Raw genomic sequence first — 53,681 nt, forward strand, 5'->3', positions numbered from 1 at the left:
GCCGCCAGCGTGGCGCGGGCGGCCTCCAGCGTCAGCCCATGGCGGCCGATGCCTTCCGCCAGCAGGGCGCGCTCCGCCTCCGGCGTCAGCGGGCCGTCGCGCAGCCGCAGCCGCACCAGCTCCGTGAAGCCCGGCGGCGGCGCCACGGCCTCGGCGCGCAGCGGCGGGCGGGCGGCGCAGGCGGCGCAGGGCATCAGGGTGGAGCGGCCATCCAGCTCCATCAGCCGCAATTCCACCTGCATGTCCGGGTGGCGCGCCAGCACCGCGGCGGCGGCCTGGTCCAGCACCGCCTGGTGCTGGCGCTGTTCATCCGCCCGGTCTGCCGCCAGGCGGCGCCCGGCGAAGAGGTCCATGGCGCCGCAGTCTCGGTGGTTCACGAAGACCACCTTGCGCACGCCATGCAGCTGGCGCGACGCCGCGAGATTCTCCCACAGCGCCTGGGACCAGGCCGGCCGGGCGGGGTCCACCGCGGCCAGGGCGGCGCCGGCGATGCGCATCTCAGAATAGCGCTCCGCGCGGCCCACCGAATCCATCAGATGGGTGACGTCGTCCACCAGCCGCGGGTCGATGCAGCTGACGACGAAGGCGTCGGCCTTGGAGGGCGCGGCGGCCGTGGCAGGCGTCGGCGATGGGGTCATTTCGTGATCTCATCCGTATGGCTGATGCCACCCAGCCGGTGATCCAGGTGGGAATAGGACAGGCCGGCGGTGAAGATCGCGGCGAGCGTCAGCAGTGCCCAGATCAGCATCGCCTCGGGGTCGGTGAGCGACATGCCGGAGAGGTGCGCCAGCGTCACGCCGGCGCCCAGGCTGAACAGCGCCACCAGCAGCATGCCCTGCAGCTTCAGCACGCCGCGGGTGGTGCGCCACAGCATCATCAGCACCGCGGCCAGGGCGGCGCCGACGGCCAGCTTCGCCCAGAACCACTCGAAGCTGTCCACCAACCAGTGCAGGTAGGAATAGCCAGAGGGGTTGTACAGCGCGAAGACGATGAACAGGCTGAACAGCCCCCGCGCCACCACCCCCTTCCAGTCGAAGCGTTGTGCGGCCATCGGCTCAGCCGCAGCCCGAGGCGCCAAGCAGCGCCGCGCGCCGCGCCGCCAGCGCCGCCGCCACCGCCGCCTGGCCCTGCGCCGCCAGGCGCGCCTCCGCCCGGTCGATCGCCTCCAGCGCCTGGGCTTCGAAGGCCGGGCGGTTCAGCGCGGAATCGACGCGGTTCAGCACCCAGTCCAGGCCCCAGGAAACGCCCACGCCGCCCGCCATGCCCAGCGCCACCCCGGGCGTGCCGCCCAGCGCGTAGCCGAAGGCGCCGCCGGTGGCGACGATCGACCCGGCCTCGCTCACCCGCAGCACCAGCGCGCCGAGGCGGGCGGCCATCGGGCGCATGGAGCGGAGGAAGACGGTGTTGGTATCCGCGCCCTCCTCCACCACCAGCGCCAGCGGGTCGGCGTCCTCGGTCGCTTCCAGCTCCAGCCGCGCGGCGCCGTTCAGGTCCAGCCGCGGCAACGCCACGGCGGCGGGCGCGATCGGCGTCAGCCGCGGCAGCGCGGCGGCTTCCAGCGCCAGCCCACGCAGGGCGCCCTGCCAGCCATGCGCCACCAGCGAAGCGGCATGGGCCCGGTCCGCCAGAAGGGCGGCGGGCGGAATGGCCGGCTCCAGCACCCGGCTGCGGAAGGCGTCCCGCACCGGGCCGGCCATGTTGCGCGCCAGCCGGTCGGCCAGCGCCTCCGTATCCGCAGCGGCCACGCCTTCCGCCAGCCCCTTGGCGGCGAGGCCGAGCACGCGCCAGGCGGTCAGGTAGCTCTCCACCCAGTCATAGGCCCAGTCGCCGAAGGCCGGCACGGCTTCGCGCGCCGCGGCCAGGCGCATCGCCGCGGCTTCCGCCAGCAGCCGGCCGGCCATGGCCTCCAGCCGCGCCTGTTCGGCATCGAGCCGCTTCTGCCAGGCTTCCAGCGTCGCCGCCGGGATGTCGAGAAAGCTGCACGCGCCGTTCGGCATCCGCACCGCCATCGGGCCGGCCTGCGCCGGCAGCGCGCCGCATGCCAGCAGCAGGACCAGCAGCCAAAGCGACATCGCCAGTCGACGGGGCGCGTCGGGCGTCCTAAGCCGGCCCGCATGGAGCTGACCGATCTCGGGCTGGCCGCATGGGGCCTGCTGCAGGTGGTGGTGGCCTGGCTGCTCGCCGCCGGGCTGCCGCGGCTGCTCGCGCTGCTGCATGGCGGGCTGCCGCCGCGCAGCGGCCTGCTGGCGCTGGCGGCCGGGATGGCCGGCGGGCTGGCACTGCTGCTCGCCCTGCCGCAGCCGGAAAGCTTCCTGCCCGACGCGCTGTTCGCCGCGGAGGGCCCCTGGCGCCAGCCCCTGCCCCTTCTGCTGCGCGACCATGCCCTGCCCGACGGTGCCTTGCTGCACCGCGCCTGGGGCGACCTGACCGGCGGCGGTGCGGCGGCGCTGCCCGGCGGGCTGGCGCTGGTGCTCCTCGCCCTGGCCCTGCTGCGCCCGCCGCTGCCACCGCTGCGCGTGATGGCCCGCCTGCTGCTGCTGACCATCGCCACCGCGCTGGTGCTGCACCTGCTGGCGCATCTGCTGGCCTGGGCGCTGGCGCTGCTGAATTTCTGGATCTTCGCCCTGCTGCTGCTGGCCTTCCAGCGCTGGCGCTACGCGCCGCGCCGCGCGCGCTATTGAGGCGATGCGCATCAGGTGACCTCCATCAGCGCCAGGAAGGGCCGTGGCGTCAGCAGGGCCGGGTCGCCGACGAAGGGGAAGGCCAGCTTCAGCGCCACCAGCAGCACCGCGCCGACGATCAGGGCGATGACCAGCCCCATGGCGTAGTGCATCGTGGCGTGGCCGCCGCCGAAGAACCATTGAAAGGCGATGGTGGCGACGGAGACGGTGAGCACCAGCGCCCAGATCAGCCCCGACAGGGTGCGGGACATCACGGAAAGCCGCGCGATCCGCGCCTCCCCCACCTCGCTCACCCAGTCATTGATCTTCTGCTGCAGCGAAAGCTGCCCGCCGGTGCTGCCATCGAGGTCGAGGAACACCCGCGCCAGCCGCTGGAAGGCGACCTCCGACCCGGTGGTCGGCTGGCCCGCCTGCATCGCCGGCCAATCCTCCCCCACCACCGCGCCCGCATAGCCGCGGATGGCGCTGCGCATCGCCTGGCGCGCGGGTTCGAAGGCCGGGCCGTCGAAGGCATCGACGGACAGCGCCAGCATGTAGAGGCTGGAGGTCTCCTTCTGCATCGTGTCGCGCGCGGTCTGGTAGATGTCCCAGGCGCCGACCAGGGCGAGCGCGGCGACCACCGCGTAGATCTCCACCACGAAGCCGTATTTCACCGCGCCCACCTGGACGTTGGCGGCGAATTCCTGCGGCGTGAACAGCTGGTGCATCAGGTAGCCGAGGCCGAGCGCCAGCAGCACCGGCACGCCGGCGGTCAACAGGATGGCGAGCCAGCCGGGCAGGGCGGCGATGTGGTGCGGCAGCGAAAGCTCGAACACGGCCCCTCCTGGGCATTTGGGCGCGCGGTCCAGCGCACCGGGGGCAGATCGGCGTGCCGCGCGGCGCGCCGGCCCGGCCCGCCGGACGCGGCGTTCACTCGGCGATGGCGCGATACCAGCGGCGGGTGCGGATCAGGCGGCCATGCGGCTTGGGCTGCAGTTCCAGCTCCTCCATCCGCCGCTTCACCGCGCGCGCCGCCTCCGCCTCGGTCAGCTCCGCCCCGGCGCGGGCGCGGTAGAAGGCCACCGCCTTGGCGAAATCCTGCCGCGCCACCCGGCCACGGGCGTCTGCCATGGTCTTCAGCAGCAGGCCCGAGGAGCGGCCGAGCTCCCCTTCCAGCGCCACCTGGTCCTGTTCCGCCGCGGCGCGCAGCAGCCCCGCGGCCTCGTCGAGGCGCAGCCCGTAGCGGGTGAGCCCCTCTTCCAGCAGGCGCCGTTCTTCGGCGCGGTCTAGGAAGCGTCGCCCCTGCATCTGCAGCTTGATCAGCTCGCCGAAGCGGGCCCGGCCGTCCTGGTCGGTCGCGTGCATCCGTGTCTCTCTCCGGCGAAGGCTCAGTTTTCCAGCGTGACGGGGCGGAGCGGCGTCGACATCGGCGTCTGCGGCAGGTCCATGCCCTGCGGCCGCTGCGTCGCCATGCCCTGCACCCGTGCGTTCAGGCGGTCGATCGCGCGCAGGATGCGGCTCGCCTCCAGCCCCACCGGCGCATCGGTCGGTGTCAGCACGAACTTCACCTTGGGCAGCGGGAACAGGTCCACCTCCACCTTGTCCACGGTGAAGCCGCCGATTTCCGTCGCATCCAGGATGCCGCGCACGATGGTCCGCTGCACCAGGGCCAGCGGCCCGTTGTTGCGCTGGGCGTGGCGTTCCAGCATGCGCTCGACATAGTCGCGGTCGGCTTCCGTCAGCTCCCGCGCCTGGCCGAAGGTCAGGCTGAAGCCGGGGATCAGGCCGACGCTGCTCTCGATCTCCTTCAGCTTGTAGCCGGAGATGTCCATCAGCCAGGTGAAGTCGTCCTGCGCCGCACGGCCGCGCTGCAGGGCGCCGTGGCGGCGCATGAAGTAGCTTGTGCCGGAGCTGAAGCCGAACAGGCCCAGCGCGCTGGTCCAGAGATCCTCCGCCCTCTCGCTCAGGCTGCCGGAGGTCGGCAGGTCCTGCAACGGGGCGGTCACCACCGTGCGCGGCGCGGCGGGCGCGGCCACGGGCTGGGCCGGCGCCGGGCCGGACGGCGCCAGGGCGGCCAGCGTCAGGGCCAGAACGGGCAGGGCCAGCAGGCGGGTGCCGCGGTGGCTGGCACGGCCGGGGGGACGTTGCGTCATGGCTTGCGCCTCCTTCAGGGACACGGACAGGCTCAGCGGGAGATCAGGGTCAGGCGTTCGGCGATGCGGCGCTGTTCGGCGCGTTCCGCCGGGCCCAGCGGCACCAGGCCGGTCACGCCCAGATAGCCGCCCGGGCCGGCCGCGCCCTCACTGGTGGCTTCGTTCAGGAATTCGCGCACGCCGCGCACCACGCCGATGCCTTCCCGCAGCCGGGTGTGCTGGCGCTTCGCATAGAGGTAGACGGTGCGCGTCGCGATGTAGTCCTGGGCGAAGATGCTGGCCTGCGTGGGCAGCACGCCGTCCACCGACAGGGCGATCAGGTTGCCGCCGCTGGCCAGCAGCTGGTCGTAGGACAGCAGACCGATGGTGCCGGGCGGGCTGGCGAGCAGGGCTGCGGGGATTTCCACGCCGTCCAGCACGCGCACCCGGCCATCCTCGCGCAGCGTGATGCATTTGCCGCGGCGATAGGCGGCATCGAACAGCAGCCGCACCGCCTTCACGTCCCGGCAGCCGCCTTCGAGGATCATGTCCTCGAACAGGCCGGTGGTGCCGTTGCCGCGGGCCGGCATGATCAGGCGGATCTCGTTGCGCGGCAGGTTGGGGGCGATGTCGGACCAAAGGGAGCGCCGGTTCACCACGAATTCCTCGTCGTTCACCCGTTCCGCCGCCAGCGCCTCCCACACCTGGCGCGCGGTCAGGTTCGGCGTCGCCTCGCCCCGCCGCACCGCCAGCACCACGGCGCCGAGGCCGAGCCGAAGCTCCACCACGTCGCGCACGCCGTTGCTCTGGCAGGTCTCCAGCATGGTGCGCGGCATGCGGCGCACGACGATGGTGAGGTCGGGCGTCTGCGGCCCGATGCCGGCGCAGAACAGCTCCATCGCGGCGGAGGAGGGCAGATGGCGCACCAGCGGCTCCGTCACCCCCGCGAAGCGCTCGGTGAAGCTGAGCGTGAGCATCCGCGTGATCGCGGTGCTGGATTCCGAGGTGATGACCACCAGCCGGTCGCGCATCGCCGCGCCCAGCTGCGCCTGGGCTGGCGCGGCCCCGGCCGCGGATAGGCCGGCGGCCAGCGTCAGGCCGATCAGGAGATTGCGTAGACGGCCCATGTTGGACTCCCTGCCGAGGATAGGGTTGTGTTGCGGATCACGAGGGCCGGCGCGCCGCCGGGGCGGCCAGGAGCTGCGGCGGCGCCAGGGCGCGCAGCAGGACTTCCTGGATCGCCTGTTCCACCGCCAGCCGGGCGCGCGCTTGCGCCACCCAGCCGGCCAGCAGCGGCTGCAGCTGGCCATCCAGCGCCCCGGCATCGGCGACCGCGCCCGCCAGGTTGCCGCGGCGCAGATGTTCCGTGATGCCGGCGATGGCGGTTTCCGCCAGGCCGGGGGCCGGCGGGGCGGCCAGGCCGAGCGAGGCGAAGGTGCCGCGCAGCGCATCGGCGCCGCGGCTGAACAGGCCCTCCGCGCGCGGCATGCGCGCCAGCAATTGCGGGGCGAGCAGGGCGAAGCGGGCCTGCAGCTCGGCCTCGGAAGGCAGGCCGCGCGCGGCGTGGCTGGCCAGCACCTCGGCCAGGGAGGGCGGCAGCGCGCCGGCCGGGGCCAGGGCGAGCATCGCCTGGTATTCGCGCAGCCAGGGCCGCGGGGTGGCCAGGCTGGCGCGCAGCAGCAGCGCGGCGATCAGGAAGCGGTCGGATTGCGGTGCGTTGCGCGCCAGCATCGCCGCCGCCTCGCGCGCCACCGCTTCGGCCTGCCGCGCCGCGGCTTCCGCCCGGGCTGCCTGAATCTCCAGCTGGCCGAGGAGCGCGGCGGGGGGCGAATCGTCCGGCGCCGGCAGGGCCTGCGCCCGGTTGTCCGTGGTCGGCCAGAACACGACCAAACCGCAGGTTGCAACGGCCAGGCCCAGAAGGAAGCCGGCCACGGGCCCGGCATGACGCCGCGGGAGGAACACCGCGTCCCTCGCCGCGTGTCCGCCCGGCAGGATTGCCGCGGAGAGCCCCCGCGCCTTCAGCTGGATCGCCACGGTTAGCATTGCCCCTGCCACGACAGCCGACAGCCAGCCGTCTGGGGAGTCTTAGCGAGGTCTGGTGTTGGAAGTGTTAAGCGGCCCGCTTTTGAAACAGCGGCAACGACGGAATCTTGGGGCAACGGAAAGAAAGATTTATTTCAACCACTTGGGCGGGCTCCCCCGCGGCCGCTGCCACCGGGCGGGCGGCGGGGCCGTGGGGGCGCCTCAGCCGACCGAGGCGGCGTCGAAACCGTCCGGGACCCGCCCGCCGGGTCGCGCCAGGGCATAGGCGTCACGGGCCAGGAAACGCCCCCGGCCCGGCTCCGCCAGCACCTGCCCCTGCTGCACCGCGACGCGTCCGCCGGCGATGGTCACGCTGGGAAACCCCTTGATCGCAAAGCCTTCCCAGGGGGTGTAGTCGATCGCGTGGTGCAACTCCGTGTTGCGGATGCGGCGTTCCGCATCCGGGTCCCAGACCACCAGATCGGCATCCGCGCCCGGCATCAGGCTGCCCTTCCGCCCTTCCAGCCCGAACAGCCGGGCCGCATTGGCGGCGCTGAGGCGGACGAAATGCGGCAGGTCAATCCGGCCTTTGTTAACGCCTTCCGAGAACAGCACCGGCAGCCGTGTCTCGATCCCCGGCACCCCGTTGGGGATGGCATTGAAGGCCGGCGTGCCATCCGCGCGCAGATTGGCGCTGCCCATCCCATAGCCGCCGGACCCCGGCGCGCGCTTCGCGGTGGTGAAGGAAAAGCCGCAATGGTCGGAGGAGACGACATCCAGCGTGCCGTCCTGGATGCGGCGCCAGACCTTCTCATTCTCCCCCTTCGCGCGCAGCGCCGGGGAACACACCGCCTTGGCGCCGGCGAAATCCGGGCCCTGAAGATCCTCATGCGACAGGGTCAGGTATTGCGGGCAGGTCTCCCCCCACACCTTCACGCCGCGCGCGCGGGCGGCGGCGATCTCCGCGGCGGCTTCCTCGCAGCTCACATGGAAGATCTGCACCGGCTGGTCCACCAGCTCGGCCAGCGCGATGGCGCGGTGCGTCGCCTCCCGCTCCACCACCGGGGGGCGGGACCAGGCGTGCTGCAGCGGGTCGGTCAGCCCGGCCTTCAGCAGCGCGTCGATGCGCCAGCCGATGGCGTCGTAATTCTCCGCATGGATGGTGACGAAGGCACGGTGGCGGCGCGCCACGGCCAGCACCTCGATCAGCTCCCGGTCGTTCAGCCGCAGCGGGTCGTAGGTGAGGAACACCTTCAGGCTGCGCACGCCGCGCGCGATCAGCGCCGGGATCTCCCGCTCCAGCACCTCGGGCCGCGGGTCGGTGATGATCTGGTGGAAGGAATAGTCGCAGCGCGACTGCGCCGCGCGGGCCTCATAGCCCGGCGCGCTGTCTGCCAGGGAATGCCCCTTCCACTGCGGCAGGAAGCAGATGAAGGAGGTGGTGCCCCCGGCCAGGGCGGCGGCGGAGCCGCTGGCGAAGCTTTCCTCATGCACGGAGCCGTCCTGACCGATCTCCTCCAGGTGGCAATGCGGGTCGAGGCCGCCCGGCGTCACCACCATGCCCTTGGCGGAGACTTCCTCCCGCCCCGCGGCGAGGTTGCGGCCCAGCGCGGCGATGCGGCCCTCCAGGATGCCGATATCGGCCTCGAACACCTCCGCCGCCGTGGCGACCGTGCCGCCGCGCACCACCAGATCATACGCCCGATCGGTCATCCGAACCCCCTGCATCCACGCCACGCCAGGGTGCGCAGCGGCGGGGCGCTTGTCTACGGAGGAAGGGGGGGGAGGGGGGGGGGGAAGCGGGGTCGAAGCCCTCAGTCCTGGCTCATCTTCACCGCGACGAGGTCTCGGACGAACCCATCCGCATGGTCCACGCACTGCAGAACGGTGGCGGCGCCGACGTAGCGAAAGACCAACCGCCAGGTCGGGCCGGCCAGGGACATGCGGACCACGCCAGCGGCGACCAGCGTCCGTTCGAGCGTGACGACCGTCATCGGGCATTCGTAGCGATAACAGGCGGGCGGGACGCCCGCGCAGGGCAAAGCCCGTTCTTCCACGCCGTGCCACTGCACCAGCAAGGCCATCTGCTGCATGTCCACATTGTTGAAGCTAAGCGCCATACCCGACAGGGATGACTTTCGCTGGCCCGGGTCAATGCGCAGCCCGGCTGTCGCCTTGCCGACCCCTCAGATCTGCCGCATCCCCAACTGCGCCAGCAGCGGCAGGATCTGCGCCACGGCCCGCTGCCGGTGCGCCTTGGCGCGCGCCAGCGCCTCCGCCTCCGCCCCTGCGCGGATTGCGGCGAGGATGCCGGCATGCTCCTGCACCGAGAGGATGGGCCGCGGCCGCAGCCGCAGGGTCAGCATCCGGGCGCGGTGCGACTGGTCCATGATGCCGGCATAGATCCGCACGAGCCTGGCATTGCCGGCACCCTCCACCAGCATCTGGTGGAAGCGGCCATCGGCCTCCGCCCAGGCGGGCAGGTCCTCCGCCGCCAGGGCCGCCGCCATCGCCGCGTTCACCGCCTCCAGCGCCGTCGCCACGGGCTTGCGCTGCTTCTTCGGCTGCGCCGCGATCAGCGCCGCCGCGGCACTCTCCAGCGCCACGATCACCTCGTAGATCTCCCGCATGTCCTCGGGCGAGAGGGCACAGACCAGCACGCCGCGGCGCGGCAGCACGCGCACCAGCCCTTCTTCCTGCAGCCGGATGACGGCCTCATGCACCGGGGTGCGGCTCATGCCCAGCTGCAGCGCGATCTCCTGCTCCGAGCCCTGGTAGCCAGGGGCCAGCGCGGTGTCGCGGATGGCGCGCTTCAGCGCCGCATAGGCGGCATCGACGAGCGAAGGCCGGGGCGCCGCCGCCGCATTGTCGCGCATCTGCACCATGCCCTGCCTCCGCCGCATCCCGCCTGGTTGACGCTGCCGCCGGCCGGGGATTATCGAACGCCATCTTGCATGGAAGATGGCGCGCCAGGAAGCGCGCCGCGCCCCTGCGGGCAGACACGAAGGGGATGAGAATGCGCAGCTACCGCATCGCTTCCATGGGCGGCGACGGCATCGGGCCGGAAGTCATCTCGGCGGGGGTGGAGGCGCTGAAGGCCTGCGCCGCGCGCGACGGCGGCTTCACCCTGAACTTCACCGATTTCGACTGGGGCTCGGACTACTACCGCAAGCATGGCGTGATGATGCCGGCGGATGGTGCCGACCAGCTGCGCGGCTACGACGCCATCCTGTTCGGCGCCGTCGGCGCGCCCGACATCCCCGACCATGTCACGCTGTGGGGCCTGCGGCTCGCCATCTGCCAGCCGCTGGACCAATACGCCAATGTCCGCCCCACCCGCGTGCTGCCCGGCATCGTGAGCCCGCTGCGCCACGTCTCCGGCCCGGAGCTGGACTGGGTGATCGTGCGGGAGAACTCGGAAGGCGAATACTCCGGCATCGGCGGCCGCGCCCATCGCGGCCTGCCCATCGAGGTGGCGCAGGACGTCTCCATCATGACCCGCGCCGGCGTGCAGCGCATCATGCGCTACGCCTTCCGCCTGGCGCAGTCCCGCCCGCGCAAGCTGCTGACGGTGGTGACGAAATCCAACGCCCAGCGCCACGCCATGGTGATGTGGGACGAGATCGCCGCCGAGATCGCCGCCGAATTCCCCGACGTCACCTGGGACAAGATGCTGGTGGACGCGATGACCATGCGCATGGTCATCAAGCCGGCCAGCATCGACACCATCGTCGCCACCAACCTGCACGCCGACATCCTCTCCGACCTGGCCGCCGCCCTGGCGGGGTCGCTCGGCATCGCCCCTACCGCCAACATCAACCCGGAACGCGACAGCCCATCCATGTTCGAGCCGATCCACGGCTCCGCCTTCGACATCACCGGCAAAGGCATCGCCAACCCCATCGCCACCTTCTGGACCGCGGTGATGATGCTGGACCACCTGGGCGAGCCCGCCGCCGCCCAACGCCTGATGCGCGCCATCGAACAGGTCACCGCCAACCCGGCCCTGCACACCCCCGACCTCGGCGGCCCCGCCACCACCCGGCAGGTCACCGACGCCGTCTGCGAAGCCCTGCGGAAGGCGAACGACTGAAGGATGGCAGCGCGGGTGGTTCACGGGGAGGGCTCCGCCCTCCCCGCACCCCTCCCGCCAAAGGGCGGCGGCCCTTTGGAAACCCATGAGACTTGAGCCGGCGAGGAGAGGGGGCCGGAGCGACCGCCAATTCAGCGGAACCGCTGGCCCCCTCTCCTCGCCGGCTCAAAGGTCCTCGCGGTCCAGGGGGCCGCGCCCCCTGGTGGGGGTGCAGGGGGGCGAAGCCCGCCCTGCAAGCCACCCGCGCCGCCCCTTCAGACATCCCCGCCTGCCGCGCCTTCGGCAAATGGCGCCAGGCGGCTGCGGATGAGGGCGGCGATGGCGTCGATGGCGGCGCGGCGGGGGAAGGTGGTGCGGGAGACGAGTTGGATGTGGCGGCCGGCCTTGTGTTGCAGGGGGCGCAGCGCGATGCCGGAGTCGCGGGCGGTGCCGGCGGCCAGGCCGGGGATCAGGGTGGTGCCGTAGCCCGCGGCGACCATGTTCATCAGGGTGGAGAGGCTGGAGGCGCGGAGCGCCCCGGCGCGGGGTCCGGCCTGGCCGCAGGCGGCGAGCGCCTGGTCGCGCAGGCAGTGGCCGTCGGCCAGCACCAGGATGTCCGCGGCCAGTTCGTCCTCCGCCACGCGGGTGCGGGCGGTCAGCGGATGGTCGGGGGGCAGGGCGGCCAGGAAGGGTTCGGTAAACAGCGGCCGGGCTTCCAGGTCGGCCCCTTCGGTCTCGGTCGCCAGCAGGGTGGCGTCCAGGTCGTGGCTGCGCAGGCGATCCAGCAGCGCGGTGGTCACGTCTTCCCAGGGTTCGATCACCAGCTCCGGCAGGGCGTCGCGCAGCGGGCCGAAGACCAGGGGCAGCAGGTAGGGGGCAAGGGTCGGGATGATGCCCAGCCGCAGCCGGCCGCGGAGCGGGTCGCGCGAGGCATGGGCCAATGCCAGCATCGCGTCGGCCGCGGCGACCGCGGCGCGGGCGTGGGCCAGCAGCGCCTCGCCCGCGGTGGTGGGCGCCACGGATTTGTTGGTGCGCTCGAACAGCACCACGCCCAGCTCTTCCTCCAGTTTACGAAGCTGGGTGGACAGGGTGGGCTGGCTGATGTGGCAGAGTTCCGCGGCGCGGCCGAAATGCCGGTGTTCGGCCACGGCAAGCGCGTAGCGCAGGTCGCGCAGGTTCATCCGGCGGGTCCCCCTGTCTTTTCTTCTCCATCGATCATACCAGGGGTCGCTGCGGGGCAGTGATAAATGCGCTCAATCGTTCCGGTAGAGGGGTTCGATGCAGCGGCGTCAGGTCGGTGCCTCTTCCTCCGGCACATGCGCCAGCAGGTCGCCCGGTTGGCAGTCCAGCTCCCGGCAGAGTTTTTCCAGCGTTTCGAAGCGGATGCCTTTGACGCGGCCGGTCTTGAGCAGGGACAGGTTGACCTCGGAGATGCCGATCCGCGTGGCGAGCTCGCGGGACCGCATCTTGCGGCGGGCGAGCATGACGTCGAGCTGGACGGTGATCGGCATCAGATGATCGCGGCGTTCTCTTCGGTGGCGCGGGTGGCTTCGCGCAGCACCGCGGCGAAGCTGAGGAAGACCAGGCCGATGGCCAGCCCCACCGCACAGCCCAGCAGCGGCGCCGGGGCGATCAGCCCGGCGGGGCCGAGGGCTGCGAGGCGGGAGGCGGGCAGCAGCAGCGCCGCCAGCAGCAGCCAGCCGCCGAAGCGTCGCAGGGCCTCCGCCGCCGCCAGGCTGAACACCGCCATGCCGTGCAGGCGGGTGGCGAAGCGGTGCAGCTGTGCGAAGGCCAGCGCCGCCGCCAGGTAGGGCAGCGCCAGCGCCAGTGCCGCCGGCAGTCGCGCCGGCGTCGCGGCCAGTTGCCGGAAGGCCAGGCCGGCGGGCAGGGACCCCGGCGCCGCCACGCCCAGCAGCGGGATCAGCAGCAGCAGGGCGATCACCGCAAGCGTTGCGGCGCGCAGGCTCAGGCCAAGCCGGTGGGTTGTCATGGGCAGCCACGGCGGCGTTGACCGCGCACCGTTCCTTATCGTAAAACATAAAAACATTGATGTGAATCGTAGCGGATTTGCCCCGCCACGACAAGGAGCCCCCATGACCCGCCTGCTGCGCAACGCCCTGCTGATCGCCCCCCTCTGTCTCCTGCCGGCCGCCGGCCGAGCGGAGCCCTGGACCGGCCCCTATCTCGGGCTGCATCTGGGCTATGGCGGCGGCGGCGACGATATCCGCGAAATCAACGGGCCACGCGCCTGGCAGGCGGAGACGCGCGGCGTGCTCGGCGGCGCCCAGGCCGGCTGGAACTGGCAGCGCGAGCGGCTGGTGCTGGGGCTGGAGCTGGAGATCGGCCATCTCGGCCAGTCCGGCGACGTCGCCACCGCCGATGCAACGGGTGCGGTGCGCAGCGAGGCCACGCTCGGCCTGCATGGTGCGGCGACCGGCCGGCTTGGCTGGCTGGCCACGCCCGACACGCTGCTGTTCTTGCGCGCCGGCGGTGGGCTGGCGCAGTTCGAGGCGAGCACGACCGAAAGCTGCGCCGGGGCCTGCGCCACCTCCCGCGCCAGCGCCAGCGGCACCACGGTGGGGCTGGTGCTGGGCCTCGGCGTGGAACACGTGGTGGCGGCGGATTGGCGGCTGCGGCTGGACTACGCCTGGCACGCCTATCGAAAGGAACTCGTGCTGCCGCCGGGCAGCGGGCCGGGCTGGGATCACCATCTCGACCTGCACGCGCTGCGTATCGGCTTCAACCGTCGCTTCTGAACCGGCCTCTTGCGCCGGCCGGCTTGGCAGCCCTACTCCGGGGCTGCCACCGAGGACGGGACGCGATGAACTGGATTTCCGACTGGGCGCTGCCGAAGGTGAAGGCGCTGTTCGGACAGCCGCGGGAGGTGCCGGACAATCTCTGGCACAAATGCCCTGCCTGCGAGCAGATGATCTTCCATCGCGACCTTGAGCGGAACCTCTACGTCTGCACGCATTGCAACCATCATCTGCGCCTCACCGCCGCCGGCCGGGTGAAGGCGACGCTGGATGAGGGCTGGTCGCGCATCGAATTGCCGAAGGTGCCGCTGGACCCGCTGCGCTTCCGCGACCAGCGCCGCTACGCCGACCGGCTGAAGGAGGCGCAGGCCAAGGCGGGCATGGATGATGCCGTGCTGGTGGCCCAGGGCAGCATCCTCGGCCGCAAGGCGGTGGTGGCCGTGTTCGAATTCGCGTTCATGGCCGGCTCCATGGGCGCCGCGGTGGGCGAGGCGCTGGTCACCGCCGCCAAGCTGGCCGTGCTGCAGGATGCGCCGCTGATCGTCTTCACCGCCTCCGGCGGGGCGCGGATGCAGGAAGGCGCCGTCAGCCTGATGCAGATGCCGCGCACGGTGATCGCGACGCGCATGGTGAAGGAGGCCGGGCTGCCCTTCATCGTGGTGCTGTGCGACCCGACGACGGGCGGCGTGACCGCCAGCTTCGCCATGCTGGGCGACATCCAGATCGCCGAGCCGGGCGCGCTGATCGGCTTCGCCGGGGCGCGCGTGATCGAGCAGACGGTGCGTGAGAAGCTGCCGGAGGGCTTCCAGCGCGCCGAATACCTGCTGGAACACGGCATCCTGGACATGGTGGTGAAGCGCCACGACCTGCGCGCCACCCTGGCCCGCCTGATTTCCCTGCTGCGGGAGCCGATGCTGCTGGCGGAGCCGGAGCCGGAGGCCGAGGCGCTGCCCGCCTTGCCGGCGCCCGAACCCGCCGAGGCCGCCGAGGACGCGAAGCCGGCGTGAGCGCCCCCCCAGCCTCGCGGAGCGAGGACATCCCGCCCTCGCGGAGCGAGGAGATCATCGACCGCCTGCACGGGCTGCACCCGAAGCTGATCGACCTCAGCCTCGGCCGGCTGCAGCGCTGCCTCGCGGCACTGGACCATCCGGAACGGCGGCTGCCGCCGGTGGTGCATGTGGCCGGCACCAACGGCAAGGGCAGCACCTGCGCCTTCCTGCGCGCCATCGCGGAAGCCGCGGGGCTGCGGGTGCATGTCTACACCAGCCCGCACCTGGTCCGCTTCCATGAGCGCATCCGCCTGGCCGGCGAATTGGTGACGGAGCCGGCGCTGATCGCGGCGCTGGAGCATGTGGAGCGCGCCAATGGCGGCGAACCGATCACGGTGTTCGAGGTGACGACGGCCGTCGCCCTGCACCTGTTCGCCAGCGTGGAGGCGGACCTGCTGGTGCTGGAGGTGGGCCTGGGCGGGCGGTTCGACGCGACCAATGTGGTGGACCGCCCGGTGGCCACCGCGATCACCAGCATCTCCATGGACCACATGGATTTCTTCGGTGACGATCTGGGTCGCATCGCCTGGGAGAAGGCCGGAATCATCAAGCCCGGCGTGCCGTGTGCCACCGGCGCCCAGGCAGCGGCGGCGCTGCGGGTGATCGTGCAGGAGGCCGCGGCGCAGGGCGCGCCGCTGCGGGCGCGCGATGCCGCCTGGCGGGTGGAGCGCCTGGCGGATGGCGGGCTGGCCTGGGAGGACGAGGCCGGGCGGATCGAGCTGCCGCGCCCCGGCCTGGCCGGGCCGCACCAGGCGGACAATGCCGGCATCGCCATCGCCGCGCTGCGCGCCTGGAACCCGCCCTGGCTGACCGAGGCGGCGATCCGCCAGGGTGTCGCCACGGCGAGCTGGCCGGCGCGGATGCAGCGCCTGTCGGGCCGGCTGGCCGCGATGCTGCCGCCGGATTGGGAGCTGTGGCTGGATGGCGGCCACAATGCCGGGGCCGGCGTGGTGGTCGGGCAGCACATGCGGGACGCCTTCGCCGACCGGCCGCTGCATGTGCTGGTCGGCATGAAGGCCGGCAAGCAGGTGCCGGAATTCCTGGGGCCCATCATCCCGGCGGCCACCACCCTCTGGGCGGTGGCCGAGCCGGGGCAGCATCTGGCCATGCCGGTGGAGGGCATTGTTGCGGCCAGCGGCGGCGCCGCGATCCCCGGCGGCACGGTGGCGCAGGCCCTGGCCGCGCTGCCGCGCCCCGGCGGCCCGGCGCGGGTGCTGGTCTGCGGCAGCCTGTACCTGGCGGGCGAAGTGTTGAAGCGGGACGGCTGACGCGCGGGTTGCGCGGCCGGCGCCCAGGCCCGAGCATCCGGCATGCCCGAAACGAGCCCGAACTGGACCCTGGCGAGCCGCCCCCCGGCCGCGGTGTTGTGGCCGGCGGCGCTGCAGCATGTGGGGCTGGGCTCCGTCACCCTGGTGTTCCCGCTGCTGGTCGCCGACAGCGCGGGGGCGGATCCGGCGCTGCTGCCGGGCTATCTTTCCCTCGCCATGCTGGCGCTGGGCATCGCCACGCTGCTGCAATGCTGGGGGCGGCATGGCATCGGCTCAGGCTTCCTGCTGCCGGCCGTCTTCACCGCCATCTACCTGCCGCCCACCGTGCTGGCGGCGCGCCATGGCGGGCTGGGGGCGGTGGCGGCGATGACCATGGCGGCGGGGGTCACGCAGATCCTGCTCTCGCTCGCCATCCGCCGGCTGCGCCCCTTCCTGCCGACGGAGCTGGTGGGGCTGGTGGTGCTGATGATCGGCATCGGGCTCGGCCTGCTGGCGCTGCGCCTGATCCTCGGCTTCGGCCCCGGGCTGGATCGCGGCACGGACGACCTGCCAGCCAGCCTGCTGGCGCTGCTGGTCATCGGCGGGGTCAGTGTCTGGGGCGGGGCGCGGCTGCGGCCGCTGGCGGTGCTGGCCGGGCTGGTGGTCGGCTTTGCCGCGCATGCGCTGCGCGTGGCGGTGGAAGGCGGGCTGCTGCTGCCGGTGCCGCTGGGGTGGGAGGTCCCGGCCTGGCCGCCCGCCACACCCACCCTGGAATGGACCCTGCTGCCCGGCTTCGCCATGGGCGCCCTGGCCTGCCTGGTGCGCGCCTGCGGCGATGTGGTGGCCAGCGACCGGGCGACGGACCCGCATTGGCGGCGCCCGGATTTCGCCCGGATGCGCGCCGGCGCCCTGGCGGATGGGCTCGGCACGCTGGTGGCCGGCATGCTGGGGGTGCCGGGCACCAACACCTACACCGCCAGCGTCGGGCTTTCGATCGCCAGCGGCATCACCGCCCGGCGGGTGGGGCTGGCGGTGGGCGTGCTGTGGATCGGGCTCGCCTTCCTGCCGGGCTCCGCCGCGCTGGTGCTGGCGGTGCCGCGCGGCGTGCTGGGGGCGGCGCTGTTCTTCGCCGCGGCGTTCATCGTCACCACCGGCATGGGCATCGTCACCCAGCGGCTGATGGATGCGCGGCGCACGCTGGTGGTGGGCGCGGCGCTGGTCATCGGCCTGTCCTACGACGCGGTGCCGCAGATCTTCTCCGGCCTGCCGGACGCGGCGCGGCTGCTGGTTTCCTCCTCCCTCGTCCTGGCCATGGTGGCGGCGCTGCTGCTGGTGGCGGCCTTCCGCCTGGGGGCCGGGCAGCAGCGCCACCTGGCCTGGCGCCCGGCCGATGGCGCCGCCGCGCTGCAGGATTTCGCCCACCGCGCCGGCGCCGCCTGGGGCGCGCGGGCCGAGGTGGTGGCGCGGCTGGAGGCAGCGCTGGAGGAAGTGGCCAGTGCGCTGCCGCCGCTGCTGTCAGCCGGCGCGGTGGTGGAGGTGGCCGGCCGCTTCGACGAGTTCAACCTGGATGTGGCGTTGCGCTGGCCCGGCGAGGCACTGGACGCCGCGCCGCCCGACCTCGATGCCGCGGCGGACGACGCCGCCCTGGCCAGCCGCCTGGCCACCCTGCTGCTGCGCCGCGCCGCGGACCGTGTGACGGAGCATCGCCTGCCGGATGGCCGGCAGGAGTTGCGGCTGCACTACGAGCATTGACCGGCGCAGGCTGATACCCGACGCACGAAGTCCCGACCTGCGGCCCGAGGGGCACGAAGGCGAAACCTTCGTGCGGCTGGTATGACAGGATTGAGCCGCGCGGGCTGGCCCGCTTCAGCCGCCAGGCGCCAGCCGCAGGATCCGGCCCCGCGCCTCATCCGTCAGCAGCAGCAGCGCGCCATCCTGCGCCACCAGCACGTCCCGCAGACGGATGCGGCGGTCGAACAGCAGGCGTTCCTCGCCCACCACGCGGTCGCCATCGGTCGTCAGCCGCACCAGGCCGGGCGGGTTCAGCGCGGCGACGAACAGGCTGCCGCGCCAGGCGGGAAAAGCGTCGGAGTCGTAAAAGGCGATGCCGGAGGGGCTGACGGCCGGAACCCAGACATGGATCGGGTCCTCCATGCCCGGGGCGGTCTTGCGGTCGCTGATCGGGGTGCCGCTGTAGTTCACGCCCCAGGTCACGCGCGGCCAGCCATAGTTGCGGCCGGGGCGGAGGATGTTGATCTCGTCGCCGCCGCGCGGGCCGAACTCGGCTTCCCACAGGCTGCCCGTCCAGGGGTTGAAGGCCAGGCCCTGCGGGTGGCGGTGGCCGTAGCTGAACACCTCGGCCCGCGCATCGGCCCGGCCGGCGAAGGGGTTGTCCGGCTGGGCGCGGCCTTCCCGATCCAGGCGCAGCACCTTGCCGGCCAGGTCGTCCAGGCGCTGCGCCCTTTCCCGGTCCTGGTTGCGGTCGCCGGTGGACAGGTACAGCCGGCCATCCGGGCCGAAGGCGATGCGGCAGCCATAATGCTGGCGGCCGCTGGCCTGCGGCGGCGTGGCGTCCAGCAGCGGCGTCACCTGCTCCAGCCCGCGCGCCTCCGCGCCCAGCCGGGCGCGCACCAGCCGCGTCAGCGCGCCGCCCTGCACCAGCATCGCCTGGCACAGGAAGACCTCGCGGCTCGTCGTGAAATCCGGGGCGAGGGCAACATCCAGCAGCCCGCCCTGGCTGGCGGCTTCCACCGCCGGCACATTCGCCAGCGGGGCGGAAACGGCGCCATCCCGCCCGACCAGCCGCAGCCGGCCGGGCCGTTCCGTCACCAGCAGCCGCCCATCCGGCAGCAACGCCGCGCCCCAGGGATGTTCCAGGCCGCGGGCGAAGGTGGTCAGCCGGAAGTCGTGGCGTTCCGACCGAACCCGCTCCCCCTCCTGCGCCAGGGCGGCGGGGAAGGGCAGCAGGGCGGCCAGCAGGGCGATGAGGATGCGCGTCATGCGCCCGATGTAGGGCGCCGACGCGCCGGCGCCATGGCCGGGATCAGCCGACCTTGGTCGCGACCCAGTCCTTCAGCGCGCTCTTCGGCAGGGCGCCGACCTTGGTGTCCACCGGCTTGCCGTCCTTGAACAGGATCATGGTGGGGATGCCGCGCACCGCGTAGTCGTTCGGCGTCATCGGGTTGTCGTCGATGTTCACCTTCGCGATGGTCAGCTTGCCGGCGTATTCCTTCGCGATCTCGTCCAGGATCGGCGCGACCATGCGGCAGGGGCCGCACCATTCGGCCCAGAAATCGACCAGGACGGGGCCGGAGGCTTCCAGCACATCCTGCTTGAAGCTGTCGTCGGTGACAGCCTTGGTGAGTTCGCTCATCGGGGGTCTCCGTGCGCGTCGCGGGGGGCTGGCGCGTTGTGTGGCAAGATCGTGTCGCCGTTGCCCCCGGTCAAGCAAGCGCCTTCCTGCGCCGGCTGCGCAGCCTCATGCCGACGGCGCATGGCTATCCAGCAAACCTTCCACCAGAGGCATGAGTCGAGCGCCGAAGGTCCAGACCAGGGCGCAATCCACGCGGCGGCCGGGGAAGGCCTGGCGCAGCACGGCGCGGTAGGCGGCCATCTGGCGGAGATACAGCGCCGGTACCTGGGCAGCGTCCGCCGGCGGCGGGCGGTTGGTCTTGTAGTCCAGCACCAGCACGCGGTCCGGCGCCACCAGCAGCCGGTCCACCTGGCCGCTGACCAGCCGGTTGCCGAGCCGCCCGGCGATCGGCGCCTCCGCCAGGCTGTCCGGGCCGAAGGCGGCGGCGAAGGTCGGGGCGTCCAGCAAGGCCAGCACCTCCGCGAGGATCTCCGCCTGGGCTTCGGGCGGCAGCGCATGGCCGCGGCGGGCGAGGAAGGCGGCGCCGGCCTTGGTGCGCTCCGCCGGTGGCCGGTCTGGCAGGTGCTGCAGCAGCGCATGCACCAGCCGGCCGCGGCGGAAGCGCTGGCCGGTGGGGTCGGCGGCGCCATGCGGGGCGGCGGCGGGCGGTTCATTCTCTCCCGGCACGGCGGAGGGGGCCAGCGCGTCCAGCACCGCTTCGGCCGGCGCCGGGCGATGCGCCCAGCCGGGCAGGCCGGCAGCTTCCGGTGGCGGCGCGTCGCGGCCATCCGGGCGGGGCGGGGCTTCCTGCGGGCTGACCAGCTGGCGCAGCGTGGCGCCGGCGAAGCGGCATTCGACCGGCGCGCCGAAGTCCCCCAGCGGCGCCTCCGCCGCCTCCAGCCGGGCAAAGCCCTGGGCGATCAGGTCGTACCAGCAGGCTTCCGGCCAGTCCCGCGTCTTCGGCCTGCGCTTCTGCCAGCCGCAGACCAGCAGCCGGTCCTCCGCCCGGGTCAGTGCGACATAGAGCAGCCGGTGTTCCTCCTCCGCCCGCGCCGCCTTTTCCGTGGCCAGCAGCGTGGCGAAGGCGGGGGCGTGGTGGTCCTTGTTCGGCGCCCAGAGCGGCAAAGGCGGCGCATCCGGCTCCATCACCCAGCGCACATCGCCGGTGTCCCGCCCCGGCGCCACCGTATCCGGCAGGATCACCACCGGCGCCTGCAACCCCTTGGCGCCGTGCACCGTCATGATCCGCACCGCATCGCCCGCGGCTTCCTGGTCCCGCTTCACCTCCGCCCCGCCGCGGCGCAGCCAGTGGACGAAGCCCTGCAGGCTGGGGGGATGCCGCGCGCCATAGGCCAGGGCGGCGTTGAGCAATTCCTCCACCGGGTCGGCCGCATCCGGCCCGAGCCGCGCCAGCAGCCTCTGCCGCCCGCGATGTTCCCCGAGTATTTCGGCGAACAGGGCGTGCGGGGTGACGAGGTCGGCGCGGGCCATCAGCCCGGCGAGGAAATCCGCCGCATGGCCTGCCGCGCTGTCCTGCCCGCGCAGCGCGGCCAGGCGCGACCACAGGCTGCCGGTGCGGCCCTGCGCCAGGGCGAAGAGCTGCGCCTCGTCGAGCCCGACCAGCGGCGATTTCAGGGCGGCCGCCAGCTGCAAATCATCCTCCGGCAGCAGCAGCGCATCGGCCAGCGCCAGCAGGTCCTGCACCGCGATCTGCTCCGCCAGGCGGATGCGGTCCGCGCCGCCCACCGGCACGCCATGCTGCTTCAGCGCCCGCACCAGCCGCGGCAGCAGCCCGCCGCTGCGTTTGCGCACCAGCACCAGGATGTCCCCGGCCCGCATCGGCCGGTCGCGGCTGGGCAGGCGCTCCCCCTCCCGCAGCCAGGTGGCGATGCGCGCGGCCAGCGCCTCCGCCAGCAGGGCATCGGCACCGGTCGCGGCGGCGGGGGTGTCCGGCACCTCCCATTCCGGCGGCGGCTCCGGCTCCGCCGCTTCCAGCATCGGCCACAGCTCGACGCAGCCGGCCTGGCCGGCGCGGTCCGGGCGGTGGCGCAGCCCCTCGCCCGCCGCCACCACACCCTCCCGCGCCGGGCCTTCCGCGAAGACGGCATCGACCAGCGCCAGCACCGGCGCGGTGGAGCGGAAGGAGACCTGCAACTGCAAGTCGCGCAGCCTTTCGCCCAGCGCCGCCAGGCGTTCGGCGAAATGCGCCTTCCAGCGGATGAAGCCGGCGGCGTCGGCGCCCTGGAAGCCGTAGATGGACTGCTTGACGTCGCCCACCGCGAAGATGGTGCGCGGCGGCGCCTCGGCCCGCCGTTCCCGCCCGTGTCCGGCGAAGAATTCCTCGGTCAGCGCGGCGGCGATGCCCCATTGCGCCGGGTTGCTGTCCTGCGCCTCGTCCAGCAGCACATGGTCCAGCCCGCCATCCAGCTTGAACAGCACCCAGGCGCTGCCCGGGTCGCGCAGCACCTGGCGTGCCGCCAGGATCAGGTCGTCATAATCCAGCAGGCCGCGGGCGCGCTTGCGGGCGCGATAGCCTTCCAGCACCGGCGCGCCGAGCGACAGCAGCGCGCGGGTGGCCGCCAGCAGGCGGCTGGCGCGGCGGCTGCCTTCCATCGCCGCCACCCGCTCCGCCTCCCGCCGCAGGATCTCCGCGCATTCCGCCTGGCGCGGGCCGACCTCCTTGGTGGCGAGGCGGGCGCGCGGCGTGCCGTCCTTCGTCAGCAGCAGCGCCACCCAATCCGCCCAGCGGGCGGCGCGCTGCGCCGGGGGGGCCTGCAGCCAGTCCAGCAGCGCCAGGCCCCGATCGCGGTCGTTCTTGTTGCGGCTGGCCTCCAGCAGCCTTGCGGCCATCACCGCCTGGGGGTCCGCATCCTGCGCCGCCGCCTCCACCAGCGCCGCCTCTTGCGCCGCTTCCGGCAGGCCCAGATGCTGGCCGATGCAGGCGCAGAGCCGTTCGAGGGAGCCGGCGCCGCGCAGCGCCTCCGCCAGCCTTTCGCGGTCCCGGTCCAGGGCGGCGACCAGCCGGGCGAAGGCATCCGGCGGCACCAGGCTGGCCAGCGCCTCCAGCGCCGGGGCCTGGGCGGGGGCGGCCAGCACGGCTTCCCGCGCCGCGGCCAGCAGATCCGCCGCATCCGCTTCCTCCGCCACGCCGAAATGCGGGGCGAGGCCGGCCTCCAGCGGGAAGGCGCGCAGCAGGGATTGGCAGAAGGCGTGGATGGTGCTGATGCGCATGCCGCCCGGCAGGTCCAGCACCCGCGCGAACAGCCCGCGCGCCGCATCCAGGTCGCGGCGATCCGGCGCCCGCCCCAGCAGGGCGCCCAGCCGTGCCGCCAGCTGCGATTCCGGCTCCACCGCCCAGCGGCCGAGGTCGCGCGCCAGGCGCGTCGCCATCTCCGCCGCCGCCGCCTTGGTGAAGGTGAGGCAGAGGATGGCCCCCGGCCGTGTGCCCGGCGCCAGCAGCAGGCGCAGCACCCGGTCGGTCAGCACCTTGGTCTTGCCCGACCCGGCGGAGGCGCCGACCCAGGCGGAGGAAGCGGGCGCGGAGGCCTCGGCCTGCGCCGCCTCCGCCTCCTGCCGCGCCGTCAGGCTGCGGCCGCTCATTCCTCGCCCTCCGCATCCGCCCATTCGGCGAAGCGGGCCAGGTGGTCGTAGTCGCCGCCGCGGGCGGCGCGGGCGGGGTGCGGGCGGGCGGCGAAGGGCGCATCGCCCAGCAGGAAGCGGTCCAGCAGCCGGCCCAGCCGGTCGAGCGACAGGGCGGCCAGCTCCGCCACCTCCTCCGCCCCCGTCAGCATCGGGTGCGATTCGCCCGGCACCTCGCCACCCGAGAGCTTCCAGTACACCAGCGCGGCGACCGGCGCGGCGGGCAGCCCGGCGAAGGCGCCGGCCTCGGCGAGCGCGGCCTCCAGCGGCAATTGCGGGGCGCGGCCATCCTGCAATTCGGGCAGGCCGGGCACGCGGCCGGTCTTGTAGTCCAGCACCTGCAGGCTGCCATCGCCCAGCCGGTCGATCCGGTCGGCGCGCGCCTTCAGCGCCACCACGCCGCGCGGCCGCGGCAGGTCGAAGCGGGCCTCCACCTCCGTGACGCTGGCGGCGATGCCGCCGCCCTGGCGCATCTCCGCCTCCAGCCGCACCACGAAGGCGCCGATGCGGGCCAGGCGCGGGCGCCAGAAGGCCGCCAGCGAGGGCCTTGGCCCCTGCGCCGCCAGGGCCTCCGCCGCCGCCTCCCCCCAATCCGCCAGGGCCTGGTCCTCGCCCGGCCAGCCGCCGGGGGCGCGGGCGATGCGGCGGATGAAGCCGGACAGCGCGGCATGGACGATGATGCCGTAGTCCAGCGCGCCGACATCGGCATCCAGCGGATCCAGCGCCCGCAGCCGCAGCACGCGCCGGGCATAGAAGGCGTAGGGGTCGGCCAGCAGGTCGGCGACCTCGGTCACCGCAATCTCCCGCGGCCGCAGGGCCGCCGGCGGGCAGGGGGCGGGGCGGCCGACGGGGGTGACGGTCGCCGGCTGGTCCAGCGCTGCCGCCCAGCGCGCCGCCTCGCTGCCCGCCAGCGCCAGCCCCTGGCCGGCCAGGAAGGTTTCCAGCCTGGTGAGCCAGCGCGCGGCGACCGTCGGCGACCCGCCGCGCCGCGCCGCGCGCGACAGCACGGCCTCCTTCGCCGCGCAGGCGAACAGGAAAAAGTCCATGCAGACGCGGCCGATGCGGGCTTCCGGCTCCGGCAGGCCGAACTGCGCGCGCATCGGCCGGCTCATCCAGGGGCCCGGGTCGGTGGCCAGCGGCCAGACGCCCTCATCCAGCGCGCCGAGCACGACGCGGTCGAAGGCCAGCAGCCGCGCCTCCAGCAGGCCGAGGATCTCGACGCGCGGATGCGCGGCCTCGTGCAGCCGCACCTGGCGGGTGGCGATGCCCTCCAGGCTGGCCTCGAACAGCGCCGGCCAGGCGGCAGGGTCGATCGGCGCCAGGTGGGACAGCGCCGGGGCAAGGTCCGCCATATGCCCGGCCAGCACCTCCCCCTCCTGCGCCGCATAGAGCCGCAGGCCGCCGGGCTGCTCGGGCGTCGTGGCCAGCGCCTCGGCGGCGGCCAGATGCGCGGCCAGCAGATCCGCCGGTGGCCGGGCCACGCGGCCGGGATGGGCGAAATCGCCGAGGGAAGCGGCCAGGGCGGCGTGCAGGGCCAGCAGATCCGCCTTGCCGGGGCCGTCGGGCAGCGCCGCGATCAACGCCGCCAGCCCCTCCAGCCCGCCCTGCGGCCGTGGCCCGCGGAGCACCCGGCGTTCCAGCAGCCGCACGGCGGACAGGAATTCGGCGCGCGGCATCCCGGCGGCGGCAAGCGGGTGCTTGGCCAGGGCGAGCAGTGGCACCGGCGCGAAATCCTCCGCCACGGTGCGGGCCAGCAGGCGCAGGAACACGCCCGTCGGCGTCTGTGCCAGAGGCTGGCCGGCGCTGTCATCGGCGCGGATGCCGTGGCGCAGCAAATCGGCCGAGACGCGCCGCGCCAGGTCGCGATCCGGCGTTATCAGCGCGGCGCGGGCGCCGGGGCGCTCCAGCGCCTCGCGCAGCAGCATGGCGATGGCGGCGGCCTCCGCCTGGGCATCCGGGGCGACCAGCGCCTGCAACCCCGCGAGCCCCGGTGCCCAGCGCGCCGCGGCCGGCACGGTCCAGGGTTGCATGCCCTCCGGCGGGCGCAGCGCCATCTCCAGCAGCGCCGGCCGGGCTTCCGGCACCGGGCCGGCGGCGCCGCTGCAGCCGGGCCAGCGCCGCACCTGCCGCGGCGTGGCGCCCAGGGCCGCCAGCAGCCGCGCCTGGCTGGAGAAGGGATGCGGGGCGGAGGCGGCGATGGCCTCCCAGAGCGGGCCGGCGGTCTCGCGGTCGATGCCATGCAGCAGCACCGCGCCCTGCGGCGCGCCGGCCAGCACCCGCAGCAGTTCGACCGCCGCCGGGATGGTGCCGCCCACGCCGATGCCGGCGGCGATCACCGGGTCCCGGGGCGGAGCCTCCTGCCAGGCGCGGGTCTGTTCGCGCAGCGCCAGCACCCGGCGCAGGCCGATATCCAGCAGCCCCTCGCCCTCCAGCCAGCCGGCCCAGGCGGTGGCGACGCCGCGCAGGAAGGTGGTGGTGATCTGCCAGTGGGTGGCCTGGGAGTCCGGCACCAGCGCCTCCAGCCGGCCGAGCCAGGCCTCGCCGAATTCCGCCGGCGATGCCTTGGCCAGCAGCGCCGTGTCCTTCTCCTCCAGCGCGATCTCGTCGAAGATCCGCGCCAGTTCTGCGGCCAGCGCCCAGGCCTGTTCGGGCGTGGAGGGGCCGCCATGGCGCGGCGGCAGGCGGATCACCAGGCTGGTCAGCACGGCCTGCCGGGTCAGCGCCGGCACTGCCGGCGGCAGGTCCAGCAGGCTGGGCAGGGCCAGCTCGTCCGCATCCTCGGTGGAAAGCCCGGCGAGCGCCCGCATCCGCGGCAGCAGCAGCGCGGCATCGCCTGACGCCGCCAGGAAGGCATCCCGCAGCCCGCGCGCGGAGCGCCGGGTGGGCAGCAGGATGGTGGCGCGGGAGAGGGCCTCCGGCGGCCGGTCGCGGAACTGCGCCAGGACCCCGGCGGCGAGGCAGTCCAGGAAGGGCAGCTCGGCGGGGATGTCGTAGAGGTTCATGTTCCGTTCCAGAGGCTAGCCGGCCCGCCCGCCCGGGTCCAGCGGCTCAGAACATCGCTGTCGGCATCCCCGCCCGCAGCAGCCGCTCCGCCCGTTCCAGGTCGCGCGGGGTGGAGAGGTGGAACCAGGCGCCGTCATGCACCAGGCCGTAGAGCCGCCCCTCCTCCATCGCGCGGTCATACAGCCGGTTCAGGCTGAAGGGCCCCTCCGGCGCCGCCGAGAACAGGGCAGGGGCCAGGATCTGCACGCCGCCGAACAGGTAGGGGCAGATCTCCCGCTCCTTCGGCCGGCGCAGCCGGCCCAGCGGGTCCATGAAGAAGTCGCCGCGCCCGGCCTCCCCCTCCACCAGCGCGGTGCGCACCAGCAGCAGCAGCGCGTCCATCCGCGCCGGGTCGAAGGCGGCGGCCAGGCGTTGCAGCGCCGGGGTCGGCCCATCCAGCCAGAAGGCATCGCCATTCACCACCGCGAAGGGCGCTTCCCCCAGATGCGGCAGCGCCGCCTTCACGCCGCCGCCGGTCTCCAGCAGCACCTCCTCCCGCAGCACCAGCCGGCCGGGCGCGTCGTGGCTGGCGACGGACGCCGACACCTGGTCGGCGAACCAATGCGCGTTCACCACATGGTGCTGCACGCCCGCATCGCGCAGCCGGTCCAGCGCATGGTGCAGCAGGGACCGGCCATCCAGGTGCAGCAGCGGCTTCGGCGTGTCGTCGGTCAGTGGCCGCATCCGCGTGCCGAGGCCGGCGGCCAGCACCATGGCGTGGGTCAGGGCGATCATGCGGCGGAGTCCTTAAGCCCATGGGGCAGCCCATCGGGCAACCCGTCCGGGTTGCGGCGCCGTTCGGGCGGCACGTGCCGGTCCAGGAAGTCCCGCAGCGGCGCGGTGGCGGGATGCGCGAGGGCAGCGCCCAGCAGCGCCCAGCAGCGCGGCCCATGGCGCAGGTAGTGCGGCTTGCCGTCCCGCCGCGCCAGCCGCACCCAGAGGCAGGCGACGCGCAGATGCCGCTGCGCCGCCTGCGCGGCCATGGCGGCGCGGAAGGCGTCCGCATCAAGCTCCGGCCGCAAGGCCAGGTAGTGCTCGATGCAGGCCTCGCGCAGCGCCGGGTCCACGTCGCGCCGGGCGTCCTCCACCAGCGAGACGAGGTCGTAGGCCGGGTGGCCGAGCGCTGCGTCCTGGAAATCCAGCAGGCCGACATCGGCGGGCGGTGTGCGGCCCGGCAGCGGCATGAGGTTGGCGGGGAAGAAGTCCCGGTGCACGAAGCCCGCGGCGGCAAAGGGGGCCAGCATGGCGTGCAGCGCCGTGCCGAATGCCACCGCCACGGCCTCCGAAGGCGCCTCCCCGAAGCTCTCCGGCCACCACCATTCCAGGAAGGTGGCGGCGGCGGTCTCCGCCATGCGGGCCACGCCCCATGCCGGCAGGCCGGGCGGCGGCGGCACCGCATGCAGCCGGGCCAGCGCCGCGGTGGCGGCCAGGTAGAGCGGCGCGGCCGCCGCCCCCGCATCCAGCCGCTGCGCCATGGTGTGGGCGCCGAAATCCTCCACCAGGGCGAAGCCCTGCCGTGCATCGGCGGCCAGCACCACGGGGGCGGAAAGGCCCGCGGCCGCCAGATGCGCGGCGATGTGCAGGTAGGGGCCCAGATCCTCCTGCGGCGGCGGCGCCTCCATCAGCAGCGCCGGGCGCGGGCCGCCGACCAGGCGGGTGTAGCGGCGGAAGGACGCATCGGCCGGCAGCGGCTGCCGCGCCGCGCCGATGAAGCCGTGCTCGGCCAGGAAGGCCACCGCCTCCGCCCTCATGGTGCGATGCCCCCCAGCCGGCCGGCCCAGCCGGTGAGGGTGGCGATGCGGGCATCCGCCGCCGCGGCGGGGGCGAGCGCGATGTGCAGCGCCTGGTCGGGGCGCTGCGTGCCCAGCCGGTCGGGCCATTCCACCAGGCAGATCCCCTCCCGCGCTTCTTCCCACCCCAGCTCCGCCAGGCCGGCGGGGCCGTCCAGGCGCCAGAGGTCGAAGTGGAAGGCCGGGCCGGCGGGCAGGTCGTAGGCCTGCACCAGGGTGAAGGTGGGGGAAGGCACCTCCAGCCCCGCATCGCCGGCGGCGGCGCGCAGGAAGGCGCGGGCCAGCGCCGATTTGCCGGCGCCCAGCGGGCCTTCCAGCAGCAGCACGTCGCCCGGCCGCGCGCGCGCCGCCAGCCGCGCGGCGAGCGCGGCGGTGGCGGCTTCATCGGGCAGGTGCAGGGTGACGGAAGGGGGCATGCGCGCGCGCAATCTGCCCTCTCGCCACGGCGCCGCACAAGCCGGCCCGGCCGGGGGCAGGCAGGCGGGGTTGATCCCTTCCGCGCCCTGGTCCAGATGCGGCACGGATGCAGAAGGACGGGGCGCGATGCCGGCGGTTGTCGAGACGGATGTGGCGATCATCGGCGCGGGTCCGGTCGGGCTTTTCGCCGTGTTCGAATGCGGCATGCTGCGGATGAAGACGGTGGTGGTGGACGCACTCGGCGAGATCGGCGGCCAATGCAGCGCGCTGTATCCCGAAAAGCCGATCTTCGACATCCCCGCCCATCCGGAGATCGCCGGCGCCGACCTGATCGCGGCGCTGCACAAGCAATGCGCGCCCTTCAACCCGATGCTGATGCTCGGCCGAAGGGTGGAGGGCCTGCGGCAGGACGGCGAGAAGCTGGTGCTGACCACCAGCGAGGGCGATGTCATCACCTGCCGCGCCGTGATCCTGGCCGCCGGCGCCGGCGCCTTCGGCCCGAATCGCCCGCCGCTGGACCGCCTGCCGGAGTTCGAGGCCTCGGGCGCCGTGCGCTACCTGGTCAGCCGGCGGGAGGAATTCCGCGGCAAGCGCGTGGTGATCGCCGGCGGCGGCGACAGCGCGGTGGACTGGGCGCTGAGCCTGAAGCAGCTGGCCGCCCAGGTGACGGTGGTGCACCGCCGCGACAAGTTCCGCTGCGCGCCCGACAGCGCCGCGCAGCTGAAGCAGGCGGCGGAGCGCGGCGAGATCGAGCTCGCCATCCCCTACCAGCTGCATGGGCTGGAAGGCGAAGGCGGCGTGCTGACCGGCGTCTCGCTGGCGACGCTGAAGGGGGAGGTGAAGACGGTGCCGGCCGACCACCTGCTGGCCTTCTTCGGCCTGTCCATGGAACTCGGCCCGATCGCCGATTGGGGGCTGGGGCTGGACCGCAGCCACATCCAGGTGGCACCCGCGACCTGCGCCACCAACATCCCCGGCGTGCACGCCATCGGCGACATCGCCACCTATCCCGGCAAGCTCAAGCTGATCCTGCAGGGGTTCTCGGAGGCCGCGATGGCGGCGCACGCCATCCACCCGCAGGTCTTCCCGGGCGAGGCGCTGCATTTCGAATACTCCACGAGCAAGGGCCTGCCGGTTCCGGGCTGAAGCCGCGTCGCCGGTGGGGCCGCCGGCGGCGCAACCGCCGGCATCCCCGTGGCGTTCAGGGCCATGCGGCAATGGGGCTGCGCCGGGTCCAGGACGGGTGCATGCAGGCTGCGGCCCAGACAGCCACCGAGACGCCGCCCCTGGCGCTCGGCGCGGCCGAGACCGCGACCCGCACCCTCGCGGTCGGCTCCGCCATCATCCAGGACAAGATCGAAGCCTGGTCCACCGGGTTCCAGTACCTGCTCCCCAACATTGTCGTCGGCCTGCTGGTCGTGGCGATCTTCATCGGGCTGTCCTGGCTGGTCGCGCAGGGGTTCCGGCGCTGGGCGCGGCGGCACGACCGGGAGAATCTGGGCGAGGTGCTCGGCGCCTTCCTGAAATGGGTGGTGATCTTCGTCGGCATCCTGATCGGGCTGACCATCGTCATGCCGTCGCTGCGGCCGGGTGACCTGGTGGCGGGGCTGGGCGTCGGCTCGGTCGCCATCGGCTTCGCCTTCAAGGACATCCTGCAGAACTGGCTGGCCGGGATGCTGCTGCTGCTGCGCCAGCCCTTCCGGCCGGGCGACCAGATCATCGTCCGCGGCTTCGAGGGCACGGTGCAGCGCATCGAAACCCGCGCCACGATCATCCGCACCTATGATGGCCGCGACGCCATCATCCCGAATGCCGAGATCTATTCGAACCCGGTCCTGGTCAACACCGCGCATGACCGGCGGCGCGACGAATACGACCTGGGCATCGGCTATGGCGACGACATCGAGACCGCCCGCCGCGCCATCCTGGCCGCCATCCGGGACCTGCCGGAGATCGCGGCGGATCCGGTGCCGGAGGTGCTGGTCTGGGAGCTCGCGGGCTCCAGCGTCAACCTGCGCCTGCGCTGGTGGACGCAGCCGCGCCGCATCGAGGTGGTACTGGCGCGTTCCGCCGTGCTGCAGGCGGTGAAGCAGGCGCTGGACCGGGACGGCATCGACATGCCCTACCCCACCCAGGTCATGCTGTTCCACGACCAGACGGAGGAGATCGACGGGCTGCGCGGCGAACAGCGTGAAGGCTGGCCGAAGCGCAAGGTCGGCGCACAACCACGTGCCGCGCGCGCATTGCCCCGCCGTGACCACCCCGCCGGCCCGGCGGGCTGACCCCGAGCCGCGCTCGAAAAGCCCCCGTTCATGGGAGTTGGAGAGGCCTTCTTCGCCGCGGCTACGCCGCCTGCAGCAGGCCTTCGATGCGCGCCGCATCCGCGCGCGGGACATGCAGGCGCAGCTCATTGCCCGCCAGGGTCGTGCAGTCCGGGTCCAGCGGCACGCGGCGCACCAATGTCTCCATCGCCAGCTTCGCCGTCTCCGGGTCGGGGAAGCGGCGGTACAGGGTCACCGGATCCTGGATCCGCGGTGTCTGGGCGTCGCCCTCGTCGAAGGGCACGGCGCGGGAGCCCTGGGTCGAGGTGGCGGAGCTGGGATCGCTGGCCGGGAAGCTGTCGCGGACGCTGATCTCCACGTCGCGCTCCTTGGTCTTGTCCGTCCGGTCGCTGGGCGCTGGCATGGTGGGATTCCCCTGTCGCATGCGGGCGTAACGCTTGCCGCCCGCCTGGGTTCGCCCAGCCCCAGCCCCTGGCGCCGCGTCAGGTCAGCCGTAGATGAAATCCGCGGCGCTCAGCGTCGCGGAGCCGACGACATGGCCGATCAGCTCATCCGTCGTGCCGTAGCGGTTGTTGCCGTCCAGGTCGGCGTAGATGGCGGTGCCCAGCTGGCCGTCGACGCGGATCTTGCGCAGGAAGTAGGTGTCGACGTCGTCGGAGAGCTGGATCCGGTCGCCGGCCGCGAAATCCATGATCCGCGCATAATCCCCGGTGCCCTGCTTGGCCGCCAGGCCATCGTCGTAGAAGACGCCGCGCGCATCGCCCAGCAGGAAGACGTCGTCGCCCGCCAGGCCCCACAGCACGTCGACGCTGCCCTTGCCCAGGGTGTTGCCGGTGGCGGCGATGCCGCTGATGGTGTCCACCCCCGCCGTGCCGACCAGGTTGTCCGACCCGGCCGTGCCGAAGATGAAGCTGGCCAGGATCGGCTCCGGTTCCGGCTCCGGTGCCGCCTGCTCCGGCTCCGCGTCCGGCGCGGCACCAATTTCCAGCATCCGCGCCACGTCCAGCCGCCCGCCAGTCACGGTCCTGCCTTCGAGGGATGCCGTGGCGGTGGTGGCGTTCAGCAATGCGCTGCGGATCTCCGCCGCGCTGTCCTCCGGATTCGCCGCGGCATAGAGCGCGATGGCGCCGGTGACATGCGGGGCGGCCATGGAGGTGCCGCTCATCGTCGTGTAGCCGCCATTGGCGGCGATGGAATGGATGCTCGACCCCGGCGCCCCCAGGTCGACCGAGGTGGCGCCGTAGTTGGAATAGCTGGCGCGGGCGCCGGTGGACGTGATGGCGGCGACGGAGACCACCGCCTCATACCCGACGCTGCCCAGCGTGCTGTAGCCGGAGGGGTAGTTGGCCGCGGCATCGGTGTTGCGGCCATTGTTGCCGGCGGCGGCGATGAACAGGTTGCCGGCTTCCGCGCTGCGGTCGATCGCCTGCTGCATGGCGCTGGAATAGGCGCCGCCGCCCCAGGAATTGTTGGTGGCGACGAAATCCTGCCCGACCGCCGCCTTGCCCGCCGCCGTGTAGTAATCCAGTGCCTTCACCGCATCGGCGATGGAGCCGGACCCGCTGGCGCCGAGGAATTTCAGCGCGACGATCTGCACATCCCAGGCCACGCCGGCCACGCCATAGCCATTGCCGCCCATGGCGCCGATGGTGCCGCTGACATGCGTGCCGTGGCCGTGGTCGTCGAAGGGATCGTTGTCGTCATTGACGAAATCCCAGCCGAACAGGTCGTCGCGGTAGCCGTTGCGGTCCAGGTCGTCGCCATTGACCCAGCTTGAATCCTTCAACAGGTCGCCCGCATCGATGCGGCCGTTCTTGTTGAGGTCCTTCACCCAGGCCTTGTTCGCCGCCTGGTTCAGGTCCCGGAAGGTGATCTGGCCGTCGCTGTCGGTGTCGGCGAGCTTGCCGCGGAGGCTGACCGGGATCTCGTTCTGGTTGATCCAGACATTCTGGTAGATGTCCGAATGGGTGTAGTTCAGCCCGGTGTCGAGCACGCCGACGACGATGCTGGCGGAGCCGGTGGCCCCCGTCGCCCAGGCCTCGCCGGCCTGGGACCCGTTGGCGTTGCGGATCTCCGTCGCGTCGCCATACATGCCCCAGAGATTGCCGCGGACATAACCGCCATCATTGGAGACGGCTTCCACCGAGACGGTGAAGTTGGCCTCGGCGAAGGCCACGGCGGGCTCGCCGCGGAGCAGGGTGATGGCCTCCTCCGCCTCCGCCTCCGGCGGCAGGCCGACCCGCAGCAGAAGGGCCTCGCCCTGCGCCGCGTCGCCATGCACCACCTCGAGCGCTGTGCCGCCGACCGTCGCCAGCACCTGCTGCACCCGGCCGGCATCGAGGCCGGCATTGAACTGCACGAGGATTTCCCCCGGCACGGCGGGCGGTGCGGCCGGCGCTGCGGCGTCGCGCGCCGGCGGGGCGGTTGCCTCGGCAAGGAATGCCGGGGCGTCGGGTGCCGGTTCAGCAGTCTCCGGGGCCGGCACGCCAAAAACAGTAAAGAATTGCGGCTGAATGTCTTCGAATGTCTCTTCGGAAACGTCAGCCAGCTTCAGTTTCTGGAAATTCACGGGGCCTCCGGAATTCTGGGGTCTGTCACCTCAGAATCCGGGAGTTATGTGAAGGGGAGGTTAGCCGGGTTGCATTCTTTGCTCGCGCCACAAACCAAGCTTCTGTTGTGCCGCAGCGTCCGAATACCCGAAGACTACCATCTCGCTTGTTGCCGAAACCTCAAGCGCCGCCCAGGACGGCACCACCAGCAGGTCGCGCGGCCCCAGCGGGAAGGGATGGCCGTTGATGCGGGCCAGCCCCGCGCCCTCCACCACCACCAGCACCATGGCATCCGTGGCGCGGCGCGGCAGGGTGGCGAAGCCGGCGGGCAGCAGGCGGACATGGGCGGCGATGGTGGGCATCACCGGGCCGCCATCGGCCGGGTTCACGAATTCCAGCGCATGGCCCAGATGTGGGTCCGGGTCGCCGTTCCGCGCCATGGCGGCAAGGCTGTCCCGCCATTCCGCATAGGGGTAGTGGAACAGTGGCAGGCCTGCGGGCCGGCGCGCGCCCAGGCTGCCGCCGAAGGGCCGCAGATTGCGGCCGTAGCGCGCGGCGGTATCCCCCGGCGGGGCGGTTTCGGCATGCGCCAGGGCGCCATCCGGCAGGCGTTCGGCAAAGCTGGCGGCGAAGTGGCGCACGGTGGGAATGTCCAGCCCGTCCAGCCAGATCATCGGCGCGGCGCTGGCATTGCCGTGGTCATGCCACTGCCAGTTCGGCGTCAGCACCAGGTCGAAGGGCCGCATCACCGCCTTTTCGCCATCCAGCGCGGTGAAGGCGCCGTCGCCTTCCATCACGAAGCGCAGCGCGCATTGGGTGTGCCGGTGGCAGGGCGCGACCTCGCCCGGCAGGATCAGCTGCAGGCCGGCATAGAGGCTGGTGGTGACGGAGGAGGTGCCGGGCAGGCCCGGATTCTCCAGGATCAGCACCCGGCGTTCCGCCTGTTCCGCGGTGATCAGGTCCCCGGCCCGCAGCAGGTGGGACCGCGCCGTGTCGTAGTGCCACAGATGTGGCCGCACCGGGGAAGCCGGCACCGGCGTCACCAGCGCGTGCAGCACCTCCCACAGGGGGAACAGGTGCTGCGGCGCCATCTCGGCATAAAGGCCCTGCAGCAGGGCCTTCGGATCGTTCGTCCCGTCCATCGCTTCGCTCCCGATCGGCTGGATCGGGCGCGGCGTGGTGGCCCCGATCAGCCCTGGCGCACAGACTCCGCCAATTCCCGCACCCGGTCCAGCACCGCCGGCACGGTGGCCGGCGTGGCGCGGCCCTGCGGGTCCAGGGTGGCCACCATGCCGTCGATCAGGGCGGAGGCGACCACGGCGCCATCGGCGATGCGCGACGCCTCGCCGGCCTGCTGCGGCGTGCGCACGCCGAAGCCGATGGCGATCGGCAGGTCGGTGTATTTGCGGATGCGCGGGATCGCCGCGGCCAGGTCATCCGTGCTGGCGCTGCGCGTGCCGGTGATGCCGGTGATCGCCACATAGTAGACGAAGCCGGTGGTGGCGGAGAGCACTTTTGGAAGTCGGTCCTCCCCGGTGGTCGGCGCCACCAGGCGGATCAGGTCCAGGCCGTTGGCGATGGCGTCCGGCGCGATCTCATCAGCTTCCTCGGGCGGCACATCCACCACGATCAGCCCATCGACCCCGGCCTCCGCGGCCTCGGCGCAGAACCGCGCCACGCCATAGGACAGGATCGGGTTGAAATAGCCCATCAGGATGACCGGCGTTTCCGCATCGTCCTGGCGGAATTCCCGCACCATGCCCAGCGCGCCTGCCATGCTGGCGCCGGCCTTCAGCCCGCGCTGCCCGGCCTTCTGCACCGTCGGGCCATCGGCCATCGGGTCGGTGAAGGGCACGCCGATCTCGATCAGGTCGGCGCCGGCGCCCGGCATGCCGCGCAGGATCGCCATGGCGGTGTCGCGGTCCGGATCGAACGCCTCCAGGAACGGGATGAGCGCGCCGCGGCCCTGCGCCTTCAGCGCCGCGAATTTCGTAGCGATGCGCGACATGTCAAATGTTCTCGCCCAGATGCTTCGCGACGGTGAAGATGTCCTTGTCGCCACGGCCGCACAGATTCATCAGGATGATCGTCTCTGCCGGCATGGCCGGCGCCATCTTCAGCACCTCGGCCAGCGCATGGGCGGGCTCCAGCGCCGGGATGATGCCTTCCAGCTTCGAGCAGAGCTGGAACGCCGCCAGCGCCTCGTCATCCGTCACGGCCCGGTACTGCACCCGGCCCAGCTCATGCAGCCAGGAATGCTCCGGCCCGACGCCCGGATAGTCCAGGCCGGCGGAGATGGAATGCGCCTCCGTGATCTGCCCGTCGCCATCCTGCAGCAGGTAGGTGCGGTTGCCATGCAGCACGCCCGGCCGGCCGCGCGACAGCGCCGCGGCATGTTCGCCGGAATCGAGGCCCCTTCCCGCGGCCTCCACGCCCACCATCGCCACCGAGGCATCGTCGAGGAAGGGGTAGAACAGCCCCATGGCATTGCTGCCACCGCCGACCGCGGCCACCAGCACGTCCGGCAGGCGGCCCTCGGCGTCCTGCATCTGCGCCTTGGCCTCGGTCCCGATCACGGACTGGAAATCGCGCACCATGGCGGGATAGGGGTGCGGGCCGGCGACGGTGCCGATGCAATAATAGGTGTCGTGAACGTTCGCGACCCAGTCCCGCAAACCCTCGTTCATCGCATCCTTCAGCGTCGCCGCGCCGGAGGTCACCGGCACCACCTCGGCGCCGAGCAGCTTCATGCGGAAGACGTTGGGCTGCTGCCGCTCCACGTCGGTCGCGCCCATGTAGACCACGCAGGGCAGGTCCATCAGCGCGCAGGCGGTGGCGGTGGCCACGCCATGCTGGCCGGCGCCGGTCTCCGCGATGATGCGCGTCTTGCCCATCTTCTTGGCCAGCAGGATCTGGCCGAGCACCGCATTGATCTTGTGCGCGCCGGTGTGGTTCAGCTCGTCGCGCTTGAAATACACCTTGGCGCCCATGCCCGGCGCGGCGTCCTTGCGCAGATGCGCGGTCAGGCGTTCGGCGAACCACAGCGGGCTCGGGCGGCCGACATAGTGCGTCAGCAGGCGGCGCCATTCGGCCTGGAAGGCGGTGTCCTTCTTGCTCGCCTCATAGGCCGCCTCGACCTCCAGGATCAGCGGCATCAGCGTCTCGGCCACGAAGCGACCGCCGAAGGGGCCGAAGCGGCCGCGCGGGTCCGGGCCTTGGCGGTAGGAATTGGGCAGGGTGTGGTTCACGGGCGGTGTCCTGGACGTGGGAAGTCTCTTAGCGCAGCGCCTTCAACTGGTCACGCCACGCAGATCCGGCCAGACCCAGGCCGTCTCCTCCAGCGCGACGGGGCCGTGCCAGCCGGTCTGGCGGGTGCCGGCGATGGCGCCGGTGGCGGCGTAGAAGCCGGCGGCGCGGGTGTTCGCATCCAGCGCCCAGGCCCCGGCCGAGTCATGGCCTGCCTGCAGCAGCACCGTGGCCCCGGCCGCCAGCAGCGCCCGCCCCAGCCCGCGCCCCTGCGCCGCGCGCAGCAGATACAGCCCCGAAACCTCGCCCGAGGCCCCCAGCGCCGCATCCCGCGCCGCGCAGACCGCGATGAAGCCGCGCACCGCGCCATCCTGTTCCAGCACCAGGATACCGCCCGGCAGCAGCGGCGCGGCCAGGGTGCGGGCCCAGGCGGCGCGGCGCCGGTCGGGGTCCGTCATCTCCGTCAGCAGGGCCGGCGGCACCAGGCCCGGATAGGTCTCCTGCCAGGCCTGGGCGTGCATGCTGCCGATGGCCGGGGCATCCGCCGCGGTGGCGGGCCGGATCACGCCGCGCGGGCCGCGCTGATGAACGCCGCGATCAGCGCCGGGTCCTTCACCCCCCGCGCCCGCTCCACGCCGGAGGAGACATCGACGCCCGGCGCGCCGCTGGCGGCGATGGCCTGTGCCACATTGCCGGGCGTCAGCCCGCCGGCCAGCAGCCAGGGGCGGGGAAGGCGCCGCCCGGCCGTCAGCGTCCAGTCGAAGGGCGCGGCATTGCCACCGGGCAGCGGCGCGCCGGGCGGTGCCTTGGCGTCCAGCAGGAACAGATCGACCGCCTCCGCATAGGCGGCCAGCGCATCCAGGTCGGCCGGGGTGGCGATGCCGAGCGCCTTCATCACCGGCAGGCCGAAGCGCCGACGCACCGCGGCGCAACGCGCAGGCGACTCCGCCCCATGCAGTTGCAGCACATCCAGCGCCAGCGCGCCGGTCACCGCCTCCAGCAGCGCGTCATCGGCATCGACGAACAGGCCGACGCGCTGCGGCCCGCCGGGCAGGGCGGCGGAGAGCGCCGCGGCTTCCGCCGGCGTCACCGCCCGCGGCGAGGGGGGGAAGAACACCAGCCCGACATAGTCGGCACCGGCGCGCGCGGCGGCCTCCAGCCCTGCCGGGTCCTTCAGGCCGCAGATCTTCACCCGCATGGGATCAGCCCAGCGCCGCGCGGATCGCCCGCGCCGCGGCGGCGGGATCCTGCGCCTGGGTGACCGGGCGGCCGACGACGATCCAGTCCGCGCCGGCATCGGCCATCTCTTCCGGCGTCGCCGTGCGGGCCTGGTCATCCGCCGCGCTGCCCGCCGGCCGCACACCCGGCACCACCAGCACCGGGTCCGGCCCCAGCGCCTGGCGGAGGGCGGCAACCTCCCCCGGCGAGCAGACCAGCCCATCCGCACCGGCTTCCACCGCCAGCCTGGCCAGCCGCAGCACCTGCTGCACCGGGCCGCCGGCCACGCCGGTGGCGGCCAGCGTCGCGGCATCCAGGCTGGTCAGCACCGTCACGGCCAGCAGGCGCGGCCGGTCCGGCCCGGCTTCCTCCGCCGCGCGGCGGGCGGCTGCCACCATGGCCGGCCCGCCGGCGGCATGCAGGGTGATGAAGGCCGGGCGCAGCGGCGACAGCGCCCGCACCGCGCCCGCCACGGTATTGGGGATGTCGTGCAGCTTCACGTCCAGGAACACCGGCCGGCGCGCGGCGATCGACCGCACCGCCGCCCCGCCTTCCGCCGAGAACAGTTCCAGCCCCACCTTCAGCAGCCCGGCATGCGGCGCCACCGCATCCGCCCAGGCTTCCGCCTGCGCCAGCACCGGCGCATCCAGCGCCACGCAGAGCCCGCAGCGCCGCAGCCGGGTCCTGGCCGTGTCCAGGGGCTTGTCCGGCATGGTCAGGCGCCGCTGCGCAGGGAGATGCGCATGGGTGCCGGGCCGGGCGCGTCGCGCAGCGCGGCCTCCCGCGCCTTCAGCACGGCCAGTTCGGATTCCACCAGCCTGGCGGCTTCCTCCACCCGGCGGGCGCGGCGGCGGGCGGGCAGGCCGGCGGCCCAGGCGATGAGCGCGCCGATCACGAAGCCGAAGCCCGACAGGATCAGCGCGGCGACGCCCAGCGGCGCGGCCCAGGCCAGGTCGAAGGGCCAGAGGCGGAACTGCACCTCCTGCATGTTGGACAGGGCGAACACCGCGAGCAGGATGAGCAGCGGCAGGAACAACAGCCAGCGCATGGGGATGTGCCTCTCCGATCGTCGCGGCCTGTCCTAACGCCGCGCGCGGCGGGAAGGAAGCGTCAGGCGGTCGCCTTGGCGCGGGGGCGGCGCGGCGGGTCCTGCAGCGGGCCGCCATTCACCCTTTCGCGCAATTCCTTGCCCGGCTTGAAATAGGGCACCGCCTTGCCGTCCACCGCCACCGCCGTGCCGGTGCGCGGGTTCCGACCGGTGCGCGGTTCGCGCCGCTTCGTGGAAAAGGCGCCGAAGCCGCGGAGTTCAACCCGGTCCCCGCGCGCCAGCGCCCCGATGATCTCATCGAAGATGGTGGTCACGATCAGCTCCACATCCGGCTGCCGCAGATGCGGGTTGGCGGCGGCAAGCTGCGCGATCAGTTCCGACCTCGTCATGTTGGCCCTCGGCGTGCCCCAAGCCGGGACATTGCACCTAAGGTTGCCAAAGCGCGCGCACGCGGTCAACGCCAACCCATTCATCGACAAGGCTTTTCGAGAACAGGCCCCAGAGGGCGCCGAAGGTGCGTTCCGCCAGCCCGCGCGGCTTGATGTCGCGCACCGGCAGGTCGGCTGAAACCTCCTGCGACTCCGCCAGCCAGGCGCGCGCCTCCGCCTCTCCGCCCAGCGCGTCCACCAGGCCGAGCGCCAGCGCCTCCCGCCCCGTGAAGACGCGGCCATCGGCCAGTTCGCGGACCCGCGCCGGGTCCATGCGTCGTCCCTCGGCGACCATGCCGACAAATTGCTCGTGCAGGTCCTGCACCACCCGGGCCAGCTGCGCCCGCCCCTCCTCGCTCAGCGGGCGGAAGGGGCTGGGCTGGTCCTTGAAGCGGCCGGAGGCGATCACTTCCGGCCGCACGCCCAGCCAGGCCAGCAGGCCGGAGGCATCGAAGCTCTGCAGGATCACGCCGATGGAGCCGGTGACGGTGGCGCTGCGGGCGAAGATCCGCTGCGCCGGCAGCGCCACCATGTAGCCGGCGGAGGCCGCGGTGCCGGACATCACGGCCACCACGGGCTTTTCCGTCGCCATGCGGGCCAGGGCGGCGTGCAGCGCCTCCCCGCCCGCGACGCTGCCGCCGGGGCTGTCGATGGCCACCAGAACGGCGCGCACCGAATCCTGCCGCCGCAGCCGGTCCAGCGTCTCGATCAACTCCCGGTCGTCGCTGATGAAGCCCTGCACGTTCAGGCGGGCGACATGGGCGGTGCCGCTGCCGGGCCAGAGGCCGGCGGTGCGGTCGTCATCCCAGGCGAGGGCCAGGCCGATGGCGACCAGCGCCAGCACGGCGGCGGCCCGCCACAGGGAAAGCCGGCGCTTCAGGCGGCGTCGGTCGAGCAGGAGATCGGCATCGAGGGGCATGCCCCGTCAGATAGGGCGCGCCGGGCCGGATGGCCATGGCGCGGCGGCGCCGGGGGAGCATGGCGCGGCGGCGCCGGGGGAGCATGGCGCGGCGGCGCCGGGGGCTGAAACGCGAAGCGGCCGCCGGGGTGTGCCCCGGCGGCCGCCTGCAGCCCGGACCCGAGGGTCCGGCGGATCAGTCCTCGGTGGACTGGTTGCGGCGGCGGATGGCCGCGCCGAGGATGTCGCCCAGCGAGGCGCCGCTGTCGGTGGTGCCGTATTCACGGACCGCCTCGCGCTCCTCCTCCACTTCCTTGCCCTTGATGGTCAGGGCCAGGCGGCGGCCGGCGCGGTCGACGGCGGTGATCTTCGCATCGACCTTCTCGCCCACGGCGAAGCGGTCGGGGCGCTGGTCGCCACGGTCGCGCGCCAGCTCGGCGCGGCGGATGAAGCCGATGAGGACCTCGTCGACCTTCACCTCGATGCCGTTCGGCTCGATCTTGGTGACGGTGCAGGTGACGACGTCGCCCTTCTTGATCCGGTCCAGCACTTCCGCGGCCGGGTCGGCCTCAAGCTGCTTGATGCCGAGGGAGATGCGCTCCTTCTCCACATCGACGTCGAGCACCTTGGCCTTGACGGTCTCGCCCTTCTGGAAGTTCGCCATCGCCTGCTCGCCGGGCAGGTCCCAGGACAGGTCGGACATGTGCACCATGCCGTCCAGGTCCGGGCCCAGGCCGATGAAGAGGCCGAACTCGGTGATGTTGCGGATCTCGCCCTCGATCACCGTGCCGGGCGGGTTGGCCTCGGCGAACAGCTCCCACGGGTTGCCCTGCGCCTGCTTCAGGCCGAGCGAGATGCGCCGCTTCGGACCGTCCACGTCCAGGATCATCACGTCCACTTCCTGGGAGGTGGCGACGATCTTGCCGGGGTGCACGTTCTTCTTGGTCCAGCTCATCTCGCTGACATGGACCAGGCCTTCCACCCCCGGCTCCAGCTCCACGAAGGCGCCGTAGTCGGTGATGTTGGTGACGCGGCCGCTGAACTTGCCGTTCACCGGGTACTTGATGGCCACGCCGTCCCAGGGGTCGGACATCAGCTGCTTCATGCCGAGGCTGATGCGCTGGGTTTCCGGGTTGAAGCGGATGACCTGCACCTTCACCGCCTGGCCGATGGTCAGGGCCTCGGAGGGGTGGTTGATGCGGCGCCAGGCGATGTCGGTGACATGCAGCAGGCCGTCGACGCCGCCGAGGTCCACGAAGGCGCCGTAGTCGGTGATGTTCTTCACCACGCCGTCGAGCACCATGCCTTCCTTCAGGCCCTGGATCAGCTCGCTGCGCTGTTCGGCGCGCGTCTCCTCCAGCACCGCACGGCGCGAGACGACGATGTTGCCGCGGGCGCGGTCCATCTTCAGGATCTGGAAGGGCTGCGGGCTGCCCATCAGCGGCGTCACGTCACGCACCGGGCGGATGTCCACCTGGCTGCCCGGCAGGAAGGCCACGGCGCCGCCGAGGTCGACGGTGAAGCCACCCTTGACGCGGCCGAAGATCACGCCGTTCACGCGCTGCTGCGCCGTGAAGGACTTCTCCAGATTGGTCCAGGCTTCCTCGCGGCGGGCCTTCTCGCGGCTCAGGATGATCGCGCCGTCGCGATCCTCGTAGCGCTCGACGAACAGCTCGACGACGTCGCCGACCTTGATTTCCGGCTTCTGGCCCTGCGGGGCGAATTCCTTGAGGGGGACGCGGCCCTCGGACTTCAGGCCGACATCGACGACGGCGAAATCGTCATCGATGCGGATGATCTTGCCGGAGATGACCGAGCCGTGGAACGAGGTGTTCTCGCCCAGCGTGGCGTCCAGCAGGGCAGCAAAGTCTTCGCCAGGATCAGCGAAAGCGGTGGCGCTTGCCATGTAGCGGTTGTTTCCCGATCAGATGCCCCGATCGTGGGGCATGGGGTATGCGCCCCCGCGGCACGTGGCCACGGACACGACCTGGCTGTTTCCCGGTGGGATGATCCCATTGGGAAGCATGGCCCGAAGGATGGGGGCGGGGTCGACGGACCGCCGTTTCCGGCCCGTGAAGCCGCGGGGCAATCCACACCGGCGGCCAATTCGGCCTGGCGTTTTCCCCCCGCAAAAACACGGGCGCCGCAGGCGCATGGCGCGTTCGGCTCGGGGTCGCGTTACGCCCTGGGGCTTCCGCGAGTCAAGGGGAATCGGGCCGGGGGCAGAACTGACGGGCGCCGGCCGACCCCGGCGCCGCCCTGCTCAGGCGCCGATGCGGTCGCGGATCAGCCGCATGGCGGCGGCGAAGGCGGCGTCCGCGTCCAGCGCCGTGGTGTCGAGCGTCGCCGCATCCGCCGCCGCCACCAGCGGCGCGACGCTGCGCGCGCTGTCCTGCGCATCGCGCGCCCGCAGCTCCGCCTCCACTTCCGCCAGGCCAATCGCCACGCCGCGGGCGCGCATCTCCAGCCAGCGTCGGCGGGCGCGTTCCTCCGGCGTCGCGACGACGAACAGCTTGATGGGCGCTTCCGGGAAGACGACGGTGCCGATGTCCCGCCCATCCATCACCGCGCCATTGCGGCGGCCGAATTCGCGCTGCCATTCCAGCAGCGCGGCGCGCACCGCGGGGATCGCGGCCACGGCGCTGGCGGCGCGGTCCGCCTCCGGCCCGCGCAGATCGGCGCGCGCCAGATCCGCCGGGGTCAGCGTCGCCGCCGCTTCCGCCGCCGCGGCCGCGCCATGCGGGTCCGCGCCCAGGTCCAGCAGCCGGCGGCCGACGGCACGGTACAGCAGCCCGGTGTCGAGATAGGCGAGGTTGAACTCGGCCGCCAGGCGGCGTGCCAGCGTGCCCTTGCCGGCCGCGGCCGGCCCGTCCACGGCGATCACCAGCGGGGCGCTCATGCCGCGCAGACCGGGCTGCCGGCCAGCCGCTCCAGCAGCGCGGCCAGGCCGGGAAAGCCGGACTCGATGCGGGCGAATTGGTCCAGCCGCACGGGCGCGCAAGCCGACAGGCCCAGCACCATGGCGGCCATGGCGATGCGATGATCCATATGAGTCTCCACCATGCCGCCACCCGGCGGCGGCCCGCCCGCACCCTGTATCACCAGATCCGGCCCCTCCCGCACCGCCGCCACGCCATGCGCGGCGAGCAGGGCTGCCATGGCGCCGGCAAGGGGCCCGTCCTGGCCCGCGCCGCACAGCCGGGTGCTGCCCTGCGCGGCGGCGGCGGCGACCGCCAGCGCCGGCCAGGCCGGGCAGGCACCGGCTTCCGCCACCACCTGGCCGCGCAGCGCACCGGCGCGGACGCGCCAATCGGACGCTGGCAGGGCCCCGGCGGCCGGCGCGTCCGACGCCAGGATGTCGGCGCCCATCGCGCGCAGCGCCGCCAGGGCGATGCCTCGCAGCGGGTCCGCGTCGATGCCCTCCAGCACGATGTCGGAGCCGGGCACCAGCAGCGCCGCCACCGCCAGGAAGGTGGCGGCATCGGCATCGCCCGGCACCACCACCGGGGTGGCCACCAGCTCCGGCTGGCCCTCCAGCTCGATCACCCGGGCGGCGCCCTCCGCGGTCATCCGGACCCGGGCACCGAAATGACGCAGCAGGGTTTCCATCCCCCCCGGCATCGGCACCGGCACCGTCAGCCGCGTGCTGCCGCGGGCGGCGAGGCCGGCCAGCAGGCAGGCGGATGTCAGCGAGGCGGCGGCCGGCGGCAGGCGCAGCTCCAGCGGCAGGGGGTCCGCCGCGCCCTCCACCGCCAGGGGCAGCAGCCCGCCGGCGCGGCCGGCGAAGCGCGCGCCGGTGCCGGCCAGCGCCTCCATCACCGCCTGCATCGGGTGGTGGCGCAGCCCCGGCCCGCCATCCACCACCGCGAACAGGGCATGGCCGGCCAGCAGGCCGCAGAGCAGGGTCGCAACCTCGGCCGAGCCGCCCGGGTCCAGCGCCTGCACCGGTTCCACCAGCCCGCCGATGCCGCGCCCGGCAACCAACCAGGCGCCATCCGCCCGCATCGTCACCCCGGCCCCCAGGGCGCGCAGTGCCTCGGCCAGGCGCACCGTCGCGGCATCCGTCGGCAGCCCGGTGATGGCGGTGGTGCCGGCGGCCAGCGTGGCCAGGACCAGGGCGGCATGGCCGGCGGCGCGGCAGCCGGGCACCCGCGCCCGGCCGCGGAGCGGGCCGGCCGGCGCCGCCGGCTGCGGCGGCTTCCTGGCAGCTTCGGGTGGGGGTTGCATGCCGGCGCGTTTGACATGCAGGGCGCGAAGTGGCAATCGCGCGCACCCTTTACGCCCGACGACCCGCGGACCTCCGCGGGCCGGCCCGGCCTGGCACGAGGCTCTTCTTCCCCATGGCGAAGCCCGAACTTGGACTGAAGCGCGTCTGCGTGTCCTGTGGCACGAAGTTCTACGACCTGACCCGCCAGCCCGCGATCTGCCCGAAATGCGGCACGGAACAGCCGGCCGAGCAGCCCCGCCTGAAGCGCGCCGCGCCGCCGCCGGATGACCGGCTGAAGAAGCGCGCCGTCGTGGCCGAGGCCGAGGCCGAGGAGGGCGTCGAGGTGGATGCCGACGATGCCGACGAGGCGATCGAGGACGCCGAGGAGCTGGAAGACGCGGATGAGGAGCTGGGCGACGACCTGGTCGTCGAGAGCGACCGCGAGGAGGAGGTCTGACCCACGGCGCATGAGGGCTTCGCCTTCATGCGCCCCGGGTGCCGGGCGGGCCGCATCCGCGGGCCGGCCCCGCGGGGCGCAGCCCCCGCCGCAGCCTGCTACGCCCGGCCCGGCGCCGCGCAGGGCATCTCGAAGGTGAAGCAGGTGGCGGCGGCGTCGGAGGTGACGCGGAGCGTGCCGCCATGGGCGCGGGCGATCTCCGCCGCGATATACAGGCCCAGCCCCAGCCCCTGCTGGTCCGGCCGCAGCGCCCCGCGGAAATAGGGCTGGAACAGCCGCTCCCTCGCCACTGGCGGGATGGGCGGGCCGCCATTGCAGACCTGCAGCCGGAAGCGCCCCTCCTGCGTCACCGCCTCCAGGCGGATCGGCTCGTCTACCGCGCCATGCGTCACCGCATTCGCCAGCAGGTTGGAACAGAGCTGCGCCATCCGCGCCACGTCGCATGCCACCGGCTGCGCCAGTGCCAGATGTGCCGTCACCGGCCGATCCGGCCAGGAGGCGGCCACCTCGTCCAGCACCTGGCGCAGCCCGGATTCCAGCCGGTCGCCCTGGTCGCGGCGCAGCGCCATCGCCTCCCCCACCTGGCCGCGGGCCAGGTCCATCATGTCGCTGACCAGCCCGGCCATGCGGCGCACGCTGCGCCGGGCGATGCGCAGCACCTCCTGCCGCCGTTCCTCCGAGGCCGGGCGGTCCAGCGTGCGCAGGCAGGCATCGATGGAGGCCAGCGGGTTGCGCAGGTCATGCCCCAGCACGGCGGTGAATTGTTCGCGCAGATGCGCCTCGCGGCGTTCCTCGGCCAGCGCCGCCTCGCTGACCAGCACCTTCTCCTGCGCCGCGATGTGCAGGCCGATCATTTCCGCGAACAGCCGGAACATGCCGGTGATGGCCGGCGTGTTCAGCGGCCGCGGCGAAGGGTCGATGGCACAGAGCGTGCCGAAGAAGCGGCCGTCCGGCAGGCAGATGGGGTGGGAGATGTAGCTGCGGAAGCCGTAGCGCACCGGCGTGGGGTGGCCGCGCCAGGATTGGTCGGCGGCGATGTCGTCGATCACCACCGGGGCGCGGTGCTGGCGAATCTCGTGGCAGATGGTGCTGTCCGCCGGCAGTTCCCCGCCCGGCTCCAGGCCGAAGCCGATCAGGTCCAGCACCTGGCAGGCCACCCATCGATCCTCCGTCACCCGCGCCACCGCGGCGAAGCCCATGCCGGTGGTGCTGCGCAGGATGTCGAGGATGCTCGGCACCGCCGCGATCCGGGCGACGAGACCGAGGTCGGTCAGCTGGGGGTCGCGCATCAACGGGCAGGATCCATCACCGGGGCAGGATAGACCCCGGTGCGTTGGCGCGTCCCACCCGGCGGTGGAATAAGCCCCCGAGCACAGGAACTTGACCGCGCAGGCCGCCGTTCCGTCAGATCCGCCGGCGCAGCCTGGCCCAGAGCATCAGCGCGGCGTCGTAGGGCAGGGCCGGGATCTCCCGCAGCCGCCACTGCCATTGCCGCGGCTGTCCGGTCTCGGTCGGGCCGGCCGGGGGCGGCACGGCGCGGGCGGGGCAGCCGGCCAGACGGAACAGCAGCAGGCTGCGCGGCAGGTGGTAGCGGTGCGTCGCCACCCTCACTTCCCCCGCATGGCCGATGCCGCGCAGCAAGGCCACGCAGGCCAGCACGGAGGAGAGGGTATCGGTGCCCCTGGGCTCCTGCAGGATGCGCTCATGCGGCACGCCGGCCGCCGCCAGGATGGCCGCCATCGCCACGCATTCGGCCGGCGGATGGCGGCCGATGGCGCCGGTCGGCACATAGCGGGCGGGGGGCATCTGCCGCTCCCCCCAGGCGCGGGCCGCCTGCACCCGGGCCCGCAGCGCCGGGCTGGGCGAGCCATCCGGCCGCACCGCGGCGCCGAGGATCACCACCGCCGCCGGCGCGCCGCCCCCCTGCATCTCAGGGGGCCGCCAGCAGCAGCCGGTTCATCCGCTGCATGGCGGCGGCCAGCGCCGTGCGGTCGCGCGCCGCCTGTTCGGCGCTGGCGCCACCGGCGATGACGGCGGCGGTGATCTCGCCCCAGCTCTTCCGACCGTCGATCCGCGCCAGGAAGGCGGCGGCCAGGCGCGGCAGGGGCACCGGCACGCGCAGCCCGTCGAAGGTGACGGTCAGCACCCCGTCCGGGCGCAGCCCGCGCGCCAGCGTCGGCCCGTCCAGCTCGCGCAGCACGGGGATGGCGGCGTCGTCAGCCCAGTCCGCCACCGGCGCCGGGTCCGCGGCGCGGGTCAGGTAGGCGATATGGATGCCCATATTGCCGCAGATCGCCTCCGCCAGGGCGGCGCGGGCGATGGGGTCCAGCCCGGCGGTGCGGGCGCGCAGCCGGGGGTCCGCCAGGTAGCTGTCCGGGTCGTAGCGCAGCGGCTCCACCAGGCAGGCGATGCGCAGGCCGGCGCCGGCCACCAGCGCGGCCAGTTGCGGCACGCTGAAGGCGCGGTCGCGCGGGTTCAGCAGCAGGTCGTACAGCCCGGCATCGCCGCCCTTGATGTGGTCGTCGATCCAGGGGTTCTTGCGCAGCCAGGCGGTCTCCGGCGTCTGCTTCCACAGCCGCTTGGCGATCTCAACCCGGTCCGCCGGCGCATCGCCCGCCGGCGCCAGCAGCCGCAGCGCGTCCTGCAGCATGTAGACGCCGGTGCGGCCATGCGGGGCATAGACCATGATGCCCATGCCGCCCCCCGGCGCCAGCACGGAAGCCAGCGCCGCCAGCCCCTCCGCCGGGTCCGGCAGGTGGTGCAGCACGCCGCAGCAGTCGATATAGTCGAAGGGGCCGAGGCCGGAGCCCGGCAGATCCAGCAGCGAGCCGTCCTCGAAGGCGATGTTGTCCAGCCCGCGCGCCGCCGCCCGCGCCTGCGCCACCCGCCTGGCCGCCGCCGAGCGGTCCAGCCAGGTGACCCGCCCCGGCCGGCCGAGGCTCGCCATCTGCTGCGCCAGCATGATGGTGCCATCGCCCGACCCGCCGCCGGCCATCAGCGCGCGCAGCGGCTGCGCGGCCGGGCGGGCGGCGCCGAACACCCAGTGGTCCACCTCGCGCAGATGCGAGGGGCTGCCGACCACCAGGCGCTTCGCCTCGTCCCTCGGGTCCCGGCGCGGATAGGGGAACGCCTCGTATTGGGCGGCGAGCTGGGCGTCGGTGGGGTCGCGCGGGGTCATCGGGGGCGTCCATAGAGCAAGCGCGGGGGCGGCGGAAACAGATGCGTGAAATTCCGCACCCCGCACGCAGGCGGTTGCCCCTGCAACGGGGCCGCCGTATCTAACGCGCCATGGTCCGCATCGCCCTTCCCCTTCTCGCCGCACTGGTCCTTCCCTTTGCCGCCGAGGCACAGCCGCGCGCCCAGCCGCAGCGGCTGGGCGCGCACCAGTCCTGGACCGCGGCGACGCACCAGGAAGGCGGCCAGAAGATCTGCTACGCCTTCGCCCGCTCCGGCGATGGCGAGAATGCGGCGCGCCGCAACGTGATGCTGACGGTGACGCACCGCCCCGCCGGGCGCGACCAGGTGGCGGTTTCCGTCGGCCAGGCGCTGCCGCGGGGCGCGGAAGCGGTGATGACCGTCACCTCCTCCGGCGGCAACAATGATTTCCGCAGCTATGGCGTGGTCGGCGCCTCCGCCTTCTTCCAGGGCGGCACCACGCTGATCGACGCCTTCCGGGCCGGGCGGGACGCGATGGTGCGGACGCCGGGCGCGGGCGGGCGGCCGGTGACGGACACCTTCTCCCTCATCGGCTTCACCGCGGCGTATGAGGCGATCTCCCGCGAATGCCCGGCCAGGCGGTGAGCCAGGCAGGGCCAGGGGCCGGGACCGAGACTGGGACGGGACAGCAGGACGGGACGGACGCGGTCGATCTCAGCGCGGCCGAGCGCAGCCGGATCCTCGCCAAATCCGCGATCTTCGCCCCGCCCGCCGCCACCCTGCCCGATGGCCGCCGCGACCTGGTCGGCCTGACGCGGGAGGAACTGGCCGCCGAGATGGTCGCGATCGGGGAAAAGCCCTTCCGCGCCAAGCAGCTCTGGCACTGGATCTACCACCAGGGCGTCACCGAATTCACCCGCATGCCCTCCATCGCCAAGCCGATGCAGGCCCGGCTGGCAGAGCGTTTCGTGGTGGGGCGGCCGGAAGCCACGACGGTGCAGACCAGCACCGACGGCACCCGCAAATTCCTGTTCCGCTACCGCGACGGGCAGCAGGTGGAGACGGTCTACATCCCCTCGCTGGATGAGGATCGCGGCGCCGTCTGCCTCTCCACCCAGGTCGGCTGCACCCTGTCCTGCAGATTCTGCCACACCGGCACACAGAAACTCGTGAGAAACCTGGGCGCGGCCGAGATCGTCGGCCAGTTCATGGCGGCGCGGGACAGCTATGGCGAATGGCCGAGCCCGAAGGACGGCACGGCGCGGCACCTGTCCAACATCGTCGTGATGGGCATGGGCGAGCCGCTCTACAATTATGAGAATACCGCCAAGGCGATGCGCATCGTCATGGACAATGAGGGCATCGCGCTGTCCCGCCGCCGCATCACGCTCTCCACCTCCGGCGTCGTGCCGATGATGGACCGCTGCGGTGCGGAGCTGAACGTGAACCTCGCCGTGTCCCTGCACGCGGTGACCAATGATCTGCGCGACCAGATCGTGCCGCTGAACCGCAAATACCCGATCGAGGAGCTGATGGCCGCCTGCCGGCGCTATCCGGGGGCCTCCAACGCGCGGCGCATCACCTTCGAATACGTCATGCTGCGCGGCGTGAATGACAGCCCGGCGGAGGCGCATGAGCTGGTGCGGCTGCTGAAGGGCCTGCCCGCCAAGGTGAACCTGATCCCGTTCAACCCCTGGCCCGGCAGCCCCTACAAGACCAGCACCGGGGAAGCCGTGCGCGCCTTCGCCGAGATCGTCGAGGCCGCCGGCTACTCCAGCCCGGTCCGCCGCCCGCGTGGTCGCGACATCGCCGCCGCCTGCGGCCAGCTGAAGACGGACAGCGAACGGACGCCGCGCGCCCGCAAGGCCGAAGCGGCGTGAGCGGCCCGCCCGGGAGCGGCGACGCACCCGGTTCCGAGCCCCTGGTCCCCGCCTTCCGCATGGACCCGCCGGTCTGGCTGATGGCGCTGGCCGCCTTCAGCATCGGCTGCGGCATGCGCATGCTGGACCCGCTGCTGCCGATGCTGGCGCGGGAATTCGGCGTCGGCCTGGGCGCGGTCGCCCCGCTGATCGGCGGCTTCGCCCTGGCCTATGGCATCGGCCAGCTGGTCATGGGACCGCTCGGCGACCGCTTCGGCAAGATGCGGATCGTCGCCATCTCCATGGGCTGCTTCGCCGCGACGCAGCTGGCGGCCTCCCAGGCCGGGGATCTCGGCATGCTGCTGACGGTGCGGGTGCTGGCGGGGCTGGCCTGCGCGGCGGTGATGCCGCTGTTCATGGCGCATATCGGCGACAGCGTGCCCTACGACCAGCGCCAGGCGATGATCGGCAAGCTGCTGACCGGCATGGTGGCCTCCCAGCTTCTGGCGGCGCCGCTGTCCGGCATCATCGCGGAGACCGCGGGCTGGCGCACCGCCTTCCTCGGGCTGGGGCTGATGGCGGCGGGGATGACGGCGTTCTTCATTGTCCGGCTGGGCCCGGGGCTGTGGCAGGCGCCGGCCGGTGGCGGGCGGACCATGGGGCTGTCGGGGTTCCTCCGCATCCTGGAACGCAAGGCGGGGCGGCGGCTGCTGCTGGCCGCCGGGCTGGACGGCTTCCTGCTGTTCGGCGGCGCCTTCCCCTTCCTGGCCAGCCTGCTGATCCAGCGCTTCGGGCTGGGCGCGGCGGAGGCCGGGCTGGTGGTGGCCAGCTTCGCGCTCGGCTCCTTCGCCTATACCCAGAAGGCGGGCTGGCTGGCGGCCCGGCTGGGGGAGCGGCGGATGGTGCTGTGGGGCGGTGCCGGCCTGGCGCTGGCCCTGTCCGTCTTCGCCCTGGCGCCGGCCTGGTGGATGGTGGCGGTGGCGCAATGCAGCGTCGGCCTGCTGTTCTTCATGCTGCATGGCGTGCTGCAGGCCCGCGCGACAGAGGCGCTGCCGGAGGCCCGCGGCACCGCGGTGGCCGCCTTCGCCATGGCGCTGTTCCTGGGCCAGAGCCTGGGCTCGGTGGTGTTCGGCAGCGTGATCGTCGCCGCCGGCTACACCGTGGCCTTCCTGCTGGCCGGCGCCGGGGTGCTGGCGATGGCGGTCTGGATCCGCGCCGGGCTCATGCGGCCGGCATGAGGCGCGGCGTCGCCGCCAGCGCCGCCAGTTCATCCGCCACCAGGCTCTCCATCGCCGCCTCCAGCCCCTCCAGCGCCGCCGCGCCATCGGCGCCGTCCATCACCCGGTGGTCGAAGGACAGGAACACCGCCACCCCGCCATCGGCGTCGATCGGGCCATAGGACAGGAAGCAGGGCAGCACCGAGACGCTGTCCACGATCGCCGCTTCCCGCCGCCCGAGGGCGGAGATGGCGAAGGTGCCGCCATAGCGCAGCAGCGGTGCGGCCGTGGCCAGGGCGAAGCGCAGCATCAGCCGGCGCAGCGGCCAGGGCAGGCGGGCGAAGCGCAGCAGCCGGTGGAAGGACCGGCTGGCGCCGGGCGGCGCCGTCTTCGCATGGTGCAGCTGCTGCGCCAGCACCGGAATGGGCGTGGCATGGGGTTCCGTGAAGCGGGCCAGCGCCAGCGTCGCCACGCCCTGGTGCAGCCGTTCCAGCACCACGCAGCCCACCGCATGGGGGGCTTCCAGCAGCCGCGGCGAGGGCAGGGTGGCGTGCAGGCGGCGCAGCGAGGGCTGGTCCTCCGCCACCAGGGCAAAGGCCTTGGTGAACAGCACGGTCCAGGGCGGCCGCGGCGCCGGCAGCGCGGTGCGGCCGGCCAGGGCGCGCGGGATGCGCAGCCGGGCGGTCAGGGTGCAGCGCGGCACGCGCAGGGAGGCCCAGGACAGGTCGGCGATGGTCTGCCGCCCGGGCGAGGGCCGAATGCGCCGCAGCGTCACGCAGCCCCCTGCCAGTGCCGGCGCAGCCGCAGCGCCGCGTCCGGGTTCACCGCGCCGGGCGGCATCTCGCCGCGGGCCAGGGCGGCCACCTGGCGCACCGTGTCCATCGCCTGGTGTTCCGCCGCTTCCGGCGTCAACCCGCCGATATGCGGCGTGGCGACCACGTTCGGCCGTGCCGCCAGCGCCGGGTCCGGCCGCTGGTCCGGCGCGCTGCCCACATCCATGGCCGCGCCGCGCAGCCGGCCGCTGTCCAGCGCGGCGGCCAGGGCGGCTTCGTCCACCAGCTCGCCGCGCGACAGGTTGACCAGCAAGGCGCCGGGCTTCAGGGCGGCGAAGGCGGTCGTGCCCACGATGTGCCGCGTCTCCGGCGTGGAGACCGCCAGCGGCACCAGGAAATCCGCCTCCGCCAGCAGCCGGTCCAGGCTGGCGGCGGTGACGCCCGGCTGGTCCGGCGGGTTGTAGGGGTCGTGCACGAGGATGTGCATGCGGAAGGCCTGGGCCAGCTCCGCCAGCCGCCTTGCGATTCGGCCCCAGCCGATCAGCCCCAGCGTCTTGCCCGACAATTGCGTGCCCATGCGCGAGCCGGGCGGGCTGCCGGCATGATAGGCGCCGGCCAGCGGCGAGACGCCGCGCGCCAGGTCGATCATCATGCCGATGGCGAGTTCCGCGACGCTGTCCACGAAGCCGGGCGTTGCCTGCGTCACCAGCACCCCGGCGGCGGAGGCGGCCGGCACGTCGATGGTGGAGATGTCGACCGCCACCCGCAGGAAGGCCAGCAGGCCGGACGCGGCCGCGAAGGTCTCCGCCGTGCCGGGGGTGGCGCGGTCGGCCACGATGCAGTGGCAGCCGGCGGCGGCCGCGGCCAGGGCGGCGCCGGACAGCGGCAGGGCGCCCTCATGCAGCGTCACCTCCGCCACCTGGCGCAGGGCGGCGAGCGGCGTCTCGGCATAGTAGCCGCCACGCATTTCCGGCGTGTGTGTGAGGAAAACCCGTAGCACGGTGTCTCGCTTCCCTTGGTTCTTGGCCTCTATCATACGCGCCATGCATCCCCAGACGGAAATCCCCTTCACCGCCGGCACGGCACCCCCCCTTCTGGCGGTCCCGCCAGGGGCGGTCGATTGCCATCACCATGTCTATGACGGCGACTGGCCGGTGGCGCCGGGCGCGCGGCCGCATGGCACCGCCACGCTGGCCGAGCACGGGCTGCTGCTGGCGCGCCTTGGCGTGCAGCGGCATGTGCTGGTGCAGCCTTCCACCTATGGCGTCGACAACCGCCTGCACCTGGCGGCGCTGGAGCGGGCCGGGCCGGCGCGGGCGCGGATGGTGGCGGTGGTGCGGCCGGATGCGCCGCTGGCGGCGCTGCGGGCCATGGCGCAGGCCGGCGTGGTGGGGGCGCGGGCCAACCTGGTGCAGGGCGTGCCGTTGACGCCGGCCGATGTCGCGCCGCTGGCCGGGCGGATGGCGGAGCTCGGCTGGCACCTGCAGATCTTCGCCTCGGCGGAGACCATCGCGGCGCTGGCCGGGGTGCTGCGGGCCGCACCCTGCCCCATCGTTTTCGACCATTTCGCCCAGCTTCCCCTGGCCGACTGGGCCTTGCACCCCGCCTGGGCGGTGGTGACGGAGCTTCTGGAAGCCGGGCGCGGCTGGGTGAAGCTGTCCTCCCCCTACAGCCTGGACCAGGCGGACCCGGCCCGCGTCGGGCCGCTGGCGCGGGCGCTGGTGGCGGCGGCGCCGGCGCAGATGCTGTGGGGCACCAACTGGCCGCACCCGAACGCCCAGGCCATCCCGGACGATGCGGCGCTGCTGGACCTGCTGGCCGGTTGGGCGCCGGACGAAGCGCAGCGCCGCGCCATCCTGGTGGACAATCCGGCCCGGCTCTACGGCTTCGGTGCCTGAGGGCAAGATCCTGGTGATCGTGAAGGATCACCGCCTCAATCGCCGTCGCCGGCATCCGCCGGCCTGGCTGCGCGCCAACGGGCGCGGCCGCCATTCGCCCGCCTGCCCGCCCGCGGCGGGCGCGGATTCACCTCACAGGGACAGGGCCTGAATCCGGCAGGTCACGGCGCCCAGCGCGCCAGCGGGATCCGCACCCGGGCTTCCAGGCCGGCGGCCGCCCAGTCCAGCACCAGCGTGCCGCCCAGCCGGCGGATCTGCGACTGCACC

At 73.1% G+C, this 53,681-nt stretch carries 54 protein-coding genes (1 of these 54 running past the window's edge); 13 read left to right on the plus strand and 41 right to left on the minus strand.

Going from position 1 to position 53,681, the window contains the following annotated elements:
- From HEQ75_RS15595 to HEQ75_RS15605, 3 genes are all read right to left on the minus strand, one after another.
- The coding region (locus HEQ75_RS15595) for a carbonic anhydrase (protein ID WP_168032220.1) at positions 1-638 on the minus strand (638 nt) is incomplete at its 3' end.
- Entirely contained in the window at positions 635-1,051 is a 417-nt protein-coding gene (locus HEQ75_RS15600) for a DUF6524 family protein (protein WP_168032222.1), read from the minus strand. The genes HEQ75_RS15595 and HEQ75_RS15600, both read right to left, overlap by 4 nt.
- A gap of 4 nt (positions 1,052-1,055) precedes the next feature.
- The gene (locus HEQ75_RS15605; RefSeq protein ID WP_168032224.1) at positions 1,056-2,072 is read right to left on the minus strand and encodes a hypothetical protein; all 1,017 of its coding nucleotides are present in this window, start codon (positions 2,070-2,072) and stop codon (positions 1,056-1,058) included.
- 42 nt (positions 2,073-2,114) lie between these two features.
- Between HEQ75_RS15605 and HEQ75_RS15610 the strand changes: the two genes are divergently transcribed.
- Positions 2,115-2,681, plus strand: coding sequence for a hypothetical protein (locus HEQ75_RS15610; RefSeq protein WP_168032226.1), 567 nt, complete (start codon positions 2,115-2,117; stop codon positions 2,679-2,681).
- Between the two features lie 11 nt (positions 2,682-2,692).
- Here the strand turns inward: HEQ75_RS15610 and HEQ75_RS15615 are convergent, their stop codons facing one another.
- From HEQ75_RS15615 to HEQ75_RS15650, 8 genes are all read right to left on the minus strand, one after another.
- Positions 2,693-3,496: a bestrophin-like domain gene (locus HEQ75_RS15615; RefSeq protein WP_168032228.1), complete on the minus strand. Its 804-nt coding sequence runs from the start codon at positions 3,494-3,496 to the stop codon at positions 2,693-2,695.
- A 94-nt stretch (positions 3,497-3,590) separates the two neighbouring features.
- Positions 3,591-4,025: a hypothetical protein gene (locus HEQ75_RS15620; RefSeq protein WP_168032230.1), complete on the minus strand. Its 435-nt coding sequence runs from the start codon at positions 4,023-4,025 to the stop codon at positions 3,591-3,593.
- A 23-nt stretch (positions 4,026-4,048) separates the two neighbouring features.
- Positions 4,049-4,813, minus strand: a complete 765-nt coding sequence (locus HEQ75_RS15625; protein ID WP_168032232.1) for a hypothetical protein — start codon at positions 4,811-4,813, stop codon at positions 4,049-4,051.
- 32 nt (positions 4,814-4,845) lie between these two features.
- Positions 4,846-5,919, minus strand: a complete 1,074-nt coding sequence (locus tag HEQ75_RS15630; RefSeq protein WP_168032234.1) for a PstS family phosphate ABC transporter substrate-binding protein — start codon at positions 5,917-5,919, stop codon at positions 4,846-4,848.
- Between the two features lie 37 nt (positions 5,920-5,956).
- Entirely contained in the window at positions 5,957-6,724 is a 768-nt protein-coding gene (locus HEQ75_RS15635) for an MICOS complex subunit MIC60 (RefSeq protein ID WP_209318590.1), read from the minus strand.
- A 312-nt stretch (positions 6,725-7,036) separates the two neighbouring features.
- The gene (gene hydA / locus HEQ75_RS15640; protein WP_168032238.1) at positions 7,037-8,527 is read right to left on the minus strand and encodes a dihydropyrimidinase; all 1,491 of its coding nucleotides are present in this window, start codon (positions 8,525-8,527) and stop codon (positions 7,037-7,039) included.
- Between the two features lie 101 nt (positions 8,528-8,628).
- Entirely contained in the window at positions 8,629-8,934 is a 306-nt protein-coding gene (locus HEQ75_RS15645; RefSeq protein ID WP_168032240.1) for a hypothetical protein, read from the minus strand.
- Between the two features lie 66 nt (positions 8,935-9,000).
- The gene (locus HEQ75_RS15650; RefSeq protein WP_168032242.1) at positions 9,001-9,699 is read right to left on the minus strand and encodes a GntR family transcriptional regulator; all 699 of its coding nucleotides are present in this window, start codon (positions 9,697-9,699) and stop codon (positions 9,001-9,003) included.
- Between the two features lie 131 nt (positions 9,700-9,830).
- On the opposite strand from HEQ75_RS15650, the gene HEQ75_RS15655 reads away from it, so the two are divergent.
- Positions 9,831-10,907, plus strand: a complete 1,077-nt coding sequence (locus HEQ75_RS15655) for a tartrate dehydrogenase (RefSeq protein ID WP_168032244.1) — start codon at positions 9,831-9,833, stop codon at positions 10,905-10,907.
- Between the two features lie 254 nt (positions 10,908-11,161).
- Here HEQ75_RS15655 and HEQ75_RS15660 read toward each other — a convergent pair whose 3' ends face one another.
- The 3 genes from HEQ75_RS15660 to HEQ75_RS15670 form a co-directional block, all read right to left on the minus strand.
- Positions 11,162-12,067, minus strand: coding sequence for a LysR substrate-binding domain-containing protein (locus tag HEQ75_RS15660; RefSeq protein WP_168032246.1), 906 nt, complete (start codon positions 12,065-12,067; stop codon positions 11,162-11,164).
- A 108-nt stretch (positions 12,068-12,175) separates the two neighbouring features.
- Complete coding sequence (locus HEQ75_RS15665; RefSeq protein WP_168032248.1) at positions 12,176-12,397, minus strand: helix-turn-helix domain-containing protein; 222 nt, start codon at positions 12,395-12,397, stop codon at positions 12,176-12,178.
- Entirely contained in the window at positions 12,397-12,876 is a 480-nt protein-coding gene (locus HEQ75_RS15670) for a DUF2975 domain-containing protein (protein ID WP_168032250.1), read from the minus strand. Before HEQ75_RS15670 ends, HEQ75_RS15665 begins: the two co-directional genes overlap by 1 nt.
- A gap of 103 nt (positions 12,877-12,979) precedes the next feature.
- Between HEQ75_RS15670 and HEQ75_RS15675 the strand changes: the two genes are divergently transcribed.
- The 4 genes from HEQ75_RS15675 to HEQ75_RS15690 all read left to right on the plus strand — a co-directional run bounded on the left by HEQ75_RS15675 (position 12,980) and on the right by HEQ75_RS15690 (position 17,690).
- Positions 12,980-13,642 (plus strand): outer membrane protein, encoded by a 663-nt coding sequence (locus tag HEQ75_RS15675; protein WP_168032252.1) that lies wholly within the window; start codon positions 12,980-12,982, stop codon positions 13,640-13,642.
- Positions 13,643-13,707: 65 nt separating this feature from the next.
- Positions 13,708-14,649, plus strand: a complete 942-nt coding sequence (gene accD, locus HEQ75_RS15680; RefSeq protein ID WP_168032254.1) for an acetyl-CoA carboxylase, carboxyltransferase subunit beta — start codon at positions 13,708-13,710, stop codon at positions 14,647-14,649.
- On the plus strand, positions 14,646-15,959 hold the full coding sequence (locus HEQ75_RS15685) for a bifunctional folylpolyglutamate synthase/dihydrofolate synthase (RefSeq protein WP_328734089.1): 1,314 nt from the start codon (positions 14,646-14,648) through the stop codon (positions 15,957-15,959). Before accD ends, HEQ75_RS15685 begins: the two co-directional genes overlap by 4 nt.
- 42 nt (positions 15,960-16,001) lie before the next feature.
- On the plus strand, positions 16,002-17,690 hold the full coding sequence (locus tag HEQ75_RS15690) for a solute carrier family 23 protein (RefSeq protein ID WP_168032256.1): 1,689 nt from the start codon (positions 16,002-16,004) through the stop codon (positions 17,688-17,690).
- 114 nt (positions 17,691-17,804) lie between these two features.
- Here HEQ75_RS15690 and HEQ75_RS15695 read toward each other — a convergent pair whose 3' ends face one another.
- From HEQ75_RS15695 to tsaE, 7 genes are all read right to left on the minus strand, one after another.
- Positions 17,805-18,938, minus strand: coding sequence for a PQQ-dependent sugar dehydrogenase (locus HEQ75_RS15695; RefSeq protein ID WP_168032258.1), 1,134 nt, complete (start codon positions 18,936-18,938; stop codon positions 17,805-17,807).
- Positions 18,939-18,981: 43 nt separating this feature from the next.
- Positions 18,982-19,311: a thioredoxin TrxA gene (trxA, locus tag HEQ75_RS15700; RefSeq protein ID WP_168032260.1), complete on the minus strand. Its 330-nt coding sequence runs from the start codon at positions 19,309-19,311 to the stop codon at positions 18,982-18,984.
- Between the two features lie 105 nt (positions 19,312-19,416).
- Entirely contained in the window at positions 19,417-22,890 is a 3,474-nt protein-coding gene (gene addA, locus HEQ75_RS15705) for a double-strand break repair helicase AddA (RefSeq protein WP_168032262.1), read from the minus strand.
- Positions 22,887-25,931 (minus strand): double-strand break repair protein AddB, encoded by a 3,045-nt coding sequence (gene addB, locus HEQ75_RS15710; RefSeq protein WP_168032264.1) that lies wholly within the window; start codon positions 25,929-25,931, stop codon positions 22,887-22,889. Before addB ends, addA begins: the two co-directional genes overlap by 4 nt.
- A 46-nt stretch (positions 25,932-25,977) precedes the next feature.
- A complete protein-coding gene (locus tag HEQ75_RS15715) occupies positions 25,978-26,706 on the minus strand; it encodes a nucleotidyltransferase family protein (protein WP_168032266.1) in 729 nt (242 codons plus the stop codon).
- Positions 26,703-27,722, minus strand: a complete 1,020-nt coding sequence (locus HEQ75_RS15720; protein WP_168032268.1) for an aminoglycoside phosphotransferase family protein — start codon at positions 27,720-27,722, stop codon at positions 26,703-26,705. Before HEQ75_RS15720 ends, HEQ75_RS15715 begins: the two co-directional genes overlap by 4 nt.
- Positions 27,719-28,177, minus strand: a complete 459-nt coding sequence (gene tsaE, locus HEQ75_RS15725; RefSeq protein ID WP_168032276.1) for a tRNA (adenosine(37)-N6)-threonylcarbamoyltransferase complex ATPase subunit type 1 TsaE — start codon at positions 28,175-28,177, stop codon at positions 27,719-27,721. The genes HEQ75_RS15720 and tsaE overlap by 4 nt, the downstream gene beginning before the upstream one ends.
- A gap of 127 nt (positions 28,178-28,304) precedes the next feature.
- Between tsaE and HEQ75_RS15730 the strand changes: the two genes are divergently transcribed.
- On the plus strand, positions 28,305-29,324 hold the full coding sequence (locus HEQ75_RS15730; protein ID WP_168032278.1) for an NAD(P)/FAD-dependent oxidoreductase: 1,020 nt from the start codon (positions 28,305-28,307) through the stop codon (positions 29,322-29,324).
- A 101-nt stretch (positions 29,325-29,425) separates the two neighbouring features.
- A complete protein-coding gene (locus tag HEQ75_RS15735; RefSeq protein WP_209318591.1) occupies positions 29,426-30,460 on the plus strand; it encodes a mechanosensitive ion channel family protein in 1,035 nt (344 codons plus the stop codon).
- Between the two features lie 61 nt (positions 30,461-30,521).
- Here HEQ75_RS15735 and HEQ75_RS15740 read toward each other — a convergent pair whose 3' ends face one another.
- The 14 genes from HEQ75_RS15740 to HEQ75_RS15805 form a co-directional block, all read right to left on the minus strand.
- The gene (locus HEQ75_RS15740) at positions 30,522-30,863 is read right to left on the minus strand and encodes a hypothetical protein (protein ID WP_168032282.1); all 342 of its coding nucleotides are present in this window, start codon (positions 30,861-30,863) and stop codon (positions 30,522-30,524) included.
- Between the two features lie 84 nt (positions 30,864-30,947).
- The gene (locus tag HEQ75_RS15745) at positions 30,948-33,029 is read right to left on the minus strand and encodes a S8 family serine peptidase (protein WP_407925896.1); all 2,082 of its coding nucleotides are present in this window, start codon (positions 33,027-33,029) and stop codon (positions 30,948-30,950) included.
- Between the two features lie 60 nt (positions 33,030-33,089).
- Positions 33,090-34,151, minus strand: a complete 1,062-nt coding sequence (gene gtdA / locus HEQ75_RS15750) for a gentisate 1,2-dioxygenase (protein ID WP_168032284.1) — start codon at positions 34,149-34,151, stop codon at positions 33,090-33,092.
- A 47-nt stretch (positions 34,152-34,198) separates the two neighbouring features.
- Positions 34,199-35,017, minus strand: a complete 819-nt coding sequence (gene trpA, locus HEQ75_RS15755) for a tryptophan synthase subunit alpha (protein WP_168032286.1) — start codon at positions 35,015-35,017, stop codon at positions 34,199-34,201.
- A 1-nt stretch (position 35,018) separates the two neighbouring features.
- Positions 35,019-36,257, minus strand: coding sequence for a tryptophan synthase subunit beta (trpB, locus tag HEQ75_RS15760; protein ID WP_168032288.1), 1,239 nt, complete (start codon positions 36,255-36,257; stop codon positions 35,019-35,021).
- Positions 36,258-36,299: 42 nt separating this feature from the next.
- The gene (locus HEQ75_RS15765) at positions 36,300-36,821 is read right to left on the minus strand and encodes a GNAT family N-acetyltransferase (RefSeq protein WP_168032290.1); all 522 of its coding nucleotides are present in this window, start codon (positions 36,819-36,821) and stop codon (positions 36,300-36,302) included.
- Positions 36,818-37,453 (minus strand): phosphoribosylanthranilate isomerase, encoded by a 636-nt coding sequence (locus HEQ75_RS15770; RefSeq protein WP_168032292.1) that lies wholly within the window; start codon positions 37,451-37,453, stop codon positions 36,818-36,820. Before HEQ75_RS15770 ends, HEQ75_RS15765 begins: the two co-directional genes overlap by 4 nt.
- Positions 37,454-37,457: 4 nt before the next feature.
- Positions 37,458-38,186, minus strand: a complete 729-nt coding sequence (gene pyrF / locus HEQ75_RS15775; protein WP_168032294.1) for an orotidine-5'-phosphate decarboxylase — start codon at positions 38,184-38,186, stop codon at positions 37,458-37,460.
- 2 nt (positions 38,187-38,188) lie between these two features.
- Positions 38,189-38,521 carry a lipopolysaccharide assembly protein LapA domain-containing protein gene (locus tag HEQ75_RS15780; RefSeq protein ID WP_168032296.1) on the minus strand — a complete coding sequence of 111 codons (333 nt, stop codon included), beginning with the start codon at positions 38,519-38,521 and terminating at the stop codon, positions 38,189-38,191.
- 62 nt (positions 38,522-38,583) lie between these two features.
- A complete protein-coding gene (ihfB, locus tag HEQ75_RS15785) occupies positions 38,584-38,910 on the minus strand; it encodes an integration host factor subunit beta (protein WP_168032298.1) in 327 nt (108 codons plus the stop codon).
- 37 nt (positions 38,911-38,947) lie between these two features.
- Positions 38,948-39,868, minus strand: a complete 921-nt coding sequence (gene sppA, locus HEQ75_RS15790) for a signal peptide peptidase SppA (RefSeq protein ID WP_168032300.1) — start codon at positions 39,866-39,868, stop codon at positions 38,948-38,950.
- Positions 39,869-40,043: 175 nt separating this feature from the next.
- Entirely contained in the window at positions 40,044-41,753 is a 1,710-nt protein-coding gene (gene rpsA / locus HEQ75_RS15795; RefSeq protein WP_168032302.1) for a 30S ribosomal protein S1, read from the minus strand.
- A gap of 357 nt (positions 41,754-42,110) precedes the next feature.
- Positions 42,111-42,746, minus strand: a complete 636-nt coding sequence (cmk, locus tag HEQ75_RS15800; protein ID WP_168032304.1) for a (d)CMP kinase — start codon at positions 42,744-42,746, stop codon at positions 42,111-42,113.
- Entirely contained in the window at positions 42,743-44,074 is a 1,332-nt protein-coding gene (locus HEQ75_RS15805; protein ID WP_168032306.1) for a 3-phosphoshikimate 1-carboxyvinyltransferase, read from the minus strand. Before HEQ75_RS15805 ends, cmk begins: the two co-directional genes overlap by 4 nt.
- A gap of 113 nt (positions 44,075-44,187) precedes the next feature.
- On the opposite strand from HEQ75_RS15805, the gene HEQ75_RS15810 reads away from it, so the two are divergent.
- A complete protein-coding gene (locus HEQ75_RS15810; protein ID WP_168032308.1) occupies positions 44,188-44,511 on the plus strand; it encodes a TIGR02300 family protein in 324 nt (107 codons plus the stop codon).
- A 98-nt stretch (positions 44,512-44,609) separates the two neighbouring features.
- Here the strand turns inward: HEQ75_RS15810 and HEQ75_RS15815 are convergent, their stop codons facing one another.
- The 3 genes from HEQ75_RS15815 to HEQ75_RS15825 all read right to left on the minus strand — a co-directional run bounded on the left by HEQ75_RS15815 (position 44,610) and on the right by HEQ75_RS15825 (position 47,689).
- Positions 44,610-45,800 carry a GAF domain-containing sensor histidine kinase gene (locus tag HEQ75_RS15815; RefSeq protein WP_168032310.1) on the minus strand — a complete coding sequence of 397 codons (1,191 nt, stop codon included), beginning with the start codon at positions 45,798-45,800 and terminating at the stop codon, positions 44,610-44,612.
- A 115-nt stretch (positions 45,801-45,915) separates the two neighbouring features.
- Entirely contained in the window at positions 45,916-46,440 is a 525-nt protein-coding gene (locus tag HEQ75_RS15820; RefSeq protein WP_168032312.1) for a YdcF family protein, read from the minus strand.
- Position 46,441: 1 nt separating this feature from the next.
- Positions 46,442-47,689 carry a class I SAM-dependent methyltransferase gene (locus HEQ75_RS15825; protein ID WP_168032314.1) on the minus strand — a complete coding sequence of 416 codons (1,248 nt, stop codon included), beginning with the start codon at positions 47,687-47,689 and terminating at the stop codon, positions 46,442-46,444.
- Between the two features lie 110 nt (positions 47,690-47,799).
- Between HEQ75_RS15825 and HEQ75_RS15830 the strand changes: the two genes are divergently transcribed.
- The 3 genes from HEQ75_RS15830 (at position 47,800) to HEQ75_RS15840 (ending at position 50,764) form a co-directional block, all read left to right on the plus strand.
- Positions 47,800-48,312: an invasion associated locus B family protein gene (locus tag HEQ75_RS15830; protein WP_168032316.1), complete on the plus strand. Its 513-nt coding sequence runs from the start codon at positions 47,800-47,802 to the stop codon at positions 48,310-48,312.
- A gap of 92 nt (positions 48,313-48,404) precedes the next feature.
- Complete coding sequence (rlmN, locus tag HEQ75_RS15835) at positions 48,405-49,547, plus strand: 23S rRNA (adenine(2503)-C(2))-methyltransferase RlmN (protein WP_328734117.1); 1,143 nt, start codon at positions 48,405-48,407, stop codon at positions 49,545-49,547.
- Positions 49,548-49,606: 59 nt separating this feature from the next.
- A complete protein-coding gene (locus HEQ75_RS15840; RefSeq protein WP_168032320.1) occupies positions 49,607-50,764 on the plus strand; it encodes an MFS transporter in 1,158 nt (385 codons plus the stop codon).
- On the opposite strand, the gene HEQ75_RS15845 is transcribed toward HEQ75_RS15840, so the two are convergent.
- Positions 50,748-51,518, minus strand: coding sequence for a 2-oxo acid dehydrogenase subunit E2 (locus HEQ75_RS15845; RefSeq protein ID WP_168032322.1), 771 nt, complete (start codon positions 51,516-51,518; stop codon positions 50,748-50,750). The genes HEQ75_RS15840 and HEQ75_RS15845 overlap by 17 nt on opposite strands.
- The gene (locus HEQ75_RS15850) at positions 51,515-52,483 is read right to left on the minus strand and encodes an NAD(P)-dependent oxidoreductase (RefSeq protein ID WP_235961743.1); all 969 of its coding nucleotides are present in this window, start codon (positions 52,481-52,483) and stop codon (positions 51,515-51,517) included. Before HEQ75_RS15850 ends, HEQ75_RS15845 begins: the two co-directional genes overlap by 4 nt.
- A 76-nt stretch (positions 52,484-52,559) precedes the next feature.
- Here HEQ75_RS15850 and HEQ75_RS15855 point away from each other — a divergent pair, with 76 nt between their 5' ends.
- Positions 52,560-53,414 carry an amidohydrolase family protein gene (locus HEQ75_RS15855; protein ID WP_168032324.1) on the plus strand — a complete coding sequence of 285 codons (855 nt, stop codon included), beginning with the start codon at positions 52,560-52,562 and terminating at the stop codon, positions 53,412-53,414.
- A 161-nt stretch (positions 53,415-53,575) separates the two neighbouring features.
- Here the strand turns inward: HEQ75_RS15855 and HEQ75_RS15860 are convergent, their stop codons facing one another.
- Positions 53,576-53,681 carry the end of an HWE histidine kinase domain-containing protein gene (locus HEQ75_RS15860; protein ID WP_168032326.1) on the minus strand. Its footprint extends 905 nt past the window's final position, so 106 of the gene's 1,011 nt are visible here — the last part of the coding sequence; its start codon lies off the right edge, out of view; it ends in the stop codon at positions 53,576-53,578.

Source organism: Falsiroseomonas selenitidurans (assembly GCF_012103215.1).
Lineage (GTDB): Bacteria > Pseudomonadota > Alphaproteobacteria > Acetobacterales > Acetobacteraceae > Falsiroseomonas > Falsiroseomonas selenitidurans.

Excerpts from the sequence above, each read along its gene's own strand:
- HEQ75_RS15600 (WP_168032222.1), bottom strand. The coding sequence starts at position 1,051 with ATGGCCGCACAACGCTTCGACTGGAAGGGGGTGGTGGCGCGGGGGCTG.
- HEQ75_RS15605 (WP_168032224.1), bottom strand. The coding sequence starts at position 2,072 with ATGTCGCTTTGGCTGCTGGTCCTGCTGCTGGCATGCGGCGCGCTGCCG.
- HEQ75_RS15610 (WP_168032226.1), top strand. The coding sequence starts at position 2,115 with ATGGAGCTGACCGATCTCGGGCTGGCCGCATGGGGCCTGCTGCAGGTG.
- HEQ75_RS15620 (WP_168032230.1), bottom strand. The coding sequence starts at position 4,025 with ATGCACGCGACCGACCAGGACGGCCGGGCCCGCTTCGGCGAGCTGATC.
- HEQ75_RS15625 (WP_168032232.1), bottom strand. The coding sequence starts at position 4,813 with ATGACGCAACGTCCCCCCGGCCGTGCCAGCCACCGCGGCACCCGCCTG.
- HEQ75_RS15630 (WP_168032234.1), bottom strand. The coding sequence starts at position 5,919 with ATGGGCCGTCTACGCAATCTCCTGATCGGCCTGACGCTGGCCGCCGGC.
- hydA (WP_168032238.1), bottom strand. The coding sequence starts at position 8,527 with ATGACCGATCGGGCGTATGATCTGGTGGTGCGCGGCGGCACGGTCGCC.
- HEQ75_RS15645 (WP_168032240.1), bottom strand. The coding sequence starts at position 8,934 with ATGGCGCTTAGCTTCAACAATGTGGACATGCAGCAGATGGCCTTGCTG.
- HEQ75_RS15650 (WP_168032242.1), bottom strand. The coding sequence starts at position 9,699 with ATGGTGCAGATGCGCGACAATGCGGCGGCGGCGCCCCGGCCTTCGCTC.
- HEQ75_RS15655 (WP_168032244.1), top strand. The coding sequence starts at position 9,831 with ATGCGCAGCTACCGCATCGCTTCCATGGGCGGCGACGGCATCGGGCCG.
- HEQ75_RS15660 (WP_168032246.1), bottom strand. The coding sequence starts at position 12,067 with ATGAACCTGCGCGACCTGCGCTACGCGCTTGCCGTGGCCGAACACCGG.
- HEQ75_RS15665 (WP_168032248.1), bottom strand. The coding sequence starts at position 12,397 with ATGCCGATCACCGTCCAGCTCGACGTCATGCTCGCCCGCCGCAAGATG.
- HEQ75_RS15670 (WP_168032250.1), bottom strand. The coding sequence starts at position 12,876 with ATGACAACCCACCGGCTTGGCCTGAGCCTGCGCGCCGCAACGCTTGCG.
- HEQ75_RS15675 (WP_168032252.1), top strand. The coding sequence starts at position 12,980 with ATGACCCGCCTGCTGCGCAACGCCCTGCTGATCGCCCCCCTCTGTCTC.
- accD (WP_168032254.1), top strand. The coding sequence starts at position 13,708 with ATGAACTGGATTTCCGACTGGGCGCTGCCGAAGGTGAAGGCGCTGTTC.
- HEQ75_RS15690 (WP_168032256.1), top strand. The coding sequence starts at position 16,002 with ATGCCCGAAACGAGCCCGAACTGGACCCTGGCGAGCCGCCCCCCGGCC.
- HEQ75_RS15695 (WP_168032258.1), bottom strand. The coding sequence starts at position 18,938 with ATGACGCGCATCCTCATCGCCCTGCTGGCCGCCCTGCTGCCCTTCCCC.
- trxA (WP_168032260.1), bottom strand. The coding sequence starts at position 19,311 with ATGAGCGAACTCACCAAGGCTGTCACCGACGACAGCTTCAAGCAGGAT.
- addA (WP_168032262.1), bottom strand. The coding sequence starts at position 22,890 with ATGAGCGGCCGCAGCCTGACGGCGCGGCAGGAGGCGGAGGCGGCGCAG.
- addB (WP_168032264.1), bottom strand. The coding sequence starts at position 25,931 with ATGAACCTCTACGACATCCCCGCCGAGCTGCCCTTCCTGGACTGCCTC.
- HEQ75_RS15715 (WP_168032266.1), bottom strand. The coding sequence starts at position 26,706 with ATGATCGCCCTGACCCACGCCATGGTGCTGGCCGCCGGCCTCGGCACG.
- HEQ75_RS15720 (WP_168032268.1), bottom strand. The coding sequence starts at position 27,722 with ATGAGGGCGGAGGCGGTGGCCTTCCTGGCCGAGCACGGCTTCATCGGC.
- tsaE (WP_168032276.1), bottom strand. The coding sequence starts at position 28,177 with ATGCCCCCTTCCGTCACCCTGCACCTGCCCGATGAAGCCGCCACCGCC.
- HEQ75_RS15730 (WP_168032278.1), top strand. The coding sequence starts at position 28,305 with ATGCCGGCGGTTGTCGAGACGGATGTGGCGATCATCGGCGCGGGTCCG.
- HEQ75_RS15735 (WP_209318591.1), top strand. The coding sequence starts at position 29,426 with ATGCAGGCTGCGGCCCAGACAGCCACCGAGACGCCGCCCCTGGCGCTC.
- HEQ75_RS15740 (WP_168032282.1), bottom strand. The coding sequence starts at position 30,863 with ATGCCAGCGCCCAGCGACCGGACGGACAAGACCAAGGAGCGCGACGTG.
- gtdA (WP_168032284.1), bottom strand. The coding sequence starts at position 34,151 with ATGGACGGGACGAACGATCCGAAGGCCCTGCTGCAGGGCCTTTATGCC.
- trpA (WP_168032286.1), bottom strand. The coding sequence starts at position 35,017 with ATGTCGCGCATCGCTACGAAATTCGCGGCGCTGAAGGCGCAGGGCCGC.
- HEQ75_RS15770 (WP_168032292.1), bottom strand. The coding sequence starts at position 37,453 with ATGCGGGTGAAGATCTGCGGCCTGAAGGACCCGGCAGGGCTGGAGGCC.
- pyrF (WP_168032294.1), bottom strand. The coding sequence starts at position 38,186 with ATGCCGGACAAGCCCCTGGACACGGCCAGGACCCGGCTGCGGCGCTGC.
- HEQ75_RS15780 (WP_168032296.1), bottom strand. The coding sequence starts at position 38,521 with ATGCGCTGGCTGTTGTTCCTGCCGCTGCTCATCCTGCTCGCGGTGTTC.
- ihfB (WP_168032298.1), bottom strand. The coding sequence starts at position 38,910 with ATGACGAGGTCGGAACTGATCGCGCAGCTTGCCGCCGCCAACCCGCAT.
- sppA (WP_168032300.1), bottom strand. The coding sequence starts at position 39,868 with ATGCCCCTCGATGCCGATCTCCTGCTCGACCGACGCCGCCTGAAGCGC.
- rpsA (WP_168032302.1), bottom strand. The coding sequence starts at position 41,753 with ATGGCAAGCGCCACCGCTTTCGCTGATCCTGGCGAAGACTTTGCTGCC.
- cmk (WP_168032304.1), bottom strand. The coding sequence starts at position 42,746 with ATGAGCGCCCCGCTGGTGATCGCCGTGGACGGGCCGGCCGCGGCCGGC.
- HEQ75_RS15805 (WP_168032306.1), bottom strand. The coding sequence starts at position 44,074 with ATGCAACCCCCACCCGAAGCTGCCAGGAAGCCGCCGCAGCCGGCGGCG.
- HEQ75_RS15810 (WP_168032308.1), top strand. The coding sequence starts at position 44,188 with ATGGCGAAGCCCGAACTTGGACTGAAGCGCGTCTGCGTGTCCTGTGGC.
- HEQ75_RS15815 (WP_168032310.1), bottom strand. The coding sequence starts at position 45,800 with ATGCGCGACCCCCAGCTGACCGACCTCGGTCTCGTCGCCCGGATCGCG.
- HEQ75_RS15820 (WP_168032312.1), bottom strand. The coding sequence starts at position 46,440 with ATGCAGGGGGGCGGCGCGCCGGCGGCGGTGGTGATCCTCGGCGCCGCG.
- HEQ75_RS15825 (WP_168032314.1), bottom strand. The coding sequence starts at position 47,689 with ATGACCCCGCGCGACCCCACCGACGCCCAGCTCGCCGCCCAATACGAG.
- HEQ75_RS15830 (WP_168032316.1), top strand. The coding sequence starts at position 47,800 with ATGGTCCGCATCGCCCTTCCCCTTCTCGCCGCACTGGTCCTTCCCTTT.
- HEQ75_RS15840 (WP_168032320.1), top strand. The coding sequence starts at position 49,607 with ATGGACCCGCCGGTCTGGCTGATGGCGCTGGCCGCCTTCAGCATCGGC.
- HEQ75_RS15850 (WP_235961743.1), bottom strand. The coding sequence starts at position 52,483 with ATGCGTGGCGGCTACTATGCCGAGACGCCGCTCGCCGCCCTGCGCCAG.
- HEQ75_RS15855 (WP_168032324.1), top strand. The coding sequence starts at position 52,560 with ATGCATCCCCAGACGGAAATCCCCTTCACCGCCGGCACGGCACCCCCC.